General features: G+C 52.3%; 49 protein-coding genes (2 of these 49 only partly in view). 20 read left to right on the top strand and 29 right to left on the bottom strand.

Annotated features, from left to right (window positions below; genetic code table 11):
• From M1D70_RS02135 to M1D70_RS02125, 3 genes are all read right to left on the bottom strand, one after another.
• Positions 1–687, bottom strand: partial view of an FtsW/RodA/SpoVE family cell cycle protein gene (locus M1D70_RS02135; protein ID WP_456289002.1) — the 5' portion only. The gene continues 636 nt to the left of window position 1, outside the view; the window shows 687 of its 1,323 coding nt (coding positions 1–687); it begins with the start codon at positions 685–687; its stop codon lies off the left edge, out of view.
• A gap of 1 nt (position 688) precedes the next feature.
• The gene (locus M1D70_RS02130; protein WP_009595865.1) at positions 689–1,018 is read right to left on the bottom strand and encodes a PadR family transcriptional regulator; all 330 of its coding nucleotides are present in this window, start codon (positions 1,016–1,018) and stop codon (positions 689–691) included.
• Positions 1,019–1,336: 318 nt separating this feature from the next.
• Positions 1,337–1,873 (bottom strand): NAD(P)H-dependent oxidoreductase, encoded by a 537-nt coding sequence (locus M1D70_RS02125; protein WP_009595890.1) that lies wholly within the window; start codon positions 1,871–1,873, stop codon positions 1,337–1,339.
• A 164-nt stretch (positions 1,874–2,037) separates the two neighbouring features.
• On the opposite strand from M1D70_RS02125, the gene M1D70_RS02120 reads away from it, so the two are divergent.
• The 8 genes from M1D70_RS02120 (at position 2,038) to M1D70_RS02085 (ending at position 10,652) form a co-directional block, all read left to right on the top strand.
• A complete protein-coding gene (locus M1D70_RS02120) occupies positions 2,038–2,739 on the top strand; it encodes a dihydroorotate dehydrogenase electron transfer subunit (protein ID WP_456289001.1) in 702 nt (233 codons plus the stop codon).
• A complete protein-coding gene (locus M1D70_RS02115) occupies positions 2,720–3,652 on the top strand; it encodes a dihydroorotate dehydrogenase (RefSeq protein ID WP_456289000.1) in 933 nt (310 codons plus the stop codon). The genes M1D70_RS02120 and M1D70_RS02115 overlap by 20 nt, the downstream gene beginning before the upstream one ends.
• Positions 3,653–3,810: 158 nt before the next feature.
• On the top strand, positions 3,811–4,722 hold the full coding sequence (locus M1D70_RS02110; RefSeq protein WP_009593827.1) for an FMN-binding protein: 912 nt from the start codon (positions 3,811–3,813) through the stop codon (positions 4,720–4,722).
• 50 nt (positions 4,723–4,772) lie between these two features.
• Positions 4,773–6,647, top strand: coding sequence for an FAD-dependent oxidoreductase (locus M1D70_RS02105; protein ID WP_009593815.1), 1,875 nt, complete (start codon positions 4,773–4,775; stop codon positions 6,645–6,647).
• 124 nt (positions 6,648–6,771) lie between these two features.
• Entirely contained in the window at positions 6,772–7,209 is a 438-nt protein-coding gene (locus M1D70_RS02100) for a hypothetical protein (RefSeq protein WP_456288999.1), read from the top strand.
• Positions 7,210–7,241: 32 nt separating this feature from the next.
• Positions 7,242–8,246 (top strand): polyprenyl synthetase family protein, encoded by a 1,005-nt coding sequence (locus tag M1D70_RS02095; protein ID WP_456288998.1) that lies wholly within the window; start codon positions 7,242–7,244, stop codon positions 8,244–8,246.
• A 91-nt stretch (positions 8,247–8,337) separates the two neighbouring features.
• Positions 8,338–9,519, top strand: a complete 1,182-nt coding sequence (locus M1D70_RS02090) for a PCYCGC motif-containing (lipo)protein (protein WP_456288997.1) — start codon at positions 8,338–8,340, stop codon at positions 9,517–9,519.
• A 197-nt stretch (positions 9,520–9,716) separates the two neighbouring features.
• Positions 9,717–10,652 carry a hypothetical protein gene (locus M1D70_RS02085; RefSeq protein WP_456288996.1) on the top strand — a complete coding sequence of 312 codons (936 nt, stop codon included), beginning with the start codon at positions 9,717–9,719 and terminating at the stop codon, positions 10,650–10,652.
• A 60-nt stretch (positions 10,653–10,712) separates the two neighbouring features.
• Here the strand turns inward: M1D70_RS02085 and M1D70_RS02080 are convergent, their stop codons facing one another.
• From M1D70_RS02080 to M1D70_RS02060, 5 genes are read right to left on the bottom strand one after another with little or no spacing between them, the layout of a single operon-like run.
• Positions 10,713–11,504 (bottom strand): energy-coupling factor transporter transmembrane component T family protein, encoded by a 792-nt coding sequence (locus M1D70_RS02080; RefSeq protein WP_456288995.1) that lies wholly within the window; start codon positions 11,502–11,504, stop codon positions 10,713–10,715.
• Positions 11,505–11,551: 47 nt separating this feature from the next.
• Positions 11,552–12,409, bottom strand: coding sequence for an ATP-binding cassette domain-containing protein (locus tag M1D70_RS02075; RefSeq protein ID WP_456288994.1), 858 nt, complete (start codon positions 12,407–12,409; stop codon positions 11,552–11,554).
• Positions 12,358–13,233, bottom strand: coding sequence for an energy-coupling factor transporter ATPase (locus M1D70_RS02070; RefSeq protein ID WP_456288993.1), 876 nt, complete (start codon positions 13,231–13,233; stop codon positions 12,358–12,360). The genes M1D70_RS02075 and M1D70_RS02070 overlap by 52 nt, the downstream gene beginning before the upstream one ends.
• Before the next feature lie 16 nt (positions 13,234–13,249).
• Complete coding sequence (locus tag M1D70_RS02065; protein WP_009593823.1) at positions 13,250–13,795, bottom strand: Gx transporter family protein; 546 nt, start codon at positions 13,793–13,795, stop codon at positions 13,250–13,252.
• The gene (locus M1D70_RS02060; RefSeq protein WP_009593819.1) at positions 13,779–14,159 is read right to left on the bottom strand and encodes a NusG domain II-containing protein; all 381 of its coding nucleotides are present in this window, start codon (positions 14,157–14,159) and stop codon (positions 13,779–13,781) included. Before M1D70_RS02060 ends, M1D70_RS02065 begins: the two co-directional genes overlap by 17 nt.
• Positions 14,160–14,318: 159 nt before the next feature.
• Here M1D70_RS02060 and M1D70_RS02055 point away from each other — a divergent pair, with 159 nt between their 5' ends.
• The 6 genes from M1D70_RS02055 to M1D70_RS02030 all read left to right on the top strand — a co-directional run bounded on the left by M1D70_RS02055 (position 14,319) and on the right by M1D70_RS02030 (position 22,348).
• A complete protein-coding gene (locus M1D70_RS02055; protein ID WP_456288992.1) occupies positions 14,319–15,383 on the top strand; it encodes an FAD:protein FMN transferase in 1,065 nt (354 codons plus the stop codon).
• A gap of 22 nt (positions 15,384–15,405) precedes the next feature.
• On the top strand, positions 15,406–16,155 hold the full coding sequence (locus tag M1D70_RS02050) for a Crp/Fnr family transcriptional regulator (protein ID WP_009593809.1): 750 nt from the start codon (positions 15,406–15,408) through the stop codon (positions 16,153–16,155).
• 286 nt (positions 16,156–16,441) lie between these two features.
• Positions 16,442–19,246 carry a glycoside hydrolase family 3 C-terminal domain-containing protein gene (locus M1D70_RS02045; RefSeq protein WP_456288991.1) on the top strand — a complete coding sequence of 935 codons (2,805 nt, stop codon included), beginning with the start codon at positions 16,442–16,444 and terminating at the stop codon, positions 19,244–19,246.
• A 276-nt stretch (positions 19,247–19,522) separates the two neighbouring features.
• Positions 19,523–20,056 (top strand): RNA polymerase sigma factor, encoded by a 534-nt coding sequence (locus tag M1D70_RS02040; protein WP_090910220.1) that lies wholly within the window; start codon positions 19,523–19,525, stop codon positions 20,054–20,056.
• Positions 20,043–21,692 carry a DUF4179 domain-containing protein gene (locus M1D70_RS02035; RefSeq protein ID WP_456288990.1) on the top strand — a complete coding sequence of 550 codons (1,650 nt, stop codon included), beginning with the start codon at positions 20,043–20,045 and terminating at the stop codon, positions 21,690–21,692. The genes M1D70_RS02040 and M1D70_RS02035 overlap by 14 nt, the downstream gene beginning before the upstream one ends.
• Positions 21,693–21,901: 209 nt before the next feature.
• Positions 21,902–22,348 (top strand): carboxymuconolactone decarboxylase family protein, encoded by a 447-nt coding sequence (locus tag M1D70_RS02030; RefSeq protein WP_456288989.1) that lies wholly within the window; start codon positions 21,902–21,904, stop codon positions 22,346–22,348.
• Here the strand turns inward: M1D70_RS02030 and M1D70_RS02025 are convergent.
• Positions 22,317–23,216: a sigma-70 family RNA polymerase sigma factor gene (locus tag M1D70_RS02025; protein ID WP_009593822.1), complete on the bottom strand. Its 900-nt coding sequence runs from the start codon at positions 23,214–23,216 to the stop codon at positions 22,317–22,319. The two genes, M1D70_RS02030 and M1D70_RS02025, sit on opposite strands and share 32 nt — an antisense overlap.
• 302 nt (positions 23,217–23,518) lie before the next feature.
• Here M1D70_RS02025 and M1D70_RS02020 point away from each other — a divergent pair, with 302 nt between their 5' ends.
• From M1D70_RS02020 to M1D70_RS02010, 3 genes are read left to right on the top strand one after another with little or no spacing between them, the layout of a single operon-like run.
• Positions 23,519–24,394: a GGDEF domain-containing protein gene (locus M1D70_RS02020; protein ID WP_009593830.1), complete on the top strand. Its 876-nt coding sequence runs from the start codon at positions 23,519–23,521 to the stop codon at positions 24,392–24,394.
• Between the two features lie 39 nt (positions 24,395–24,433).
• Entirely contained in the window at positions 24,434–24,577 is a 144-nt protein-coding gene (locus tag M1D70_RS02015; RefSeq protein WP_009593808.1) for a hypothetical protein, read from the top strand.
• Positions 24,570–25,865, top strand: a complete 1,296-nt coding sequence (locus tag M1D70_RS02010) for a glycosyltransferase family 2 protein (protein WP_009593812.1) — start codon at positions 24,570–24,572, stop codon at positions 25,863–25,865. Before M1D70_RS02015 ends, M1D70_RS02010 begins: the two co-directional genes overlap by 8 nt.
• A 128-nt stretch (positions 25,866–25,993) precedes the next feature.
• Here the strand turns inward: M1D70_RS02010 and M1D70_RS02005 are convergent, their stop codons facing one another.
• Entirely contained in the window at positions 25,994–26,221 is a 228-nt protein-coding gene (locus M1D70_RS02005; protein WP_009593828.1) for a DUF896 domain-containing protein, read from the bottom strand.
• 328 nt (positions 26,222–26,549) lie between these two features.
• On the opposite strand from M1D70_RS02005, the gene M1D70_RS02000 reads away from it, so the two are divergent.
• A complete protein-coding gene (locus tag M1D70_RS02000) occupies positions 26,550–27,905 on the top strand; it encodes a sodium-dependent transporter (RefSeq protein ID WP_456288988.1) in 1,356 nt (451 codons plus the stop codon).
• Between the two features lie 156 nt (positions 27,906–28,061).
• Positions 28,062–28,538: a hypothetical protein gene (locus M1D70_RS01995; protein WP_456288987.1), complete on the top strand. Its 477-nt coding sequence runs from the start codon at positions 28,062–28,064 to the stop codon at positions 28,536–28,538.
• 95 nt (positions 28,539–28,633) lie between these two features.
• Here M1D70_RS01995 and M1D70_RS01990 read toward each other — a convergent pair whose 3' ends face one another.
• From M1D70_RS01990 to M1D70_RS01905, 18 genes are all read right to left on the bottom strand, one after another.
• Entirely contained in the window at positions 28,634–29,359 is a 726-nt protein-coding gene (locus M1D70_RS01990; protein WP_009591301.1) for an ABC transporter permease, read from the bottom strand.
• Entirely contained in the window at positions 29,356–30,204 is an 849-nt protein-coding gene (locus tag M1D70_RS01985; protein ID WP_009591298.1) for an ABC transporter ATP-binding protein, read from the bottom strand. The genes M1D70_RS01990 and M1D70_RS01985 overlap by 4 nt, the downstream gene beginning before the upstream one ends.
• Positions 30,205–30,367: 163 nt before the next feature.
• Complete coding sequence (locus tag M1D70_RS01980) at positions 30,368–31,690, bottom strand: LytTR family transcriptional regulator DNA-binding domain-containing protein (RefSeq protein ID WP_456288986.1); 1,323 nt, start codon at positions 31,688–31,690, stop codon at positions 30,368–30,370.
• A 232-nt stretch (positions 31,691–31,922) separates the two neighbouring features.
• A complete protein-coding gene (locus M1D70_RS01975; RefSeq protein WP_456288985.1) occupies positions 31,923–33,059 on the bottom strand; it encodes an acyltransferase family protein in 1,137 nt (378 codons plus the stop codon).
• A gap of 100 nt (positions 33,060–33,159) precedes the next feature.
• A complete protein-coding gene (locus M1D70_RS01970) occupies positions 33,160–33,813 on the bottom strand; it encodes a response regulator (RefSeq protein WP_036671807.1) in 654 nt (217 codons plus the stop codon).
• On the bottom strand, positions 33,792–38,894 hold the full coding sequence (locus tag M1D70_RS01965) for an AAA family ATPase (RefSeq protein WP_456288984.1): 5,103 nt from the start codon (positions 38,892–38,894) through the stop codon (positions 33,792–33,794). The genes M1D70_RS01970 and M1D70_RS01965 overlap by 22 nt, the downstream gene beginning before the upstream one ends.
• 786 nt (positions 38,895–39,680) lie before the next feature.
• Positions 39,681–40,988, bottom strand: a complete 1,308-nt coding sequence (locus M1D70_RS01960; RefSeq protein ID WP_456288983.1) for a glycoside hydrolase family 76 protein — start codon at positions 40,986–40,988, stop codon at positions 39,681–39,683.
• The gene (locus tag M1D70_RS01955) at positions 40,970–41,794 is read right to left on the bottom strand and encodes a glycoside hydrolase family 76 protein (protein WP_456288982.1); all 825 of its coding nucleotides are present in this window, start codon (positions 41,792–41,794) and stop codon (positions 40,970–40,972) included. The genes M1D70_RS01960 and M1D70_RS01955 overlap by 19 nt, the downstream gene beginning before the upstream one ends.
• Before the next feature lie 75 nt (positions 41,795–41,869).
• Positions 41,870–42,760, bottom strand: coding sequence for a carbohydrate ABC transporter permease (locus tag M1D70_RS01950; protein WP_456288981.1), 891 nt, complete (start codon positions 42,758–42,760; stop codon positions 41,870–41,872).
• Between the two features lie 27 nt (positions 42,761–42,787).
• Positions 42,788–43,708, bottom strand: a complete 921-nt coding sequence (locus M1D70_RS01945; protein WP_456288980.1) for a carbohydrate ABC transporter permease — start codon at positions 43,706–43,708, stop codon at positions 42,788–42,790.
• Positions 43,709–43,749: 41 nt separating this feature from the next.
• A complete protein-coding gene (locus M1D70_RS01940) occupies positions 43,750–45,030 on the bottom strand; it encodes an ABC transporter substrate-binding protein (protein WP_009593953.1) in 1,281 nt (426 codons plus the stop codon).
• Positions 45,031–45,089: 59 nt separating this feature from the next.
• The gene (locus M1D70_RS01935) at positions 45,090–46,373 is read right to left on the bottom strand and encodes a glycoside hydrolase family 125 protein (protein ID WP_009593898.1); all 1,284 of its coding nucleotides are present in this window, start codon (positions 46,371–46,373) and stop codon (positions 45,090–45,092) included.
• A gap of 399 nt (positions 46,374–46,772) precedes the next feature.
• Positions 46,773–47,936 carry a GntR family transcriptional regulator gene (locus M1D70_RS01930; RefSeq protein WP_009593942.1) on the bottom strand — a complete coding sequence of 388 codons (1,164 nt, stop codon included), beginning with the start codon at positions 47,934–47,936 and terminating at the stop codon, positions 46,773–46,775.
• Positions 47,937–48,210: 274 nt separating this feature from the next.
• Positions 48,211–49,098: a carbohydrate ABC transporter permease gene (locus tag M1D70_RS01925; protein ID WP_009593928.1), complete on the bottom strand. Its 888-nt coding sequence runs from the start codon at positions 49,096–49,098 to the stop codon at positions 48,211–48,213.
• 10 nt (positions 49,099–49,108) lie between these two features.
• A complete protein-coding gene (locus tag M1D70_RS01920; RefSeq protein WP_139084046.1) occupies positions 49,109–50,059 on the bottom strand; it encodes an ABC transporter permease in 951 nt (316 codons plus the stop codon).
• A 106-nt stretch (positions 50,060–50,165) separates the two neighbouring features.
• Positions 50,166–51,803, bottom strand: coding sequence for an ABC transporter substrate-binding protein (locus M1D70_RS01915; RefSeq protein ID WP_456288979.1), 1,638 nt, complete (start codon positions 51,801–51,803; stop codon positions 50,166–50,168).
• A 204-nt stretch (positions 51,804–52,007) separates the two neighbouring features.
• The gene (locus tag M1D70_RS01910) at positions 52,008–53,657 is read right to left on the bottom strand and encodes a sensor histidine kinase (RefSeq protein ID WP_009593941.1); all 1,650 of its coding nucleotides are present in this window, start codon (positions 53,655–53,657) and stop codon (positions 52,008–52,010) included.
• The gene (locus M1D70_RS01905; protein WP_009593917.1) at positions 53,626–54,381 is read right to left on the bottom strand and encodes a response regulator transcription factor; all 756 of its coding nucleotides are present in this window, start codon (positions 54,379–54,381) and stop codon (positions 53,626–53,628) included. Before M1D70_RS01905 ends, M1D70_RS01910 begins: the two co-directional genes overlap by 32 nt.
• A 304-nt stretch (positions 54,382–54,685) precedes the next feature.
• On the opposite strand from M1D70_RS01905, the gene splB reads away from it, so the two are divergent.
• A complete protein-coding gene (splB, locus tag M1D70_RS01900; protein ID WP_009593913.1) occupies positions 54,686–55,711 on the top strand; it encodes a spore photoproduct lyase in 1,026 nt (341 codons plus the stop codon).
• A gap of 103 nt (positions 55,712–55,814) precedes the next feature.
• Here splB and M1D70_RS01895 read toward each other — a convergent pair whose 3' ends face one another.
• Positions 55,815–57,671, bottom strand: partial view of a bifunctional diguanylate cyclase/phosphodiesterase gene (locus tag M1D70_RS01895; protein ID WP_456288978.1) — the 3' portion only. Its footprint extends 162 nt past the window's final position; the window shows 1,857 of its 2,019 coding nt (coding positions 163–2,019); the start codon falls outside the window, past its right edge; its stop codon occupies positions 55,815–55,817.

Below are 57,671 nucleotides of genomic sequence, written 5' to 3'. Positions count from 1 at the left end.
CATCGAACCACTCAAGCTGTATAGTGCGATTGGCAGCACACCCCGATACAGGATGTGGAATACACTTTCCCATAACCCCCACTGACTCGCAGGCTTCATGCCTGCCAAGGAAAGGAGGAGAAGGAAGACGGAAACCGTTCCAAGCATGGGAATCACAATAGGCCCAACGTGAAGATAGAGGTTGGCTCCATTTATATTCGTCCCGAAAGATTCCGTCATCGCCATCAGGCAAAGCGTGATAAAAAACAAAAAACCGGAGTATTTCTTAAGCTTTCTGTAGTCCAGGAAATAGAAGCCGATGAGAAGGATCAAGCCTATACCGAAGAACACAACTTTTCTCGCAAACATATCTGTGATCTTTTCCGTACCCGAATAATCCACGCTCACCGCCCCGAACAACCCAATCATCGAGAGCAAGGCCAGCAGGACGAGCAGCTTCCAATCCAACTGAGGCCGATGAGCCATATGCAGGCTTTTGCCGATATCCCCTGGATCGCCCATCTGTTTCACCGCTTCCTGCACCGCAGGCTCCTCCGCATTGCCCTCCAGCATCAGAAGCTCCGTCCGCTCCTCGATATGGCCGAGCAGTTCTTCGCGGATTTCCGGATGCATGGCTCTTGCGCGTACCTGCTTGCACACCTGGGTCAGGAAGTCTTGGACAACCTTGTATTCTTCAACCGATCGCACGCTAGCTTCCCTCCCCGATGACCGTATCCACCGCCGTCCGGAATTTAACCCACTCCTTGGTCTTCTCATGGAGCTGCTCCCTGCCGCGCTCGGTAATCCGGTAATATTTCCGTTTGCGTCCATCATGCTGGCTCCAGGAGGAATCCAGCCAACCTTCCGCCTCCAGCGTGTGCAGAATCGGGTATAACGTGCCTTCCTTCATCAGGAACACGCCATCTGAGCTTTGCTCAATCTCCTTGATCAGCTCGTACCCGTACATTTCCCGCTTGTTCAACACGGTAAGCAATAAAATGACGGTGCTGCCTTTCAGCAGCTCTTTGTTAATGCCCATTCCCCTATCACTCCAATACCTAGATAATCTATGTATCGTATAACTATGTATATGAGTATAGAATAAGCGTCTCCACAATGCAACGCATGTTTTCGAATGATCGGGCGGTTCGCCAATTTGCCAGAACACCGAAAAGCCCGGCAGCTTCTGCCGCCAGGCTCATGTATCAGCCATTCATTTCTTCACTTTTAATGAGCATCCGGCCGTCCATATTCACCAATTGTAGTTTGGAGCATACATCCTGCCGTTTTGCCCATCATCACCGTTAATCGAACCATCACTGTAGAAGACAGGAACTTTCGTTTTCATTAGCAACCCTTATCCGGCCCTCACCGCGCCTGTCACGTGCAACGCAAAATCCTCCGCATGACGCTGCAACTCTTCATCCGTCAGCTGCATGGCATTATGCACGGTAAATACCGGCAAGTAGATCGCCCCTACCAGGCTCGCCGTCACTTCATAGGGCCGGGTCAGCTCTTCCACCGTGTATCGGTTATATCCTGCGCTGCCGTAGGCTTCCGCAGCTCCGCCGGTCGTCACGGCCACGCCCCACTCTTTCCCCTGGAGCTTGTCGCCGCCCGGGCCATAAGCCCATCCGAAGGTCAGCACCTCGTCGAACCAATGCTTCAGAAGGGGCGGCGAGCTGTACCACCAGAAAGGGAATTGAAACACGATGCGGTCATGCTGAAGCAGCAATTGCTGTTCGGCCGAGATGTCGATGATGCCATCCGGATACCGCTGATACAGATCATGCACCCTCACCTCAGGATGATGCCTCACCGTTTCGGTTAGCTCGCGATTGATCCGTGATCCCTCATGCAGACCCGGATGTGCAACGATCACTAGTGTTTTCATGTAGGATCCCCCCCTTTTCTCGCCTAGCGTTATGTATACAAAAGGTATCAAGCCTCGGCAACGCCCGAATATGAGAAATGTCACAGGTGGCCTTATCTGTCTGTGATACTGTAGCAAGGAACATAGCGGGCGGAAAAAGTACGCCAAGGGAGGAGAATGAGAACGTGGCCCTTGTTATTCAAAATGTCAGACTGGCCCATCGCATCTATCGACTTACCGTTCAAGGCAGCTATTCGGCACGAATGGGACAGTTCTTCATGCTTCGCTGCTGGGATGCCTATCCCGTGCTGTCACGGCCGATCAGCGTTCATAACCTGACGGAGGATTCCGTTTCCTTCTTATATCGCGTGCAGGGAACCGGTACGTGGCTGCTGTCGGCGCTTCAAGCGGGTGACAAAATACAGCTGGAAGGGCCTTTCGGGCAAGGGTTTCCTGAACCCCAAGGACGGACGGCACTGGTGGGAGGCGGTATAGGAGTAGCTCCGCTGCTGCTTGCAGCTAAGGAAATTCCCGAAGCCAGCGTGTATCTGGGATACGCCGGCGTTCCTTTCGGAATCAACGGATTCCACGAAATCAGCCGGGATGTCACGGTGAAGTCCGGCGGCACCATCGTCGATGCCGTGGACCCGAGCCGCTATGACACGATATTTGCCTGCGGCCCGGTTGGGATGATGCACAGCTTGGCGCAAAAAGCCGAAGGTACCGACGCGAAGCTCCATGTCTCCATCGAGAAGCGAATGGGCTGCGGCATCGGGGCATGCAACAGCTGCACGTTAACTGCCGCGGGTTCGAACCGCAAGGCGTGCACCGACGGGCCCGTATTTCTGGCGAAGGAGGTGAACTGGAATGATCTCCATCGATTGTGAACTGGCGGGCGTGCCGCTGTCGAATCCGATATTGGCGGCCTCGGGCACGTTCGGTTTCGGCAAACCGTATGCGGATCTGTATCCGCTTCGCAAGCTCGGTGGCATTGTCTCCAAGGGATTGACCCTGACCCCGCGGCTAGGCAATACGGGTACGCGGATCTATGAAACGCCATCGGGCATCATGAACAGCATCGGCCTGGAGAATCCGGGAATCCGGGCTTTTCTGGAGCACGAATTATCCGACATGGCTTCGCACGGGACGGCGGTCATCGTCAATCTCGGCGGCGGCACTGTACGGGAATATGCGGAGGGCGCCGAGCTGCTTACCGAAGCCAGCCGCAAGCTGCGCTCAGCCGGCAAACGGGCCGTCGACATGATCGAGCTTAACATCTCCTGTCCCAACATCAAGGAAGGCGGGCTTGCCTTCGGCATCGAGAATGAGCAGGCTCGAGCGGTGGTTCGCGCAGTCCGCAACGCCACCACGCTGCCTCTGCTCGTCAAGCTCTCTCCCGGGGCGAAGGATTTGAAGGAAATGGCACGGATGTGTGAAGCCGAGGGGGCCGACGGCCTCTCGCTAATCAATACGATTCAGGCGATGGCGATTGATATTCGGGAACGCCGCAGCGTTTTTGACAGAGCCTACGCCGGATTATCCGGGCCGGCGATTAAACCGATCGCCCTGCGGATGGTCCATCAGGTGGCCCGGTCGGTGTCCATCCCGGTGGTGGGAATCGGCGGCATCTGCAGTGCCGAGGATGTCCTCGAATTCATCATGGCAGGCGCTGCAGCCGTACAGATCGGTACGTACAACTTCATCAACCTCCGTGCGGGAGATACCCTGGCTGAAGAACTGATTCAACTGATGGAGAACGAGGGCATTCAATCCCTGGATGACATTCGAGGCATTATTTGACGGATGCTCAACTTCCTGAAATTCAGCATGATCGCCTGAACATGAAGCACCGCGTCAGTTTGTGATTTTTTTCACCGATAACTATTCTTTTTCAGAATACAATGAACTCAAGAACAATATTTGTGAAGTAATTCACAAAATTATAGGAGGAAACCAGAATGAAAAGGACACTCTCTCTATCCCTCTCCGTCATGTTGATGTTTGCGCTTCTCGTAGGCTGCGGAGGCAACGGAGACAAAGAGCCTGTCACCACGGACAAACCGGCAGAGAGCCAAAACACGGATAATGCCGGAAACGGGGAGCAACCGGCACAAGAAGGAACGGCCCTGCAGGACGGCTTATATTACGCCGAAGGCGATTTTGCCGAGGATTCCGGCTGGAAGGAACTCGTCGCGATTAAAGTCGAAGGCGGTAAAATCGTCAGCGCCAACTGGAACGGTCTGCATAAGGACGGCGGCTTGGACAAAAAGACATTTTCCGAAAAAGGCTTCTACGGCATGAAGGAAAAAGGCGGCGCTCAAGCGGAATGGCATGAGCAGGCAGCCAAGATGGAGGAATACCTGGTGGCTCAGCAGTCCGTTGAAGGGCTCGCCTTGAACGACGAAGGCCGCACGGATGCCGTATCCGGGGTATCGATCCATGTCAACGGATTTACGGAACTGGCAGCCAAAGCGCTGGCCGCGGGACCTGTTGAAGCAGGACCATACAAAGACGGCAGCTACCACGCGGAAGCGGCTGACTTCGATGCCAAATCCGGCTGGAAGGAAACCGTCGACGTTACCGTAATTAACGGTAAAATCGCCGCAGTCAGCTGGAACGGCGTTCATAAAGACGGAGGCACCGACAAAGTCACCCGCTCCAAATCAGGCGAATACGGCATGAAGAACGGCGGGGCTCAGTCCGAATGGCACGAGCAGGCTTATCAAGCCGAGCAGTATTTGATCGAAAAGCAAGACCCGCAGGCCATCGTAACGGGTGAAGACGGCAAAACCGATGCCATCTCCGGTGTATCCATCCACGTCAACGGATTCGTAGAACTGGCAGCGAAAGCGCTCGAAGGCGCCAAATAAGCCACAAGTACGATAGAAAGAAGACAACTATTCCTTGAGGGGAGATTCGCATGAAACAGATTATCGTGCTGGGCGGCGGATACGGCGGTATACTTACCGCCAAGAAGCTGGCTAAACGACTGCGCAAACAGAAGGATTTGCGGATAACACTCATCGACCGCAAGCCGTATCATACGCTGCTGACCGAGCTTCATGAAGTGGCCGCCAACCGGGTCGAGGAGGATTCCATCAAAATCGACCTAAAAAAAGTATTTTCCGGATTCCGGAACGTGGACGTGGTGCTGGATGAAATCGGCGGCATCGACTTTGACGGCCAAACGCTCCAGGGAGAGAAACAGACCTACAACTACGACTATTTAGTCATCGGTACAGGCAGCAAGCCAACCTTCTTCGGCATACCGGGTGCGGATCAACACGCCTTTACCCTGTGGTCTTACGATGATGCGGTCCGCCTGAAAGAACATACCCTGAATATGTTCCGCAAAGCGGTTCTTGAGCGCAACCCGCAGGTCCGCAAGGAAATGCTGACCTTCGTCGTTGTCGGCGGCGGATTCACCGGTGTGGAAATGATCGGCGAGCTGGCCGAATTCACCCAGCAATTATGCAAGGAATTCTACGTGGATCCAAGCGAGGTTACGCTTCACGTTGCCGACATGGTCGACAAGATCCTTCCGATCCTGCCAGAGCCGTTAATACGCAAAGCCGAGAAGCGGCTGCGTAAAATGAACGTCAACATCATCACGGGCTCCAAGATTACGGAGGTTAAGCCGGACGGCGTTACCGTCGGCGGCAGCGATATCAAATCCCGCACCGTTATCTGGACCGCGGGGGTGGAAGGTTCCGATGTGGTCGGCAGCATGGATGTCGAGCAAAAAGGCCGCAAGCGGATTTTGACCAACGACAAGCTTCAAATTCCTGCTCATCCGAACGTCTATGTCGTCGGGGACAATATTTTCTACATTCCTGAGGGCGCGGCTGCACCCGTACCTCAAATGGTGGAAAACGCCGAACTCGCGGCCCCGGTCATTGCGCATAACATCGTGGCTGAATTATCGAACAAACCGATGAAATCCTACAAGCCGACGTTCCACGGCACGATGGTCTGTATCGGCAGCCGCTACGGGGTAGCCAACGTGGGCGTGCCGGGCCATATGTTCAGGCTCAGCGGCTTCCCGGCCATGCTGGTCAAACATCTGATCAACATGCTCTATCTGTTCCAGGTTTGCGGCTTCAACAAGGTATACCATTATATGCTGCATGAGTTCTTCCATGTCCGGAACAACCGCAGCTTCGTGGGCGGGCATTTTGCCAAACGCTCGCCGAATTTCTGGCTCGTTCCGCTGCGGATTTTTGCCGGATGGATGTGGCTGTCCCAAGGGTGGGATAAGATTCACAAGATCATTGACGATCCGAACAAAATGTTCCTCATTCCTGCCAAAGCAGCCGACGGCGTAAGCGCAGCTTCCGCTGCAGGCGCCGATGCAGCCGGAGCCGGAGCGGCAGACGCGGTGTCCGCTGCCTCCGCTTATACCGCAGAAGCGGTCTCCGCCCTTCCGGTGCCGGATTTCTTGAAATCCATCGTCGACTGGTCGATGGACCTGATGTTCTATACCGGAGACGGCGGCTATACTTCGCTTGCCTATGTGTTTCAGACCTCGATGGTATTGGCTGAGCTGATCGTCGGCATCCTGCTGATCGTCGGATTGTTCACGGCACCTGCAGCCGTAGCCAGCGTCGCCATGGGCGCCATGGTTTGGGTATCGGGTATGGCACCTAACGAGATGCTGTGGTATCTGGCAGCAGGAATCGCCTTGATCGGCGGATCGGGCAGCACGTTCGGACTTGACTACTATGTGTACCCTTGGCTGAAAAAGGTATGGAGACGAATACCGATCGTAAGGCGCTGGTACGTGTATACGGACTAATTCTTCTCTATTCAATAGAACGGGCTGATCGTATGGCGCTTTGCCGAATCAAGCTCAAGCCCTAACCGTTCTGCCGGCATTCACACTCTGATCAACACGAGCCTTCCGGAAGGAGTCAATAACGATGGATATGAAGCTATTACAGGATACGATCGACCTGCTTCGGTCGCATATCGATTCCGGAACGGATATCGATTGGATGGAGATGGATAACAGACCGGTGAGGGACATCGCCGATATGCTCAACGCTTATGAACTCGCCTATTCACGCAAAATGACGGTGCTGGCTTGCTGCATCCTGATTCATACTGCGCTAAACAAGCATGACAAGCTGCAAGCGAAGGATAACGAGAGACTGACGCGTTTGCTGCTGGACGGCGATTATTTGACCGGACTCATGTACCGGATTGCCGTCAAGCGAAGGGAATGGAAGCTGCTGTCCCGCCTTCTCCCCTTTCATAAGCGCATGCAGCTCAGCCTGCTCAAGAACGTTTCACCCGAAAGGATATTCAACGAGCTTAAGCGCGAAATCCGCAGCTATCTGGAGCAGCGGAGCGCGTAAGGAGCCATCCATGGAAAGGGGCGCGGATACAGATGAACCTTCATAACCAAATCGGAGTGGATCTCGCTTCCTTCGATCGCCTGCTCCGGGAGGTCGTCAGCTCAGACCGCGACCTCCCCCCTTCCTCCGTGGTGCTGAGCAGCGCCATGGATCTCATTAACGCCGGCGGCAAGCGGCTGCGCCCGCTTATGGTCGTGCTCGGCAGCCGTTTCGGGGAAAGCGGCCATGAGCCCGCCGTCATGAAAACCGCCGTACTGCTTGAATATCTGCACATGGCCTCGCTGGTGCACGATGACATTATCGATCAATCCGATATGCGGCGCGGCATGCCGACCCTGCACGAGACGACCGATGTCCAGACGGCGGTGCACATCGGCAACTACATGATTGCCCGTGCCATCGAATGGGCCGCCGGTCATCCAGGCGGCGACCCAGACGGGAACAGCGAAGACATCTCCGAAGACGAGGCCTACCGTTTAGCCGAGCTTGCGGCGCTGGTCACCGAGCTCTGCATGGGAGAATACGATCAGCTTCAACACCGCTTCGACTTCGGACTGACGATGGAGCAGTATTTGGAGAAAACGCGCTGCAAAACGGCCCTGTTGATGGCCCACTGCCTGAAAGCGGGCGCGGAAGCAGCCCATGCGGATGCCGGAACCGCTGAACGGCTCTTTCAATTCGGGGAGTCGCTCGGCATGGCCTTTCAAATCCGGGATGACCTGCTCGATTTCACGCAGCCCAAAGAGGCCATCGGCAAGCCGGCTGGCGCAGACCTGCGAAACGGCAACATTACGCTGCCGGTGCTTTACGCCCTAGACGATCCTGCCCTTGCCCCTAGAATCAGGCAGCTCGGCCCTCATTCCGCCGCGGCAGACATGGATGACGTCATCCACCGCATAGCCGCAAGCGGCGCGATCGGGCAGAGCGAAGAGCTTGCCCGTTCCTATGCGGAACATGCCCAGCGCATGATCGTCGACTTCGCGGATCACCCGGCTCAGCGTGATTTGCAGGCATTGCTCCATTATTTCCTGCCCTAAAAGACAGACATGAAGCCATATACTCCAAACGAACAGGGATACGTCCATCATGGATGCATCCCTGTTCGATATGAAAGGATGTTTAATCGACATGCATCGCACACGAATCTGGCGGTGGCGAATTGCGCTGACGGCCTTCCTGCTCCTGCTTGCTGCCGGGGGCTTCATGCTATTCAGGACATCTCCTCTTGCGGAACAGGAGACCGTTGACACGCAAGTGAGCTCCATCGCCATTTTTGCGCTCAAGGGCTGCGGCGGCTGTTCCAAGGCGCTGGGCGTCATGGAGCAGATGGAAGCAACCTCCCCGGACTACCGTTACCAGTATTTCAGCATTTCGGAGGATACGGAAGCCGTTAACCGGTACGGTATTACGGAGCACCCAACGATCCTGTTCCTGAACGCTCAGGAGGAAGAACTCGGAAGACTGACCGAAGATATATCAAGCGGCAGGATCCTGCGGGAGCTGGAAGATATCGCTGCGAACGGTGCACGCCCGCCCGAGGGAGCGACTCTCTCGGCCATCCCCGGCACGATGCCCAGCGTAACCCTCCATGCCTATGACCCGCATTCCGGTCTATTCACGCCGGTATCCCAGTACGTGCAGACGGATACCTCCGTCCGCTATCCGAAGGTCAGTGCCATGACGATGCTGACCCAGCTTTCGGATCTGCTGCCGCCCGAGCTGGAAAGCGCCATCCCGGCCGGCGTAAGCTTCGCCGAAATCCGAACCGAACACGGGGTAACCGTGGTGGAGCTGTCCCCATCGTTTCGTGCTTTTACCGGCTCTAAGGAGGGAGAACGGGCGGAAGAAGCCATCGCGCTTACGCTGCAGACCTTTGAAGGCGTGAACGGCGTTCAAGTTGTAAGCGGCGCGTATCGCAGCGACATCCTCTATGCGGAAGCCCTTGCTGGCCGTTCCGACGGCAAAACCGAATACCTGCTGCATCCCGATACGCCTCTTCCGCATATGTCCAGCGTGAAGGAATACAATGCAGCCATCCTCCATGCCGGCCACTTGGCCTTCATGCCCTGCTTCTGCGGATGCGGCGATGCCGGCCATAGCAGCAACCTCAATTGCTACTATGCTCAAGAGGAAGACGGCAGGCTCACGCCAACCACGCACGCGAAATTCTGCCAAACCTGCCTGGACGTCACGAATATGTACTTGGGGGGCAGGCAGCAGGGGCTGAGTCTGAAGGAAATCCGGCAATCCGTGGACCGGGCCTACCAGGGGATCAAGCCGACGGATACACCGATGCCGATGAATGAATAGGTATGACAAAAACACCGTTCCGTAAAGGATCGGTGTTTTTATCTATATTTTCTATGAGATGCGTTGTAAAACTATAATTCCCATATTATAACTTTACGACAGGCATGAATCTCATCTATGATTTGACTGGGTAAATCATCCATAGATGGGATACGCCAAAATTAAAAATCGGCAGATTAGAGGAGACGTATTACAACGTGATCAGAAAACACCTAAGCTTTTTTACACTGGCATTGCTGTTTCTTATGTTTACCCTTGAAGAGACGGAAGCCTCCAGCCAAAAAGTTAGTTTAACCCTCCCAAACGGGGCCACCTACTATGGTGAAGCGAAGAACAACAAACCTCATGGAAAAGGTACGATGCGATGGGGATCTTCCAAAGTATACAGCGGCGAGTGGTACAATGGGCAAAGATCCGGTACAGGCAAATACATATCGGACAAGCTTCCCGAGGATATGAAAATCGTCTACGAGGGGGAATGGCGAAACGATCGTCCTAACGGAACGGGAATGCGGAGCGAAAGCAACCCTGATTTTGAATTTCATGTAATCTCGAAGGGCATTTTCAAGGATCATGACTTGCTGTCAGGTTATACCGTGATGCAATCCATGGACATCCTTGGGTTTGAATACCGGAATGAGACCACTCTATTGGAGTTTTCCGCATCGGATCGGGAGCAGGCAAATGAATTGATGCAATCCAAATTGGCCCGCGGCCGCATTCAACTGCTTAATTATTATAAAAGTGATAAGTCCAAGCCTGACTACAAAGGGTTCGCATATGCAAGCGAGATGGAGGACTACGGGAGTTCCATCAGCGAAGGCGTATATCGAACGGGTGACTATGGGGTGATGGAGCTTTATACTGGAATGAATCAACGCTTCGAGGACGAAGAGCACTATAGAGTAGAGAATTACAAGAACGGGAGACTCGTCTCTGCAAGAGAAGTACCGGAGAACGGACGGTTTGCCGGGATCGTTCAAGGGAAAATCAATAACAAGAAGCATGTCCTGCAGCCTTATCTAGGTGAATTCTCAAAGCTATTAAAAGACATTGAAAACGAATCAGAGCCAAAAGGCTGCAACAACTCGCCCACCAGCGTTTGCGGGACCTTTCCTATCAAATTCGAGTAACAATAAAACCACAAACCGCAGTCCTTAAGGACTGCGGTTTTCATGCTCTTCAGACCGCCGTTACAGCAGCGCGGCTGCGGCCACGGGCAGAAGAAATACCGCCACGAATAACGTGTCCGCCCGCTTCCATACAAACGCCCTGAACCTGCTTCGCCGCGCACCCAGGCGATAGCCCCGGGCCTCCATGGAATCGGCCAACCCGATCGCGCGCCGGAACGCGCCTGTCGTTACCGGGACCAGCAGGGCAATGATCAGCCGTGCCTTCTCCCTCAGCGGGCGGGATGACAGGTCCAGTCCCCGGGACTGCTGGGCCTTCCACAGCCGCTCGGCTTCCTCGAAGATAGTCGGTATGAACCGGAGGGCAATGCCGAGCATCAGCACCAGCCGATCCGTCGGCACGCCGATGCAGGTCAGCGGCCGCAGGAGGCTGCCGAGCCCCTGGGCCAGCTGCTCCGGCTGGGTCGTGAAGGTCAGCACCGCCGCCAGCATGATGAAGAGTCCCATCCGCGAAGCGGACACGATCCCTTTTTCCAATCCGCCGGCATATACCTTGAACGCGCCCACATCCAGCAGTTTCCCGCCTCCCGCATCATAAAGGATGTGAAATACCAGGATGAACAACAGCAGGAACATCAGCGGTTTCATGGCTCTGATGTAATAACGGTACGGAATACGCGTGGTCCGGATCACCACCGCAGTGAACAGCAGCAGCGCGAGTACCCCCATATATCCGTCCACCAGGAACACGGCCACCATAAAGAGCGGCATAGCCGCCGTCTTGGCGCGGGGATCCAGACGGTGAACCCATGAATCGCCTTCCATATATCGGCCCAGGATGATTTTTCGTTTCATGTCGGCTCCCTCCCCTATCTCCCTTGCCTAGCCCTGCCAGCCCTGTCCTATGATCCCCGCAGTTCCGCATACCATTCCGCCAATGCTGCCGCATCCGGAAGCATTTCCGCAGGTTCGAGTCCAAGCTGTGCGGCCAGCATACCCGCCATCCGCACGGAGGAAGGAGCCATCAGGCCTCCCTGCTCCAGCACCTCCTGCCGGTGTACGAGCTCCCCGGCCGTTCCTTGAAACAGGACCTTGCCGTCCTTAATTACCACGAGCTCGTCGGCAAAGGCCACGATTTCCTCCAATCGGTGAGTGACGACGAGGACGGTTTTGCCTTGCGTCCTCGTTAATCCATGCAGCCGCTGCATCAGATCCTCCCGGCTGGCAGGATCGAGGGAGGCCGTAGGCTCATCCAAAGCCAAAATGTCGGGATCGGCCGCCAATACGGCCGCAACCGCCGCTTTCCGCATTTGGCCCGAGCTTAGCTTGAAGGGACTCTGCCCCAGCAGCTCCTCATCCAATCCGACGAAGGATGCCGCTCTGCGGACCGCCTCTGCGGCTTCAGCTGGACTCCGTCCGAAATTAAGGGGTCCGAATAATAGATCCTTCTCCACCGTTTCTTCAAACAGCTGCTGCTCCGGATATTGAAACACCAGGCCGACCCGCTGCCGCAGCCCGGCGGGAATTTTCTTGCCGTCACCCGATTCAAGGCGGAAATCCAAAATGCGAATCAGGCCGTCATCCGCCCGAATCAAACCGTTCATATGCTGGAGAAGCGTTGATTTCCCCGAGCCCGGCGCACCAAGGACGGCAATCATTCGGCCTTCCTCCAGCTCCAGATTCAGGCCGTCAAGCCCAAGAACCGGACTCATCCCCCGGTCCCGGTAGCGGTAAGAAACCTCTTCGAATGATATGACCATAATGCCTCCAGCACCTCCTTCTCCCTGACCAGCTCGCCGATATCGATTCCTCTCGCTTTCAGCTCCCTGCACAGCTGGAGGGCAAAAGGCGCCTTCAGCCTGCACCGCCGCAGCAAGTCGTCCTGCAGAAGCAGCTCCTTTGGACTGCCGTCCGCGGTCACCATGCCGCCGTCCAGCACGATCATCCGGTCGGCTTCGGCCATCTCCTCCACATCATGGGTGATGGAGATGAGCGTGTACCTGCCTTCGGCGTGCATGGCCCGCATCAGGCCCAGCAGCTCATTCTTGGCCTTCTCATCCAGCATGGAGGCCGCCTCGTCCATGACAATGATGGAAGGCTCCATCGCCAGCACGGCAGCGATGGCCGCCCGCTGCTTCTGTCCGCCGGACAGAGTGGCCGGATGCCGTTGGAGCAGATGGACGATATCCAGCCGCTCCGCATAGGTTCGAATCCGCTGCAGCATCTCTTCCCGGCTCAGGCACAGATTTTCCAGGCCAAACGCGATATCATCCTCTACGGTGAGGCCGACAAACTGATCGTCCGGGTTCGCAAACACCATGCCGATATGACGGCGAATGTCGCCCAGCGTGCGGCCGTTCAGCTCCAGCCCATCGATCAGAATGCGTCCCCGGCTCATGAGGAGCAGGCCGTTCAACAGCCGAATGAGCGTGGACTTGCCTGCCCCGTTTCTTCCGGCGATGCATACCCACTGTCCATGGGGGATCGCCAGCGAGACATCTTTGAGCACGTTCGTGCAGCCTTGTCCGTAATATACATGCTTGAGCTTTACTGCATGCTCTGACTTATCGGTTATGCCCGCCATGCCTAACGCCTCCCCCTTAGCTTTCTGTGTGAAACATGCCGAACGGATCAATACGCCGCAGGGATTCGATCAGATATTTTGCGGCCCATCCGACGAAGATCCCGGTCACCACGCCCGCCCCGAGCAGAAAGGGCAGGTAATAATAGATTTTTGCCGTCCCCAATACCAGCGAGGCTGCCGTCAATTGTCCGATATTATGAGCGATGCCGCCCGCGATGCTCACCCCGGTTAAGCTGAAATTGCTCCCCCCGAGCCTCAGCATGACATACATCACCAGATAACTCGCCAGAGCGCCGAACATGCTGAACAGGAAGGTCGAGAAGCTGCCGAGTATAAAGGCGGTCAACAATGTTTTTAAGACAATGAGCCACAAGGCATCCCTGCCCCCAAGGCAGACCAGACAGGTCAGAACCATAATATTGCCGAGCCCCAGCTTGGCGCCGGGTATCGTGACCGCGAACGGAATCAGGGCTTCCACAATGCCCAGCACCACCGATAATGATGCGCAGATGGCGATCACGACCAGCTTGCGGAGCGCATAAGGATCAGGAGACAACGGCATCCGGCTCACTTCCTTTAATTTGTTCTCCGGTCACTTCAACGAACACGCGATTAGGCAAACATACGATGGTGCCATGGATGTCGTGAACGTGGCCGAACCCGATGCAGAGCTGATCCGGACAATCCGACTCCACCATCTCGATCCCTTCGCGCGAGATCCTCAAAAGGTTGTATCCCCGCTCCGTCCGGATTTCTATGTCTCGGGGCTCTTCCGTCAGCGCCACCGTATCATAATGCTTTCCGTTCACCTCGATCATGGCATAGGTTCCCTTTGCCGTTCCGTCTTCCCCCATAAACTTGGATATTCCAAACCAGGCGACAGCCGCTATCAGCACAAGCGCTATTCCAATATCTCCGCGTTTCATCAGCATCTCTCCACTTCGCTTTGCTTATCTTCATTATCAGGGCTGCACCAAGTGCCAGAAATGATTTTTCTCACATTCAGCGGGGTAACGGTCTGATACGCTGAGATCATCGGAACTCGATGCAAAAACAGCATCAGAATTCGAAGAGGAGGCACTATCATGTATAGGAAGTTTCTTTCCTGCAGCAGCCTGTTGATCATGCTCACCCTGTTGATGACGGGAGCGATCGGCTGCACAACCAAAGCGGATCAGAAGACAGCCGCCAGCAACGAACCGGCAGCCGAACGTTACTTTATATTCGATACCATTGTAAGTCTCCGCGTTTACGATGAACGGATGACACCCCGGCATTTCGACGAGGTTAGGGCTCTGCTGGAACGGATCGACCAGCGTATGAACCGGCAGCTGGCCGGCAGCGAGATCGATCAGGTCAATCAAGCGGCAGGCAAATCCGAGGTCAGCGTTTCGGAAGAGACCTTCAATGTGGTCCAGACCGCCATCGATTACGCAGCGGCTTCCGGCGGACATTTCGAACCGACCGTAGGCCCGCTTGTGGATCTCTGGGGCATCGGGGGCGAACACCCCGCAGTGCCGAAAGAAGATGAACTCGCCGCCGCCATGCAGCGAATGAACTACAAGGATGTGATTTTGAATCCGGCATCGAACGCCATCCGGCTGAAGAAGGAGGGAATGTCGCTGGATCTAGGCGCCATCGCCAAAGGATATGCCGCAGATGTCATCGCGGACTATTTGCAGCAGCAGGATTTCCGCTCCGCCATCATTGACCTCGGGGGCAACATCCTGGCCATGGGTTCAAAGCCGGACGGCTCACCGTGGAATATCGGCATCCAGGACCCTGAGAAGGATCGCGGGCAATCCCTGGGTACCCTTCAAGCCGTCAACAAGACCATCGTGACCTCCGGCGTGTATGAGCGTTTCTTCGAAGCAGAAGGAACAGTGTATCACCATATTCTGAGCCCCTTCACCGGTTATCCGGTCGATAATGACCTGCTCAGCGTGACGATCGTGACCGACACGTCCATGGACGCCGATGCCATGTCGACTTCCGTCTTTTCGCTTGGGCTTACGGAAGGTCGGCAGTTCGTCGAGAGCCGGGATGACGCCGATGCCATTTTCGTCACCACCGACCATCAAATCTATCTCACCTCAGGTCTGACCGATACATTCAAACTGACGAATGACCATTATCAGCTTGCCGAATAAGTTACGAAAAGGAGAAGATCGTATGAAACAGAATCGAGCTGCAAGGTCCGATGCGAAGAATGGAGGGCTGTTTCCTGCGGCCACTTCCTTCGTCTTTTCGCCGCCGCATCTCGCTTTAATCCGGGAAATGGCCGAGCCAATCGGTTTGTTTGCCGGCGATTGTCTGTATCAGGAGAACGATCCTGCCGACCGGCTGTACTTCGTAAACCGGGGAAGCCTGAAGGTATCCAAGCTGCTGGAAGGCGGATTGTCGGCAACCTTGTCGCTCCACATCCCGGGCGATCTGTTCGGTGAGCCCGATCCGTTCGGACGAGCCGTGCATCATTTCGAAGCCAGGGCCATGGAGGATAGCGAGGTCGGCGTCGTGCCCCAGACCGAGCTGGATAAAATCATCCGCATCAACGGTGACTTTGCCGTGGAATATATGGGCTGGATGGCGCTCATGCAGCGTACCACGCAGAGCAAACTGCGCGATCTGCTGCTGCATGGCAAATCCGGCGCCCTATGCTCTCTGCTGCTGCGGCTGTACAATATGTACGGCACCGGCGGGACCGCCAAGGATCACAGGGCCATCATCGGCAAGCGGATCACGAATCTGGAGATGGCGGAGATGATCGGCTCTACTCGCGAAAGCGTCAACCGTATCTTGAACGAGCTTAAGGATCTTGGCGTGATTTCTACCGAGCGGGGGCGCATCGTTCTGAATGACCCCGCCTATTTGCGGAATATTTGCCACTGTGAGGACTGCCCCAAAGAGATTTGCCGAATGTAACGGACATCCACAAAAAACCTCTGAATGGAACACGGAGTCAACAGCAATCTTTTACCCGTATCCAAACAGAGGTCTATTCTTCTAATAGAGCATCCCATGTATTTTCTTTTACACGCAGGGAATCGAAATTTCCACATGAAAACTGCGCTAATTCTCGGTGTATCATGGCTCCGCCTTGCGCGCTATGATGGAGTTGATTTAACGGTTTAAAGGGAAACGCACACTTTTCGCATGTATATCTGAGAGCGTTTCCATTCCAACTCTGCTTAGAAATGAGGTTTTGCTCATGAAATATCCGTTCCAGGATCCGGATCTGCCGCTGGAAGAGCGGGTTCACGATCTGGTGTCCCGATTGACCTTGGACGAAAAAATCGAATTAATGTGCCAATACCAGACGGAAATCCCCCGTCTCGGCGTGCAAAAATATAAGCATGGCACCGAAGGCGCCCACGGCGTGGCATGGCTTGGCGAAGCGACGGTCTTCCCGCAAAACACCGGACTTGCGTGCACGTGGAATCCCGAGCTGATGCGTGAAATCGGCTCGGTCATCGCAGAGGAAGCCCGGGTCTATTACCAGCGCGACCGGGCCATCAACGGACTGACCATCTGGGCGCCGACCGTGGATCTGGAACGCGATCCCCGGTGGGGACGGACGGAAGAAGCCTACGGGGAAGACCCGCACCTGACCGGGGAACTATCCACCGGGCTGGTGAAGGGCATGCAGGGAGACCATCCCTTCTACTACAAAACGGTTGCTACCCTGAAGCACTTCTACGGCAATAACAATGAAGCCGACCGCGGCAGCGCCTCGGTAAGCATCGATCCGAGAAACAAACGCGAATATTATCTGAAGGCTTTCGAGGCTCCGTTCCGGGAAGGGAAAGCCGGTTCCATGATGACCGCGTATAACGGCATCAACGGCACGCCGTGCAACCTGAACCATGAAGTGAACGATATCGTCAAGCAGGAATGGGGCATGGACGGATTCGTCGTAGGGGACGCGGGTGACGTGCTGGGTACCGTCATGGACCATCATTATGTCGCTTCCTACGCGGAGGCCGTTGCGGATTCCGTCAAAGCCGGGATCGACAGCATCACCGACGATCAGGACATCTCCTTCCGCGCTCTCCGCGATGCTTTGGAGCAAGGATTGCTTGAAGAGCAGCATCTGGACCATGCCCTCCGCAATACCTTCCGCGTCCGATTCCGCCTTGGCGAATTCGACCCGGAAGAGCGGAATCCATACAGCCGCGTACCGGAGTCGAAGCTCTGCGCGCCGGAGCATGCCGAATTATCTCTTCGAGCCGCACGTGAGTCGATCGTGCTGCTGAAGAACGACGGTTTGCTTCCCCTTCCGCGTGATCCGTTCAAATCCGCGGCCGTGATCGGACCGCTCGCCAACGAAGCGTTCACGGATTGGTACAGCGGCACGCCTCCCTACCGGATTACGCCGCTTCAGGGCGTGCAGGCCAAAGCGGGAGACCGCAGCGTTCAATTCCATACGGGATTGGATCAGGTGCGCCTTCGTTCTGCCGTCAGCGGCACGTATGTCGCCCTGTCTTCCGAGGAGCAGGGCATCCTGCTTGCAGGCACGTCAGAATCCGCCGATGCCGCCGTGTTCGAGCGAAACGACTGGGGCTGGGGCTCCGTCACGCTCCGCCTGGTCAGCAGCGGCAAATTCGTGACGGAAACGGAAACGGGACTGCAAGCTGCAGCCGATGAGGCTCGCGGCTGGTTCGTGAAGGAGGCTTTCGGCTTCGAGGCGATGCCGGACGGAAGCTTTAAGATGAAAAACTGGGAAGGCAAACCGATCCTGCTCGATGAGCATGGCCGGCTTGTTGTTGGCGGCATCGAGGAAAGTGGAACGCCGTTTACCATCGAAACGGTTCAGGACGGCATCGCTGAAGCCGTTGCAGCGGCAGCATCGGCTGAAACCGCCGTCGTCTTCGTGGGAAACAGCCCGTTCATTAACGGCAAGGAAACGATCGACCGTCCCGACATCACCCTTCCGCCTGCACAGCAGGCCTTGATACAGGCGGTGTTCGAGGCTAATCCCCGTACGGTGGTGGTCATCGTAGGCGGGTATCCGTTCGCGGTGAACTGGGAACAGGAGCATGTGCCGGCCATCCTCTTTACGTCTCACGCCGGGCAGGAGCTGGGCCATGCGGTGGCCGACGTATTGTACGGAGATTACAATCCGGGCGGCCGGTTAAACATGACGTGGTACAAGTCAACCGAGCAGCTTCCGGACATCATGGATTACGACATTATCAAAGGAAAACGGACCTATCAATATTTCGACGGGGATGTACTGTATCCGTTCGGTCACGGTCTCAGCTACTCCCGCTTCAAGTACAGCGGTCTATTGCTGAGCCAGCCGAAAATGACGGCCGAAGGCAGCGTAACCGTTACCGTTGCCGTAAGGAACGAGAGCCAGCGGGCCGGGGATGAGGTGGTTCAGCTGTATGTGAAGGCTGACTCCTCCCGCGTCATCCGTCCGCTCAAAACATTGAAGGGCTTCCGCCGCGTCCATGTGGCTCCGGACACTTCGGAAACGGTAACCTTTGAGCTCAAGGCCGAGGATCTGGCCTTCTGGGACGTTACCCGAGAGCACTACTGCGTGGAAAGCGGGACCTATACGCTCATGGCTGGACCATCCTCCGGCCGACTGCCGGTCACCGCAGTCCTTCAAGTCGAAGGAGAGACGATCCCGCGACGCATGCTGCGAGAGCCTGTTCGAGCAGTGAATTATGACGACTACCAGGGTGTCTTCCTGGATGAATGCCGCGAAGGCGGCGAAAGCATCCGTTTAACCGGCGACTCGGGATGGATCGCCTTCCATGACGCCGATCTCGGCGATTCTCCGGTAACGTTCGAGGCCAGGGTGAGCGGACATATCAAGGGCGGCGACATCGTCATTACAACCGGCAGCCCGGATGGTCCGAAAGTCGGAAGCTGCAGGGTTCTGCCGACCGGAGGACGCCAGGCCTGGACGACGGTGGAGGCCGATCTGAAGGGGTTAACAGGACGCGCCGACGTCTTCCTGATCATGAAAGGCGAGGTGCAGATCAGCTGGTTCCGCATAGCTTAAGCCGACAGCGGCCCAGTGATAACCCTCTGTAATATGCTTAATCGATGGTTCTAACGAGCCTGCCAGCGGCACCCCATCTTACAGATATCCATAGAATATCAGCCCTACGTTTTATACGTTGGGCTGATGTTCTTTTTTGTTAGAATGAAGTCAATCCGAAAATATAAGAAAATGTCCCCGCCTTCGTTACAAGGCCACCTCCGCAAAAAAAAATATGAACCCTTTCCAAGGGTCATTTGTTTATTAGACATAACGCAAAGAAAGGAGTGCCTTGGATTGACGGAACGCGAGTTATTCGATTCATACAACAAGGATGTGTACCGTACCTGCTACTACATGCTGCGGAACGCCCAAGACGCGGAAGATCTCTGCCACGACGTATTCGTCACCGTATTTCGCCAGGATTGGAGAAGCGTGGAGCATACACGCGCCTGGATCATGCGCATCGCGATGAATCATTGCCTGAACCTGCTTCGAAGGAATCAGACCCAGCGGGAAAAGCAAAGCCAGGTCGAGTGGCTTCACGAACAGACCGCGGCATCGGTTAAATCCGTGGACACCATCGTATTGGAAAAAGCCGCGGCCGCGGAATGGGAGAGCCTGCTGCGGCAGCTCCCGGACAAGCTGATGGCCGTGGTCACGCTCCGCTATATTGGCGAGCTGTCGATGGCGGAAATTGCCGAAACGTTGAAGATCCCTGTAGGAACGGTAAAATCAAGGCTTCACAAAGCATTGAAAATCATGCGCAAAAAGCTCGAGCATCATAACGGCTTTTGGCTGAAGGGGGAGAAGCAATTTGGAACGTTTTGAGAACAATCTGAAAAATCAGATGAACACAGCGAATAACGTGTCTTATCCTGATTTTGACCGGATGTGGAGCAGCATACAGCAGGACGAATTGAAGGTGGCCGGAGGGGAATCGACTCCGCTTCGTCCGCGTAAGCGAAAGCGAATTGCGATCATTACCGGAATTTCCGTCGCCCTAATGGCCACACCGGTCTATGCAGCCTTGAATTATGATTGGTCCCATCTTCTGTCTTACAAGGCCGGGATCCAGACTGCGCTAGAACAAGGGCTTGGCCAGTCGATTGAGAAATCCGTTACGAAGGATGGTATAACGCTAACGGTGCACACGGCATTTATCGATGAGAACCGCACGTTCCTGCTCTACAGCTTAGATCCTGGCTCGACGCGGGCCGGCGAACAAATCGCTTTTGACCGAATCGGGCTTAAGGATAAAGAAGGCCATTCCGTCGAGGGCCATTATTCCCATCAGTGGAACGAGGAGTTAGGCGTATTCCAGGGGTATTTCGAAACCGATTGGGTTGCTGAGGGCCAGATCGCGGATATCGAGTTTGCGATGGAGAATATCCGTTTTACCGGCGACGGAACACAGTCCATCCCTTACGACCCTCAAAACCCGAATACGCAGGTATTCCCCATTCAAAAGGATGGCATTGACAGCGTGACCCTGCAGTCCTTCGAGCAAGCCGAAGGCAATGTCCTGCTCCAATCGGCCATTAGATTTACGGACCCTGAAATGAACAGCAGAAGCTGGGTGCGAATTCAAGCGGCCGATGGCAAGAATGAGATGATTAAGGAGGTTAAACCTTCTACTTTCGGAACTCCGGCAGCCACCGGAGAATACCTGAGCCAGCAAATATTCAAGTCCGATTCCCTGCGTGCAGGAGGTACGACATTCCAGCTGGCTTATGATCGCACGCTGCAAAGCGCAGACGGTATCTGGAGCTTGAATATGGCCCTGTCCAAGAAACAAATGGCCAACGGCACATGGAAGGACGTCCTGAATATCCCTGTAGATCAGGTGCCTGGCGAAACGAAGATCCATGAAATGATCGTGACGCCAACCCAAGTCCGGCTGATCCTGACCCATGAAGAAAAGTATACCCGTTTTCCTTTCATGGATTATCAACTAGATATAGGCGGAACGCTGTTGAACGGAGGTGTATGGTTTATTCAGGGACAATCCAATAAAACAGAGCTTCGCTTTGAAATGGCCGGACTGAATGCAGCCTCCCTGGCGAACCAGCCGGTGTCCCTGATCGCCAAGCACCGCGTCGACGAATTCGCCGGTGACAAGAGTCCGATCCGCTTGACCGATATTTCGGCTGAGCATCAGACCTTAACGTCCAGCATCGCCGGCTATCCGATCACGTGGACCTATTACATGAAGGACCACAACCTCTATGTGGAATCCTTGAGCTCCGACCCGGCGTTCGGCGGCGTCAACCAGACTTATTATCTGGACGGCGAAGATCGGAGCTATGGCATGCCGGCCATCATCGGCCTGATCGGCGATGACAGCAATAGACATATGGACGTGTATGAAAATTTCGACAATACCGATCTCGAAGTGTATGTTTCGAACTATACCACCCATAAGCGGGACGATGTCCTGCGCATCCCGCTTAAGGCCGGAAAATAAACATATAAGCGTTATAAAGACAAAGAAACCCTCTGGACGGACGAAAAGTTACCCGGGATAGCATTTCTGCCAAGAAATGCGGCCCTTTCGAAGCTTTCGTTCCCCATCCATGAAGGGGTTTCTTCTTTTTTTCGTTCACATGTCACAATTCCCGGCGGCGAACTGTCATATAGGTGAATATCAACCTCAAACGTAAAGGGGAACTGAACATGGAACTGCGAATGAATTACCGGTCGGCCAATCCCGAAGCCTTCAAGACCCTGCTTGCCCTGGAGCAAGCGGCCCAAAAAAGCGGACTGGATCACAAGCTGTACGAGATCATCAAGCTCCGGGCATCCCAGATCAACGGCTGCTCCTTCTGCGTGGATATGCATTCGAAGGATCTGCTCTCCATGGGCGAGAGCGTGGACCGTCTCCTCCTTCTGCCGATGTGGCGCGAAGTGCCAATCTATTCCGACGAGGAACGGGCCGTCATCGAATTGACGGAATGCGTGACCAAGCTGTCCGAAGCCGGCGTTCCGGCCGCAGTATACGAACGCGTGCGCAAGCATTTTGACGAGAAGCAATTCGTCGATCTGGTCATGGCGATTACGACCATCAATGCCTGGAACCGGATCGGCGTCGCTACAGGGCTGTTCCCGGGCTGTTTTGATTAAACAGCTGCAATTTATCCGGATTGACCACAAGAAAAATCCGGCTGATACGGGATAAGTCGGGTTCCCACTCAGCCGTAATGACCATGGAGACTCTGCCTTCCCGCTTCAGCAATACACCGGGCTCCCCGTTGACGGAGACGGGTTCAAACCCTTCCCGGAACGAGCCTTTGGCAGACAATCCCTCGAAGAAAGCCCGTACCCGCTCCATGCCCAATATCGGATTGATGGCTGCCTTCACTTTGCCGCCGCCATCCGACAGCAGCGTGACTTCTTCCTTCAGGAAAGAGAGCAGCGGCTTAAAATTCCCCATATCGGACGCCCGCAGGAAGGCTTCAACGAAGCGTTCCTGCTGTTCCGTCCGGGTCCCTTCTCCCACCGGCCCCTCCGAATGGCGGCCCATTTTTTCCTTGGCACGGCTGAAGGTCTTGCGGCAGCTGATCTCCGTCTTTCCAAGCATCTCCGAGATTTCATGATATTCGAGACCCAGCGTATCTTTGGCGATATAGACGGCACGCTCCAGCGGCGTTAAGCGTTGAAGCAGCACCAGATAGGCATATCCGATATTCTCGCGGCGTTCCGCAGGATCGGACCGCTTTATCATGTCATAATCCGGCATCGGCTCCGGCAGCCAGGGACCGGTATACGTTTCGCGCTGGCGCCTGGACGATTTCAGCAGGTTGATGCAGCGGTTCGTTGTCATTTTGGCCAAATACGCCTTCTCGTTAAGCACCTCTCCCCGATCCATCTGCACGAATTGGGAAAAAACATCCTGCACGATGTCCTCCGCATCCGCTGCACTACCCAGCATCCGGTAGGCCAGGCCGAACATCATCGGCTTGTATTCGATATAGATTTGATCCCATAACATCAGGCACACCTTCTTACTCTGTATATTGTCGACAGTAAGCTACACCACCTATAAGACAGATGAACGCTGCCGTCTGTGACATCAAGACGCTCTAATCCTACTCTATCCTATAGATCCCGATCCCTGAAAGGGTCAGTTTATCAGAGAGTTGGAGGGTCAACCAACGCTGCGTTCTTTATCTAATATGAACATTGCGACAAGGATCGATAAATCTATCGACATTTGGGTAATTTTTAAATAACATATGGAATGACCTCACCACACACGTAAAAGGTTTAAGAGTTTAGAAAGTAGGGACATTCATGAAAAAATCCACCCCTTTACGTCGCGTCGAATTCGGTTATTTTCTGCTGATTGCTCTTGCCGTCGTCCAGCAGGCGTTATTATTTTGGCACATCCATGTAAACCAAAGTTTTACTTTCATGGAATTTATGTTTAGCATCGGCTCGTTGGCCGCTTTGCTTATCGGCTTCTTCCTGCCGGTCGGCGTTTCGACGGTCGCCGTTTTTGTTTATTTGGTCACGTATTTCGTCTGGTTGTCCACGCTGGCTCCGATCCATGCGCTCACGCTGTCCTGGATTTTGCTGCTGCCCGCCAATACCGCCATTGCCGTCTTCATTAAGCTGGCTCTCGTGCGAAGCCGTAGATTTATCCGCCGTCTCGAGCAGCTCAGGAAAACCAACCCGGACATCGACATTGACACCTCGCTCGGCAGCAAGGAGGCTTTTGAAAGCACGCTGGTGAAGCAAGCGAATCTGGCCCATCGGTATTCCGATCAATACGGCTTCTGCATTATGATGTTTAAGCTCGATTTCCTCCCCCTGACCAGGGAAAACGTCGGCTCCCACCGCTTTGCCAAGCTGATTGTAGAACTGTCCAATACGATTCAGAAGCAGATCCGTTACGAGGACTATAAGTTCTCCATCGGCGAAGGGCGGTTTATCATTCTGTGTCCGCTCACCAAGCCGGAGTACCTCAAAAGCCTCATGGACCGCATCAAAGTCGCCATGATGAACGTCCCTTTCCGGGATAAAAAAGGCATGTCCCTCAAGCTAGTGGTCCGAGCCGGCGGCCTCGTGTTCCAGAAAGAGCAGTTCAGCCGATATGAACATATCGATGACGTCATTTCCGCTTTAGAACGAAATACCGAAACCGACCTCATCGGGGAGTATATCTAACGAAGTGATCATCACCATGAAAAAGGAGGCTTGCAGCCGATGTCGTATACCCATTGGTTTATCCCTCTCTGCATCGGGGTCAGCATCGTGTTCTCCATCGCCATCATCATCCTGACGATCGCAACCTTAAGCTTCCGTTCGAAAATCAAACGAAAGTATGATCGGGGGAAGTTCAGTGACTGACTTTTTCCTCGTTATCTCCATCATCAGCATATGGATTGCCGTACTGGAGTCAATTATTATCATGGCCGGTGCCATCGTGTTCATTCATAAACAAAGCCGGCAGAAGCTGGTGAATCCCGGCAATTTGGAGGATTACCCCACCGTGACGGTCATGGTCCCCGCGCACAATGAGGAATTGGTCATCCAGGCAACGGTCGAGCACATTTTACAGATGAATTACCCTCACCACAAAATGCAGCTGATTGTCATCGCCGACAATTGCAAGGATCAAACGGCCGAGCGGTTAAAAGCGCTGAAAGCGAATGAGCGTTACCGGAACCGCAACTTTGTGATCCTGGAGAGAACCGGAACCGGCGGCAAATCGGGCGCTTTGAACGACGCGCTCAAGCAGGCAACGGGCGAATGGATCTGTGTTTACGACGCGGACGCCGCTCCTGAGAAAAATGCGCTGTTGTTTCTCACGCAGAAGGCGATGGAGCAGCCCGAACGCTACGGGGCCGTCTTCGGGCGCAACAAGGCCCGTAACCGCGGGCAGAATTTCCTGTCCCGCTGCATCAATCTGGAGCTGGTGACCATTCAGCGCGTGCATCATACCGGACTGTGGCAGCTGTTTAAGCTGGGTACCATTCCCGGCACGAACTTTATCGTGAAAACCGCGCTCATTCAGGACATCGGCGGATGGGATGAGCATGCGATCACCGAAGATACCGCGATTTCGTTTCAGATCCTGACAAGGGGACAGCTGATTGCGCTGGCTCCCCAAGCCGAAGCTTATCAGCAGGAGCCAGAGGATCTGAAGGTGTACATGAAGCAGCGCGAACGCTGGGCCAAAGGCAACTACAGCGTCGTCACGGATAATATTCGTCATCTGTTCGACCGGAGCAGCTGGCGGATTAAGCTGCATGTGCTGTATTACGCGGCCAGTTACTTCTGGTTTATGATTGCCATCATCATCTCGGATATTATATTTATCGCCAATATCGTGTATCAGATCATCGCGCTGTTTAATCCGGCCGTCGTCTCCCCTTTCCGGTTTGAAGGGGATGTCTACATGTATCTCGTCATTGCCTGGGCCTTAATGTATTACATCTACGTCCTGCAGATTAACCTGGCGCTCGCAACGGACATCGGCCAAAGCACCACGCGCAACTTCATTCTATCCTGCGTGTCGTACTTCACCTACGCTCAGCTGTTCCTCGTCATATCCATCAAGGCGTTCTACTCCATGATCGTGGACAAGATTACGGGCAGGGAATCCAAGTGGTATAAGACGGAGCGGTTTGGATAGAGAGCCGCACTTCACTTATATTTGGTGTTAGAAAAATAAAGAAGGGATCGCCATGTTATTGGCGATCCCTTCTTCTTGTTTCACTATGTTTACCATGCTGCGTAATAGCGTTGCATCGTCATGGCTATTCAATTTTCCTTCCAGTTCTTTTGCTCATTGCGAAGTTTCTCAGGTGTCACGTCATTACCGGCGGGATCCACGATGCTTAATCCCGAAAAGGTGCTCAGCACCTGTCCGCGAATTTCGCGCAGATATTCCGTGCGCAAAACTTGCTGTTCGGCTCTTTCCGCAGCAGTGAGCACTCCTTCCCGCTGTTTTTGTGCCAATTCGTTAATCCGGGTTAAGCTTTGGATCATGATATCCCTCTTTTCCGTTATTGGTTTGTTTATTTATCTTAATTTAAAGATATATTATTTAAAGGTATCTGTCAACCCCCGCGAAACCTTCAATTGCATCAGGCGTTTTTGTGATTTTTTCCCTATCTAAAGTCCCTTCCTTTCCTTAAACTTGGTGTTTAAGGTTTAATTATTTACAAATCGTGGTTAATGTTAGTATTGAAAACTTGGTGTTGGCAGCATAATACAAATGCAGGTCTTGATCCGTTAGGAAAAATTGCTTATGCCTTTCTGGCAGAACATGAAATATAATAGAGGAACTTAACTTTAAACAACTGGGGGAACATCTATGAAATCTCAGCTCAACAACCCAGCTTCACCGGGGAAAAGCGATCGTTTTTCCTCTGCTGGATTCATTCTGGCCGCGATCGGGAGCTCTGTCGGCCTCGGAAACATGTGGAAGTTCCCGTACATTACGGGAGAACACGGCGGCGCAGCTTTCTTTCTGCTCTTCATCATCTGCCTTATCATAATCGGTTTGCCCGTCCTGCTGGCGGAGCTTGCCATCGGACGAGCCGGCCGCGGGAGTGCCGCGACTTCCTTCGTTAAAGCGGGCGGACCGAAAGTCTTCGGGCAGCTTGGATTGCTCCAGGTTATCGCGCCGTTTCTCATCCTGACCTTCTATGTCATTGTGGCAGGCTGGACGCTTCATTATGCGGTCATGTCGTTTAGCGGTAATCTGTACAACAATACGGATTTCGGCGGTCAATTCACTGGGTTTACGGAAGGCTATATGCCGATTATATGGCAAGTTGTCGCTATTGCGATCACGGGCTGGGTAGTAGCTAAGGGCATCTCCGGCGGAATTGAAAAATTCAACAAGGTTCTGATTCCTGGCCTGATCATCCTGTTAATCGTTTTAATGATCCGCGCGGTAACCTTGCCAGGGGCCGGAGCAGGCGTATCCTTCTTCTTGAATCCGGACTTCTCGAAGCTAAGCCCGGAAGCGGCGCTCGTCGCGCTGGGACATGCCTTCTTCTCCCTCTCGCTGGGGATGGGGATTCTGTTGACCTACGGGGCTTATGTCGATAAGCGGCAATCCCTTGGTCCGGCTACCCTCGCCATCGGCGCTGGCGACCTGATCTATGCATTTATTGCCGGGCTTATCATATTCCCGACAACCGCTTCGTTCGGGATCGAGCCGAATGCCGGCCCTTCCCTTGTCTTCATTGCCCTGCCGGCCGCCTTCTCGGCCATGCCGCTGGGCGCTTTTTTCGGAGGATTGTTCTTCGTCCTTCTAGCCATCGCCGCTTTAACGTCCGCGGTCTCCTTGCTGGAGGTTCCAACCTCGTATGTCATGGACCGCTGGCATTGGGGACGCACCAAAGCCGTTGTGGTTATCAGCGCACTGGTTCTGCTGGTCGGCTTACCCTCCGCGTTGTCATTCGGCATCGTGCCCGGGCTTACCGATATCGGCGGCAAAAATTTCTTTGATTGGCTGGATTTCATCACATCCAACATTCTGCTTCCAATCGGTGGCCTGATCACCACCATCTTCGCGGGATACTTCTGGAAGAAGGCGGCAGATGCCGCTGGTCTGAAAGCAGGCTGGTTCCGGGTGTGGCTGTTCATGCTCCGTTATATTGCGCCGGTTCTCGTATTACTGGTGCTGCTTCATACCACGGGCGTTATCACATTCGAATAATCATGCTCTCGGCAGCCCCTTGGCCTTCCCGGCCCAGGAGGCTGCTTTTTCTATTGGCTTGGCTGCCGGACGCGGAGATGGACGGAACGCTTGCAGATTGGCACACCTTCCTTGAAGCGGATCATATACTATCCTAAAAGGAGGTGTTTTCTCTCCATGCCGATTCAATTGTTGGACATGCGTCTATCCGTCCATATGCCAATGTGGGCCAGCGACAGTGAACCCATCGATAATTCCGAGCCGCTTCTTATCGGAGATATCGGACTTCAAACGATCCCGGCGCTTGGAACGGTCAACGTCACGGACGTGCGCGTATGGCTGTCCGGCACGGTTTCCTTGTTACGTCCGCCCACAACCGAGGCAGAGCCTTCCTCCATGACTCTATTGATTGAGCGCGACGGCAGCGGAACGCCGGGTTCCGGAACGATCATTTATGAGCAGGTCGTCGATCCCGGGAACCTCTCATTCAATATGTTTCCCATCTCCCTGACGGCCGGTGATACCCCTCCCGCCGCGGTCGTTAACCAAGGATTGATCCGTTATACTCTCTATATAGCCTCCCCCGGCGAAAATTCACTGCTGCTCAGCGGACCGGTCTCCTTCAGCGGCATTGCGGTCGCCGGATCCGGTTGAGGCGAAGTTTGAACGGCAAGAAGGTCTTCCCCGGTTCGCTTTGGGAAAGACCTTTTTTAATTGGATCTAATGGCCGGTACCGACGACAGCCAGGGCTATCGATCGAATCTTTTACGGCTGTACACCGCGGCAGCTGCAACGATGGAGATGACCGTCCACCCTGCACAGATCAGCAGATCCTGGGTCATTTCGCTGATAGCGGCACCTTGGCTGACGCTGCCCATCACATCGATAAACTTCTGCGTAGGCAAGTAATTCACGATGCTCATGATCCATTCATTGCCTAACATGGGAGCGAACATCGGGCCCATAACGAAGACAATCAGTACCGGCAAACCGATAATGGAGGACTCCTGTACGGTACGAGACATCAAGCCGATGATTAAACCAAGCGCAATGAACATGATGAGCGAGACGAGAATCAACAGGGACGGAATTCCCCAGTTGACCTCCGGCACCTCCGAAACGGCCACCGAAGCGATCACCGCGATCAGGGTCAATACGAAGGTGAGGAAGCTTTTGCCCATCAGAATCTCGGTAGTGCTCGCAGGCGAGAGCATCAATACGCGCAGGGTATGCTTTTCCTTCTCTTCAGCCACCATCATCGCCAGCACGAATGCGCCTGTCATCGATAAGGCGAGTAATATCGGAAAGCTCAGGATCATCATGTCATCGCCCTTTGTCCCGTCGCTCCCCATCTTGCTGAACAGGAAGGCAAACATGATCGGCATTCCCATCATCAACAGAATTTGCGGGTTACGGATACTATCTTTCCACTCTTTGTTTATTATGGCTTGCAGTCTTTTCATGGAAAATGTCATTGCAATTCCCTCCCGGTCATTTTTACGAAAATATCGCCTAACGTCGGTTCATTGGAATGAATCGATAACAGCCTGCCTTCCTGAATCCATTGTCCGATGCGCCGCGCGCTCTCTTCATTCTGCTGCAGCACCCGCTTGCCCTCGCCCTTCACCAACACCGTCATCGATTGATCGGCATGCGCCAGGCGTAGCTGCTGCGGGGTATCGATCGCTTTGATCACGCCATCATGGATAAAGGCCACGCGATCACAGAGGCTCTCCGCTTCCATCATATTGTGGGTGGTCAGAAAAATGGTGGTTCCTTCCCGATTCAATTTCCGCAGGCCCTCATGAATATGAAGGGTGTTAACCGGGTCCAACGCTGACGTCGGCTCGTCCAGGAATAGCAGATCCGGCTTGTGAAGAATAGCACGTGCCAGCATCACTCGCTGTTTCATCCCTTTGGAGAGCTTTTTCACCATCGTCTGACGATCATTGGCCAGATTAACCTCTTCCAACACCTCGGCAATCCGTTTCGATTCCACGTCATACAGCCTGCAGAACAGTTCCAGGTTGTCTTGAATGGTGAGTCTTTCATATAATGCGCTGTTATCGGTCAGTATGCCGATCCGGCGCTTATGGCTGGCATCGTTCATTTTATGTATAGGTTGACCAAACACCTTCACGGTGCCGGAGGTTGGAAGCAATTGGGAAGTCAGGATCTTCACCGTCGTTGTTTTGCCGGATCCGCTTGGACCCAGGAATCCGAATATTTCGCCTTGATGAACATTAAATTGGATATGCTGTAACGCGCTCTTGTTTCCGAACGCTTTCAGCAGCTGATTGACTTCAATGATTGGTTGCACGTTTGATCCATCCCTTCGGGTTGTCGTTGTCGCCTTACACCCTTCATGTTAAGGTAACGTCGAAAACACCGCATTATAATAGGGATGAAAGGAGGATATCCGCCATTGAAGCCTGCGATATCAGCTGTGAACGGAGCAAACATTCGGATGAATGCAACGCAAATCAAATGCCAATGATCTTTTTTAACTCATCGTATTTGCCTTTGGATAACGGGATGGAGCTCTTGGAATGGTCGTCCAGAATTAAACTGTAGCTGTTCCGTGTCCATGTGATGACTTCGCGGACCTTCTGCAGGTTCACCAGGTACGAGCGGTGACAGCGATAGAACCCGAACCCCTTGAGTCGCCCTTCCAGATCGCTTAACGACATGGAGCAGGCATAGACCCCTTGGAGAACATGAAGATTCGCGACGCCTTCATGGCTCTCGATATAATCAATTTCTGTCGGATCAAACAGAATCAGCTTGTCCCCCAACTTGGCCGGAATCTTCTCGAAGCGTACGGGCTGGACGAAGGCCGGCACTTGAGCTCCCATGGGAACCGGTTGCGCTGCAGCCCTGGCTTCATCAACGGATTCTGAAGAATGCGATTGATCAGATAAAGCGCTTAGCTGGGCGGATTTCAGCGCAGCTTCGTTGGATTCCGTTTCTGTTGCGGTCTTAGGCGCAGTTAACGGAACCCGTGCTCCTGTTTCTTGAGATACAGTCTCCGTGGCAGCCTCAGCGGGCACCCTATTTTCAGTCCGGGAATCTGCTGCGGTATAACGTCTTTCCTGCTCCTCGGCCTCTATTGAATGGAATGGCTCTTGATCTCCATCCTTATCGCCAAGGGGCTCGAGTTCTTCTTCCGCCGTCTCCAGCTTTTTGAACCCGGCATGGCTATATAGATACACATCATTGGTTATCGATATGGCCTGCTCCAGCACCAGGGTCGTGATGACGATCGCTTTGCCTTCCTCTATCAGAGCCGGTATCAGATTACGAATGATATAACTAGTCTCTAAATCGACATTTTGCTCCGGGTCTTCCATGAACAAAACCTGCGGATTATGTATGAGTGCACGTGCAATGGACAATCGGCGCAATTCCGACGGCGTCAACTGCGACACCCGGCTATTTTGCTTCTCGGTTAGTCCTAACCGCTGCAATAACAACTCCATGTCCGGCTTCGTCTCATAGAGACGAGCATAAAAATGGAGAAATTCACGGACCTTCAGACGCTCGTATGCCGCATCCGATAACAGCTGAATCCCTATTTTTTCTCTAAAACTCCGAGTATGATCCGGTGTCAGCGCCTCTCCCTGAATCCAGATGGAACCCTCCGATATCGGTGTCTGCCCGATCATGGCGAGCAGCAATTGATGTCCTAATTCGTGATTGCACTGAATGACGACGCATTGACCTGCGCTCACCTCAAGGTTGATGTGTGGAATTAATACGGTACTGCCGGATGTCTTCTGCACGTGTCGTAGCTGTACTGCGTTCATCTGATTTTGCATCCCCCTAGATTGTTGATTCAACAGTCCTATTTTAATGGAATGATTTGGGTGAAACTACTATTTATTTCGGATCATTCGCTAGCAGATGCTATTTCCCGAGAAATAATGACAAGGGATAACCATAAATGAAACAAAAAAGGACTTCTAATTTAAGAAGTCCAGGTTTCTTTACTTTACATATTAAGTCAATAAATACATTTAATTTACATAAAATTGACCATCAACTTGTCTTCATAATCACTCCTGTTTCTGCAGGAATATCTTTTTTTTTGATCCGTAACTTTAATTGACCTGTTAGCCATTGCTCTATAAATTGATAGGATAGATGCGAAACAACAATGGATAAGAAAAGGGATAAGACTGCATACATCGCAAAAGACAAAGATGAACTGCCAATCATACTACTAAGTTTAGGAACAAAGATTTTTAACGCAAACATAACCATCGTATGCCACATGTACAAGCTATAACTGATCCTGCCTAAATAAATCATAAAACCGGTACGAAGAACGCGAGATAATAACCCATATTCCTTAATGATTGGAATAAACAACAGGAAGCTTAACAGGAGAGCAACAGCGATTGGCACAGTAAATATATGATAAGCGACATACATGAGAATGAAACATATCAATCCATTGAAATAAAAAATCTTATTAGGCTTCGACCTATTTCGCAGCTTATTTTGACATATAAAGAGCAGAACACCTACTGCAAAAAACAAGAAATTACTGTGATAAACCACAATGACTATGCTCAACCCGATAACTAAAGCATACAGAACCCATTTTGAAACTACAGAAAGTCTCTCATTACGATAAACAAACCAAGCCAAGCCCGCAATAATATAAAAAAACAACTCATAACTTAATGACCATGCAACAATTTGCGCGATAGGCAAAGGAAAAATGCCGGGAAGTAACAGTGTATTCGTTATGAAGTTAGTAATATAATCTACGAATCCAATGCCATCCATCCATTTGTATCCGATAAAGGGACCTACAGCGAAAATAATGATGTGGATCGTAATATACACGGGATAGATACGCCAAATACGATTAAGAGCAAATTGCCCCAATGTTCGCTTGTTCAACAGACTTTGCGTAATTAATAATCCACTGATCACGAAAAATAAGTTAACTGAGATAGGTCCGGCATAGTTGATCCAATACAGAGGGGATTCCTTTGCAACCTCCGGCAGATATCCTTCTAGTATGGCTGAACCGAATATGTGATAGATAACGACAGATAATGCAAGCAGACCTCTAAGCCCTGTCAAAGATTGGTTTGTACCTTTCATTTCTAATTCCTTTTCAAAAAATGGAAGTATGACTCCGTCCGAAAGATTCGTGTTCAACGGTATCGCCTTAATTATTACTTCTATTGATTAGTTTAGCAAGAATAAAAACAATGGTCACAAGTAAAAGCTCAACTGGTGAATTCTCGTATACCAATGTTCACAGCATCGCCTGAAGCCGGACGATAGCCTGCGCCCGATCGACAACCTCCAGTTTACTGTAGAGATTACTAATGTAATTACGGGCTGTGCCTTCCGCAATGTGCAGCATATCTGCGATTTCCCGGTTGTTCAACCCTTGGACCATCAGTCTCGCCAGTTCTTCTTCCCTTTCGGTCAACCGGATCCGATCCAACCGATTTTTTCGCAAACCAGAATGCCCTTCTGACATTCTGTTCATTCTTGCCGCCAATTTAGCGGCAACCGGAGCAGGAAGAATGAACTGTCCCGCAATCGTATCCCGAATCGATGCAATCATTTTATCCGCATCCATATCCTTTAGCATGTATCCGTTCGCTCCGTGCGCCATTCCTTCTACGATGTAATCCGTCTCAATGAACGTAGTCAAAATAAGAATAAAGATGTCCGGATGGCTCTGTTTTATATGCTTCAGCGCTTGGATTCCATCCATGACGGGCATTTGAATATCGAGCAGTACAAGTCTGGGTTGGAGGGCATCCGCCAATTCACAAGCCTCTTCCCCGTTCTTGGCTACCCCTACAACCTCCATGTCGTCTTCCAGATCCAGTATCGTCCGTAGCCCTTCGCGTGTTAACAGCTGGTCGTCAGCCACTACAATCGTGATTTTTTCCATTCCTTTTCCCCAATCCATTGCTTTTGGTAAGGCAAATTAATCCGAAGCAGACAACCTTGATCAGGTCTGGAATCCACCGTCAAGCTGCCTCCCAATTGTTCAACGCGTTCTCTCATTGTTTTCAGTCCAAAACCATTAACGATTGTGCGAGCCCCGATACCTTGGTCTTGAAGCCTGAACTCAAGCTCCGACCCCACGAGCATCAGATTAAAATGGAACACCTTGCTTCCACCATGTCGTATTCCGTTAGTTAATCCCTCCTGCAGCGCATGATAAATCGTCTTCTTACATGCTGCAGACAACCATTCGGGCAAATCATGGATAGACGCATGGATGGTAACTCCCGCGTTTCGCTCTGTATCCCGGATTAACTCCTGAAGCATATTGGGAAGATGGGCATACTTGTCCTCCTTTAACATGTGTACCGAGCCCCGGATTTCATTGAGGCTGTGGCGCACCAAATCCTGTGCCTCGTTCAGCCGCTGAACCCCGGCTTGCATATCCTTATGAAGCAGCCTTTTGCCTGCTTCAATCTGCAGAATCGTCGAAGTAAGCGTATGCCCAACAATGTCATGAATTTCTTGCGCGATACGATTCCGTTCCTCATATACAGAGGCCTCAGCCAGTGCGGCCGATGTTTCCCTCATCGATTGCTCCAGACTTCGCGTTCGCTCTTCCACTTGAAGCTCCAGATTTTCCTTCAAATATTGAATCCCGGTATACAGCTTGGCATTTTTGATCGAAATTGCGCATTGAGAGCCTAGCAATTTCAATATATCGAGCCGCTGGGGCGTAAATACGCTTCTCGATAATTTATTTTCCATATATAGAACGCACGTCAGTTGATTCTGATGGATAATCGGTAGACACAGCACCGATTTCAACCCTTTGTTCCTGACATACGTATTGCGTACAAACATTCCTTCATTAGATGCGTCATGGAGAACAATGACCTCCTGCGTTCTGGCTGCATAACCGACAATGGGGGCAGGTACGATTTCGGATTCCTCCCCCAACGGCACGGACTCGATCCGGATATCCGCTGATGTGCCCCAAGCCTCAATCGTCCATTTACTCTCATCGTCGAAAATAACCGCCCCATACTCCGCGCCCGCATTGTGCAGCATAATCCGCATCAGCGAATCCAACAGCCGACTCATCTCCACTTCGCCCGATAAAGCCTGGGCGGACATCATGACAGAGAGCGTATCCACGCGTTCCAATCCAGACTCAGGCCTCAATTGCAGCAGATGAGGGTGCTCCTGCTTAAGGACCGCAGCCTTCGCCAAAGCCCCCCACTGCACGTAAGCTTCATAAGCCTCCGTCATATATATTCTGGCCAGACGCTGCTTGCCTTGACGCAAGCCATATTTGCCGTAACACTCCGCCGCCATCGCCATATCGTGAATATGTCCATATTGACGGGCAGCCTCTATCGATTGCTCGTATAATTCCTCGGCTTGCCGGTTCCTCCGCGTCAACCGAAATATCTCCGCTTTCATCAACAAATATTTATGCTGATAATTTTCGGGGCAGCGAGCGGCGTATTCCTTCATTTTGTATAGCCGCTTGCGCAATTTCCCCATATAATCGTTCTGCACATCCAGCGGGGCTTCTTCGTAAAGCTGTGCCCATACCAGCGACTCGTAATAGTATTGAAGAATCGGATCACCGGCCGTTTTCCGCTTTTTCAAGATAATGGCTGACCTCGCTAACGCTTCATTCGCTTCCCGATACTCGCCAAACAGATACCCCGGCAAATATCGATAAATGCATACTAACTCTTCAATCATATCGAATGAATCCCCGTGAACCGACTCGGCAAACTCCGCGTCCGTAATCTGCCCGGTATCGAAGGGATCATCAGGTGATCGAACACCCGTCAACCGAATGAGAAGCGCAATAAATACTTTAAGCTGCTTGGAATGAAGATGATTATGATGTCTTAAGAAATTCCCTGAGCTTGCGATTAGCCGGTCATATATCTCACCTAAAGGATGACCAAACTGAAAGAGAGAAGCACAATTGATCAGCACGCTTTGATTCCCTTGCCATAAGTCGCCCGATTCTAACCCGATCTTGCCTACCTTCTCGGTAAATACCCCGAGCAGGGCCGGGTCGTATCGCCGCCAACTATCGGAACACAAAGTAAAGGCGGTCAGTGTTCTCACATGCAGCTGCGGATATGGTTTCGACAAGCGATAGGCGAGCATTCCCCATTTAAATGCCTCTTCATGACGAAAGCGATAATACATGAACAGGGCGTAACCCATAAACCCGATGGAGGCCTCCGGGGTTATGCCGTAACGCAGCGTCATATCGACGATCGTTAGAGTATAAGAAAGCCATCCCTTCCGATTGACATAGAACGAGGCATTGCTCATATGGACCAACGCGGATATGGCCAGCTGCCGGGACGCATCCGTCATAGGAGGCAATTGATTCAGTTCTTTCATCGAATACTTGCCTAATTTCCGCTTTAGCCGTAACCACTGGAGAGTCAATCCGATTGAACCGAAATCAGACGGAAAATCAACTTGCAGCAGCCTTAAGGCATCTTGACCTAACGAGATCACTTCCCCATAATGGTCCTGACTTGCCTTCAGATGCATCTTCAGTACACAAACCGATGCTTTGTCAAAAGGGGTAACCGCCTTCTCCATCAAAGATCGGAACAAGTCGTGGGCGAGCTGGAAATGGGCACATAAATATTCCAATTCCGCTCGTTCCCGGTTAGCCTGAAAAGCGAGCCCATAATTTGTCCCCCAGTTATCCCCGTCCGCCTCCAAATAAGCCGTTGCAAGGCGCATATATCGCAGAGCAGTCTCGTAGGCGGTCGATTCTTTTGCCTTCAAGCCTGCCCTAAGATTCAGCTCCGCCATCCTTGTTCTCTGTTCAGGTTGACGGTTCCGCTCCACAGCAAGATTCATATGATTAACAGCTTCAAATAAAGCCTCCGTACCATCTCCCTGACCGAGATTCATTCGGTCAAGGAAGAGCAAGCCGATGCTCCAATGCAAATCCGAGCGTTCTTCTTCCGGAACAAGCGTGTAAGCCACCTGCTGGATGCGGTCGTGTTGAAATTTATAGGAGCTTCGGCTGCCGTCGTTGATGAGCTGCACCAATGACATCCTTTCTGCCATCTCCAGTTCCTTCGCCAGTTTCGTTATGTGGAGCCCGGATATAACGGACAGGGTTTCCAGATCAAATCGGTCTCCGAGAAATGAAGCATAGCCGACTACAATCTTTGTGGATGTTGGCAGTACCCGCAATCGATCCGTCAGATAGGAGACCGCATTATCGGGAATGTTCATTTCGGCAATAAACGGCAAATCCCATGACCAGCTTTTGCTCGATTGATCAAAGAAAACATGGCCATGGGCAATTAAATCTCCAAGAAACTGCTTGAGAAAGAAGGGGTTGCCGTCTGTCTTCCTAAGCAAGGCAACAGCCAGCTCCGCTACATCGTCATCTTTATGACGCATGACATCCTTTAACAGCTGGTTTATATCATCCAAGGCGAGAGGCTGCAGATCGATATGATTCCGTATTATACGATCATGAGTCAAGCGGTTTTCTAATCGACGAATCAGGTCGCCATCTTGATCGCGGTAAGCCAATGCAACCAGCAGATGCTTGGTTGCTCTGTCGTCCAGAAGAAATTCCAGATATCGAAGAGATGCTTCGTCCGCCCATTGAAGATCGTCAAGAAATAGAACCAAGGGACAGTTCGGACGAAGGAACAACTGGATAAATCGGTTCATGATCAGATGAAACCGTTCCTGGGCTTCTACGGGCGGCAGCGGTTGAACAGGCGGCTGTTGGCCTATCAGCAATTCCAGCTCGGGAACCCGTTCAATCAGAATTTTCCCGTAATCCTCAACCGCTTGAAGAATCCGCAGCTTCCATACTTCGGCCTGCAGATTGCCCTCGGTCAGCAGTTGACGAATCAGTTTACGGATCACCTGAATCCAAATATCGTAAGGCTGAGCCGTCTGATGGGTGCCGAACTTGCCCCTGATGAAGAAATAGTCCATAGATGCAGCCTGATCCAGGGCTTCCATGAGAAAAGAAGTTTTTCCTATCCCCTCCGTACCGCTAACGCCAACCAGCACAACAGACCCGCTAGCCGCCCTCCGCACTGCATCCTGCAGCATCTGCAGCTCAGCCTGCCGTCCGTAGAATTGGGCCGATTCCACCCATCGTTCCGGTATATCCCGGCTTCCGAGTCGAAATGGTTCCACCTCGCCTGTATCCTGAAGCCGATTGAAACACTCCTCAAGGTCCGTTTGAATTCCGAATGCGCTGACATACCTATCGCCGGGCATCTTCTCCATGCATTTCTGTATAATATCGGACACTATTTTGGGGATGAAGGGGAATTTGCGGTGAAGAGGCTCAGGGGTACCGGCAAGATGGCGGTATACCGTATTTACAGGGTCGATATGTTCAAAGGGTAAAGTACCGGACAACCACTCGTATAATATGATCCCGAGGGAATAAAAATCGGATCGGTAATCCGGCGTCATTCCCGTTCTGCGTGTCTGTTCGGGCGATATATAAGGAAGAGACGCATCCGGCCGGCTTAAAGAAGACAGCGGGCTTTTGCCCGCTTCGGTTGAACACATACGAATATCGATCAGCTTCACTTCATAGGTGCGGGGATTGACCATCAAATGAGAGGGCGTGATTTCGTTCAGCGTCATGTTCTCTCGATGAATCCGAATAAAACAATCGGTTATGGCAACAGCCATGCGCAGGAGATCCGGAAGTTCCGGAACGTCAGAATATGCCCGCAGGAGCTGTTCCAATGTAACCCCGGCCATCTCTTTCAGGAGAAGAACCGGCCGATCTGCGATCATCTCCAAGCTGTACGCTTCCAAGGCTCCACGGCCATCCAGCTTCTTCAATACGTCATACTCGTATCGAAAAGCAGCCACCATGGCCGATTCCGGACCTGCATCGCGCGTTGTCTTGGCTAAGACGCGCAAACCGTCGATAGAACGCGAAAGTCTAAAGAGTTGAATGTCTCCATTAGTATGGATTACGTCCAATGTTTGATATCCTGGCAATTCAAACATAAAGTTCCACTCCCTGATTATATGTAAAAGCGTGTTTAATGATCGCAGGCTAATTAAGGCTATTATAGCATTCGTCATTGCCATGCTATAAATCGCAAAAAGCTCGCGGCATTTCTTTGCTTCTGATATGCAGTAGGCTCGGTTCCGCAATCTTCGACAGAACGAATGGGGAAAACAGACCTTCCCCTTCGGTGGTCTGTTCTCATGGCTTGCCGTATGTATTGACGTTGTGAACCATCTGCAACAAGCACTGCCTATTCATGACGATCGTCGTTGTTATACCGAACATATTTAATATAATGGAAGGGCAGCTCGACAAATAGTGAGTGGTGTCATTAAATTGTCATATGACATCGATCAGATTTTAGGGAGTGACAGAGGTTTGCCAAATCGCGGTGATGGTTGATGAGGGTAACCTGGGTAGGGGACTTCGGGTTCGGTCTTGATTTCAGGGTTCTCCAAGTTGAATTTATGAATGTCAATTCCTAGCTGAATACAAACGTCTTCTATTTTCAGATTAATGGACATACATCACCTCATGAACGGATATGACCTTACTTCACAGAGCATCTGAAATCATATTTTGTATCCAAGCCAGGATGTGATTTACCTCATAAATATAACGCAAGGCCCGCGCGGCCAACAGTGTGTGTTGTCATGAATATTGTCATATGACAATCATCTTGATTTGGTCGAATTGGGAATAAAATGAAGAAGAGCACGCCAATTCGCGCGCTCTTCTCCAATCATTCACAAGACGCCATCATCACTGACAGCGAATCAAAGCTATTTGCTCAACACGGCCGCAGCCTCCGTCAGCATCATTCCGCTCAGCTGCACGCTCAGTTGAACGGGAAGAGTCGGCAGAGTGTCCCAGGCAGGGCCGCATATACCAGCATCCTCAAGCATTCCCTTCTCCCACAGCGTTTCCGCGTTACACTGAACCATTCGGCGTACGGCGTCCTCTTCGGGCGCCTCTTCAAGCAGCACCAGCAGATAACGGATGAGGATGCCTTTAAACAGACCCGTGTCGTCAATGCCCTCATCGGGCAGAAGCAGGGTTTTTGGATCGCACAGCTCGAGCATGCATGCGTCAGCGGTCCGTTTAGCGTCTTCGAGATAGGACTTATTCCCCGTACAACGGTATAATTCCACTCCGGCACCGAGGAACACGCCCTGACAATACGTGAATTTCCAATCGTAATCGATCTCACCGTCGCCCAGCCGGTTCATGCCATCCCATACGAACCCGGTCGATGGATCGACAAGTCGGCTTTTATTCCATTCATAAATGCGCTTTGCCCAGTTCAAATCCTCTTCGTTTCGCTCCAAAAGATACAGCCTTGCCGCCAAAATGGCGGCAGGCGCGTTAGCCGGCGTGTTTTTGTAATCCAGCTGATCCTTCTTCCACGCCATGCCGCCCCCGCAGTGATCGTTCCAAGCGGTCTTGATGTCTTCCCACAGCGTAAGCGCCTGCTCCTTAAACCACTCGCTTCCGGTAGCCTGATGCGCACGCAGCAGCGCGAGTGCCGTCCACTCCATGTCATCGTAATAATTGTGGGTGAACGTATGGCCGTTGTACTTGTACAGGCTTCGGCTGAATGCTTCCATTCGGTCGGCGTACATCGGTTTTCCCGTGCGCTTATAAGCGTCCACCAGCACATCCAGCACATGCGCCTGCCACCAATAATAGAAATTCTCGCCTGCCGCGGCATGTTCCCGCGGAAACCATTGATCCATAATACCGCTGTCCGGGTTTGCGTAATTTCGGTACATGGCCTCCTGCAGCAGGTCCGCTCTCTTATCCCAGTTTGCCGCAGAATGCCGACCATCGCTCCCCCCAGCCTGCCCTGCCGATTCCAGTACGGCCGCACATTCAAGCAGCATCACGCCGCTCAGCTGTGAGCTGAGCTGAACGATAGCGTCAGACGTTCGGCGGCTCTTCCAATCGGTCCCGAACAACGCGCCATCTGCAGTCTTTCCCTGTTCCCATAGCCTATCAGCGTTCCGCGTCAACCACCCTGCAGCTTCTGCTGCTTCAGGCCACACCTGGATGGCTTCCGTCACATAACGGATCAGGATGCCTTTGAACAATCCGGCGTCGCCCCCCCTTCGTCCGGAAGAATGCCTTCTGCCGAATCCGCCAGCTCTACGCGCATCGCTTGAAAGGTCCGCTTGGAGTCTTCAAGATACGCCGAATCGCCCGTGACCCGAAACAGCTCGACAGCGGCTCCGATAAAGACGCCTTGGCAATACGTGAATTTCCAATCTTTATCGATGGCCCCGTCCCCGGTCCGGTTCATCCCGTCCCAGACAAAACCCGTGATAGGATCCACGAGGGCATTCTTCTGCCAAGCGTAGATTTTCCGAGCCCATTCCAGGTCCGCCGGGTTGCCGAAAGCCCGATACAGCCGTGCCGCCAAAATAATCGCAGGCGCATTAGCCGGGGTATTCTTATAACCGAGCTGCTCCTTGTGCCATGCAATTCCCCCGCCTTGAACCTCGTTCCAGCCGGTTTGAATATCCTCCCAGAGCGTCAGCGCCGCTTGCTTGTACTTCTCCAGCCCCGTCGCCTCATAGGCGCGCAGCCATGCCAGCGCCATCCATTCCATATCATCGTACAGCTCATTCGGCCATTCGCCGTTATTCCGGCGGAGCACTCCCTCATACAACTGCTCCAGCCGCTCCGCATACAACGGATCTGCCGTGCGAACATAACCGTCCACCAGCACATCCGCCGCGTGCGCCATCCACCAATAATGGAAAATCGTATTGCACGCCCCGTCCGGGCACGGCGTTTCTATATTGTACATACGGATCGAATCATTCCAGAAAAGACGTTCCAGCGCGCGCTGCGCCTCATCGGCCCTTTTGGTCCATATACCGGACACCGTTATCATTGTCGAAATCACTCCTGACATCTCAATGTGCAAGTTTCTTTTTCCATCCGTCAAGCATATCCAGTTTCCATACCGCTAGCCTTTGATCCCGCTAAATGCGATGCCCTGAATGAAGTACCGCTGCAGAGCCAGGAACAGGACAAGGATCGGCAAAATAGCCACCAGCGCCCCGGCCATCATCGGGCCGTAATCCGTCTGGAAATTGAACGAGAACGCCTGGAGCCCCATCTGGATCGTCGCCTTGTTCGGATCGTTCAGCACGATCATCGGCCACAGGAAGCTGTTCCAGCCCGCCTGAAACGTGAAGATGCTCAGGGTTGCCAGCGCCGGCTTGGTCAGAGGCAAATAGATGCGCCAAAAAATTTTGAATTCGCCGCAGCCCTCAATCCGCGCCATCTCCATCATGTCGGAGGGGAGCGTCAGGAAGAACTGCCGCATGAAAAACACCGCGAACGTGCCGGAAGCCCCCGGAAGAATGATCCCCCAGAAGGAATTCATCAACCCCATGCCGCCGCTTCCGAACAGGTCGTTGCCTCCCATCAGCGGTATATGGCGCAGCACATACACGCTCGGGATCATCGTGACGATGCCCGGGACCATCATCGCGGCCAGCAGCACGCGGAAGAGACCCGAGTTGCCTTTGAACTTCAGCTTGGCAAAAGCGTAGCCGCTGAGCGAACCGAAGAACAGGTTGAGCAGCACGCCGGTAACGGCCAGAAAGAATGAATTCCAGAAATAAAGGCCGAAGGGTACGGTTGTGAACGCCTTTTTATAGTGCTCCAGCGTGATGTCCGTAGGGAACCATTTGATCGGCATCGAGAACATATCCTCATCCGGCTTAAAAGAGGTCATCACGCTCCAGTAGAACGGGAGAAACATGACGATGGCGATCAGAATGGCACCGATATAGAAGACGCTCGCGGTAAGGATTCGCTGCCGCTTGGCCTGACTCTCAATTGCTCTCATCTCTTGTCTTCCTCCTCTAAGCCCCGATTACACAATCGATTCTTCCGATTTATTGATCTTCATGCTGATCAGCGAGAAGACCAGAATCGCCATCGCCAGCACAAAGGCCTGCGACGATGCATATCCCATCTGCAGCTGGTTAAAGCCCTGCTGATAAATGAGATAAACCGGCGTTTTCGTTGCATTGGCGGGTCCGCCCTGCGTGAGCACGAATGCCTGATCAAACAGCTGCAGCGCGCCGATAATCGACATCGTGCTGACAAGGAACGTGGTCGGCCGCAGCTGCGGCCAGGTAATGTAACGCAGGCAATCGAATTTGCTGGCACCGTCAAGACGAGCGGACTCGTACAGGTAATCCGGCACGCCCTGAAGACCGGCCAGGTAAATGATCATATTGGAGCCTACGCTCTGCCACAGCGTCATCATAATAATCGACAGCATGGCGGTATCGGTCTGAGACACCCAGGCCGGGCCCGTGATGCCGAACAGCGACAGGATCCCGTTAACGAGCCCGTATTCGGGATGCAGCATCCAGATCCAGACGGTGGCCGCCGCGACCGCCGACGTCAAGGTCGGAAGATAGTAAAACGTCCGCAGCGCCTTGACTCCCCTCGCAGCCCGGTTCAGCAGAATCGCCAGCAGAAGGGAGATCAGTACGTTAAGCGGCACGAACACCACCGCATAAATCATCACGTTAACGAAGGTTTTCCAATACAAATCATCGCCGAACAGTCGCCTGTAATTGTCCATGCCGACCCAGTCGTTCGAGCTGAGCACGTCATAATTGGTAAAACTCAGGTATAGCGCCATTCCAACCGGGATCACCATGAATACCGCAAATAACAGCATTGTCGGCATAATGAACAGGTAGCCCATCCTGGCCTGGTGTTTGCCCAGCTTCGTGACGGAAGCAGGCTTGGCGCTGACTGGCTTCGTGGCGGAAGTCATCCTCATGCTCCTTTCTGTAGCTCCTAGAATCCCCGAATGCGTTAACGGGCAACGGCATTTTCCTTCAGCTGCTTATCGCCCTGCTCCTGGCTGAGCCGAAGGGTCTCTTCGGCGCTCTGCTTGTTCTGCATGAACAGCTCCAGATTCGGAATGACGGCGTTCTCCTCCATGACGGAGTAACCCGGATGCGTCGGCCGTGTTTTGGCAAATTCAAGCGTCTCCATAAACGGAATCCATTTCGGATCGTCCGCGAAGAACGGATCTTCGAAGGCAGGCTTGAAGCCCGGCATATTCAGGCTTGTTTTGGCCCATAACACGGCATTGTCCTTGTTGGCCGTCCACCATTTGATAAACTCCCAAGCCTCCTCCGGATGCTTCGAGCCTTGCGGAATGACAAGCCCAAAGCCGCCCATAACGCTTCCCTTATCGCCGTTCGGTCCGGCCGGTGGCGGCACGATGCCATATTCCAGATCTTTGCCGTATTTATCATAGGTGCTCAGCATCCAAGGGCCGGTGTACAGCATAGCGACTTTTCCGGTTACAAACGCATCCGTTCCTTCGCCCAAGCCGTCCTCGAAACCGATCTTGTACACCTTGTCCTCATTCAGCAAACGTCCCCAGAAGTCCAATACCGCTTTGCCCTTCTCGTTGTTCACGTTCATCGTGTTGTCCGGGGTCAGCATCGTTCCGCCCGCCTGCTGCAAATACATGTTGAACAGTCCGGGATCCCCCATCGACAACCCTGCCGTTTCGAGCTTGGTCCCGTTCCACTTGGTCGTGGCTTTGGCTGCCGCCTCAAGCTCATCCCAGTTCGTTGGCGGCTCAAGCCCGGCTTCCTCCAGCATTTTCTTGTTGTAGAACAGGGCCCGCGCGTCCACCGTCAACGGCAATCCGTACAGCTTGTCATCATAGGTAAGCTCCTTCAGAGCCTCTTCGTAAAAATCCTCCTTGTTGACGCCGTCGCGCTCCAGGTATTCATCTACGGGATGAAGCACGTTCTTAGGTGCATAGAGCGCGGTCCGCCACCGGTCCCAGAACACGACATCCGGCGTCCCCCCGTTCGTGGCCGCGGTCAGAAACTTCGTCACCACGTCCTGCTGCAGGGCATATTTTACCTCGATTTTATCTTGGGATTTATTAAAAGCATCCACCATCGTTTGGATCTGTTCCTGCCCTTCTCCGCCCCAGTCTCCCCAGAAGGTCAGCACCGTTTTGCCGCCGCTGGCTTCTCCGCCGGAGGAGCCGCCGCTGCCCCCTGAGCAGCCCGCCAGAAGCCCAATCACAACTATCATCGACCATACGATCTTCCACTGCTTTTTCATTCGTTAACCCTCCCTTATGAATTCCAAGCTTGGTTCGCCGCTTCATCCCGCTGCTAGCTTTACCGTTTAACCGCGATACCGGAGCACAACAGCACCAGTTCGCAAAACATCATATTGGCCCATGAAAACCAAGGCCGGGTATATTCCTGCGGCCGATCCACATGAAACCCTTCATGCATGAGCCCGGTTCCTCCGTCCGTTGCCAGCAGCAGTTCAAGGAGGCGCTGACGCTCGGCTTCATCCTGTTCGGTCATCCCTTGCATCGCAAGCGCAATATGCCATATGTATTGATCCGGCGTATGCGGACTGCCGATGCCGGATGCAGCCGTCCCGGAGAAGTAGTACGGGTTCCGGTCACTCAAGATAAACCTCCGCGTATTCGCGTATATCGGATCTTCCGCATTTCGGTATCCCAGGTACGGAATGGACAGCAGGCTGGGCACATTCGCATCGTCCATCAGATTCATCGAACCCAATCCATCCACCTCGTATGCATAGATAGGGCCGCATTCAGGATGCTCCACAATGCCGTACCGCTGTATGCCGGCTTCGATCTGTGCCGCGAGCTCCTCTGCCGCCGCTGCCAGCTCCCGATCCTTCAGAATCTCCTCGGCAATCTCCGTCACATACCCCAGCACAACGACCGCAAACATGTTCGACGGAACCAGGTACCCGTAGGCACAAGCATCGTCGCTCGGCCTGAAGCCAGACCAGGTCATGCCGGTATATGCCGTCTGTGCTCCTTTTCCGCCACGGACCAGCGTATCCGACGGAGGGCAGCTGCTCCGCTCGAAGGTGTAAGCCGATTGCTGTTCATGGTGCTGCTCTGTCGTCCACAACTCGATTATCTGCCGCACGCCTGCCCGAAAGGCTTCGTCAAAATGGCCGGTTCTCCCGGAGTTTTTCCACAGCAGGTAGCTGAGCTGGATCGGATAACACAGCGAATCGATCTCGTATTTCCGTTCCCAAATCCACGGACTCATCTCGGTTGCATCATCCTGATGTCCCATCCCGTTCGCGGACTCATTGAACGCATTGGCATACGGATCCCGCAGAATATAGTCAAACTGGCGTCTGACCGCGCCTTGAATCATGTCGCCGATCTCCCGGTCCTCTCCAAGCACCAGGAAGGGCCTGACCTGCGCAGCCGAATCGCGCAGCCACATGGCGGGGATATCCCCGGTAATGACAAACGTCGTGCCGTCCTCCATTCGCTTCAAGGTGGTATTCCAGGTATTCGCTAGGCATCTCTCGAACATGTCGGCTGTTCGTTCCGGCTGCTTCGCCCGAACCAGATCCGTTAACCGCTTAACGGCCTCTGGCAGTTCAGTTATGGAATGCACGTGATGTTCCCCTTTCACTTGATGGAATCATGAAACCGTTATCACGAATCAGTATATTGTTATCTAGTTAATATGTCAATATATAAATTGATTTAAATGTTATACTAGGTATTGGGTAAACTCAACACTAAAGGGACGCGCTTCTAACCAGAAGAACAAAAAACCATGCGCTCACAGGTTCGTGAGCGCATGGTTTGCATGCGTGCATTATAGGGAAACCAATCACTACAGAAATTATGTTTTTTTATAATTCCTTCTTACAAGGTCCAATCCCAAAGTCATCGTTACCGGATTCGAAGCCATTATCTAATCGATATGGTGATTATCAAGCGCCGGTCACATTCCAGCGCACTATGCATCGAGGCTCTCGCCCGCTTCGCTGACGTTTTGAACCAATTTCTACGATTCCTTAACAGGACCGGTAGATGCGCCAACCACCAATTCCGCAGGCAATCTCTTCTCGACCGCAACCGCATCGTGGTTCATGATGCCCAGCACCGTCTCGATCGCCAGTCTCCCCATCTCTTCCTCGTTCTGCCGCATATGGGTGAACAAATACCCCTCGCCGATATTTAATTGCGGACTGTCGAAGCATATAATCGATACATCCTCCGGCACCCGCAAACCGAGACGTTCAGCTGCAACTTTGGCAAGCAGTGCAATATTGTACTCGATCGCAAAAAAAGCGGTAATCGACGGATGATCCTGCAAATGCTGCATGATCCGCTGAATTTCCCGTTCAATATTGCTTTCATAGAAAGCATTCGGTAACGTGGCTGTTACGTCACTGATCCAGATTTCCTTGTCAAACGCGATGCCCCGGGCGGCATGAGCCTGAACGAATCCTTCAATCCGCTCTTCCACCGCCGTCGTATCCCTCGGGGGAGGAGATAGCAGGCAAATATGGCGGTGCCCCAAATCGAATAAATGCTCCACCGCTTGCACGGCTGCCCCTAGATTATCCGTGCTGATGGAAGCAGCTGCGACTCCCTTCAGCTTGCGATCAATCAGGACCAGCGGGAAACGGGCTATGACCATCTTCAATATTTCAGCATTGAAATATTCCCCCTGCGCGGGAAATACGATAAGTCCGTTCACGCCGAGATTCCGCAGCTTCTGGATGGATAATTCCTCGTTATCCTGGTCCCCGAACGTTCTGCGCAGGACCAGAAAGCAGTCATTCTCCCTGGAATACTGCTCCATGCTGTAGATGAGCCGTGTCCCGTAACTTGAGGAAAAGTCCGTAATGACCAGGCCGATCATTTTTTCCCGGCCGGTTGCTCCGGCATCCGCGCTCTCTGAGGAGAGCGGTTCCCTGTGTACTACAGGCTCATCCGGATCGGCTACGAACGATCCCTTGCCCGGCTTGCGCACGATCACGCCTTCAGCCGCCAGCAGATCCAATGCCTTCTTGCTAGTGATTCGGCTAACTCCGTACTCATCCGCAAGTTCCTTCTCTGATGGAACTTTATCTCCAATCCGAAACATATGGGTTGAGATCTTTCGCTTCATCTCGTTAAAAATCTGTTCATACATCGGCTTCGTGGAAGCTGCATCTTTCAAATTGATATCCCTCCAACGGTACTCCAAAACCTGCTAATTTATATAACAATATAACATGATATATTTAAATTGTCCATGTTGAACGATGATCGCTCACAGATTAATGACCATCTGAACCGTCCCAACCATGGAAAAACAGCGCCACAGGATGGTCTTTCGCCAAGAAAGACTCATGCATGAGGCGCTGCCTTCTGTCGACTACCTATCCATTGCCGAGCCGATACTTGACGTGCCGACTCAAGTTGGAACACACGAAAGAGGCGGATCAGGCCATCTATTCCTTCACGGCTCCCAGAACGATTCCGTGAATTAAGTAACGCTGCAGAAACGGATAGATCAGCAGAATCGGAATCATGGAAACCAGAATTTTGGCAGAGTTCAGGGTCGTATTGGAAATTTTATTGAACTGCTGCAGCTGCTCGACCGAGAGATTCTGCATCTGGTCCCGCGTCAGACTGAGCTGCTGCAGATAGGTCTGAAGCGGTATTTTTTCGCTATCATTGATCAGAATGATCCCGTCAAAAAAGTTGTTCCAGTGACCGACGATGACAAACAGGGTAATGGTTGCCAAACTGGGCATGGAGATCGGGATAAAGATTTTGAGCAGGATTTTCAGCGGACCGGCACCGTCAATGAATGCGGCCTCCTCCAGCTCCTTCGGAATGCCCTTGAAGAAGTTCATCAGGAGAATGACGTTGAAGACAGGAACCGCTCCCGGCAGAACCAGCGCCCAAATGCTGTTGATCAACCCCAGCTTGCTGATCACCATATACCAGGGAACGATCCCGCCGCTGAAGAGCATCGTAAACACGATAATCCACATGTATTTGTTTCTCGATCGGAACTGCGTAACGCTCCGCGACAACGGATACGCCATGAGGATGGTCAGAATCATGTTGATCGCACCCCCAAGCAGCACCCGTTCCACGGATATAAGGAACGCCTTCCAAAACTTCATGTCATTCAGTATCTGCCCGTAGGATGAGAAGTTCAGCTCTACCGGAATGAAGTAGACCCGGCCGGCATTCACAGCCGTGCTGCTGCTGACGGACACCATAATCGTATTAACGATGGGAGCCAGCGACAGAAATGTGATCAGGACGAGCGCGAGCATAATCATCAGGCGGGATAGCCTTGAGCCCAGCGTTTTGGATTGAATCATGCTAACCCTCCTAGAAAATCCTGTACCCCGCATACCTCGAGGCCAGCCTGTAGGATATAACGATCAGAATAAAGCTGATGACCGATTTCATCAGACCGATCGCCGTTGCGAACGAATACTGCATATTGATCAGACCCATACGATACACAAATGTATCGATAATATCACCCGTCTCATAGACCAGCGGATTATACAAGTTGAACACCTGGTCAAATCCCGCATTCAGCACATTGCCGAGACTCAGCGTGCCCAGCAGGATGATCGTCGGAAACATGCCCGGGAGTGTGATATTCAGGGTCTGCTTCCAGCGGCTTGCGCCGTCCATTGCGGCGGATTCATACAGAGCCGGATTTATCGCCGTCAACGCAGCCAGATACACAATCGTCCCGTAGCCGAATTCCTTCCAGGTATCCGTCACGATGAGCAGCGGCCTGAACCAGTCGTTGCTTGCCAGAAACATGATCCGCTCCAGCCCTAGAAACTCAAGGAAATTGTTAATCATGCCGTCAAAGGAAAAGATCATGGTCAGCATCGTGCCCAGAACCACCCACGACATAAAATGCGGCAAATACACAATGGTTTGTATCGTGCTTTTGAAGAGCTTCAGACGCACCTCATTAAGCAGCAGGGCGAATATGATCGGCACAATCAATCCGAGAACAATCTTTCCGACCGCGATGACCAGCGTATTCACAAAAATCTGCTTGGCATCCGGCAGCTGAAACATATACGTGAAATTGTCGAGCCCTGCCCATGCGGAGCCGAGTATCCCTTTCGCGGGGATGAACTTCTGAAAAGCCATGACTACCCCGAACATCGGCACAATCGAGAAAATAAACAGCATCGCCATACCGGGCAGCAGCATCGCATGATAGGTCATTTCGTCAAAGGTTCTTCGTTTCTTTTTCCTCCGGTATCGTACTTCCCGCTCTGGATTGACGGTTGTTTCCACTTGCCCCATCGTTCGCTCCACCTCCATCACGTCCCTGTCAGGACAAGCCTTATCGAATAAAAAAGCCCGCGCGGATGACCAACAATAGCCCTCCGCGCCAAGGCTCACGCTTTCCTTATCTGCTGCTCATCTGGTTGACCTCTTCTGTAATTTCATCGCCGCCGGTACGCTTCCAGGTGTCCACGAACTTATCGAATTCATCTACGGGGGCTTGGCCCATGATGATTTTCAATATGGTCTCCTCTTCGAGCTTTTGGAGGTTCGCCCACTTCAGCTTCATCGTCTCGGTGGTTCCATAGAAGCCGGCAGGAATTACCTCCAGATTCGGATTGTTCGCTTCGCGCTGACCCTCGATACGGGAGAGATATTCGCCATAGGTGTTCACATCGACGTCATTGCCTTTCTCCTTAAACTCCTGATACGCCTTGAAAGATACCACCCGGTCCTCCTGAACGGCCGAAGCATCCCCGGATTGATCCGCCTTCATCAGATCGTCGTAATAACGCTTCAACACGTCATCATAATCCACTTGCATCGGAATTTGCGTCGGATCATTGTTCCAACGGCTGGCATCGGTCAGCATCTCGTCCGGATGCTCTTTTTTGTAGTTGATGGCATCATCCGTTAAGGAGTACAGGAAATCCGTTGTCAGATTGACCGACTTCATGATTGCTTCGGGATGGGCAAAATTCTTCTTCACCACAACGATGCCCCCGCCCACCGGATCCTGACGAATCGTCTTGAATTTGCCGTTCTCGTCTACCGGTGCCGATACGGCTACCCAGACAGCATCAGGATCTTGCTTGATCGAGTCCTTGTAGTTGGTGTAGCCGATCCACCATGGGTTAAACAGCATGCCTACCTGTCCGTTGATCACAAGCGCTTCCTTCTCTTCATTCGACCGGACGGCGAACTGTTTATCAATCAGACCTTCCTTGTACATGGCGCTTAGCTCCGTCAGCGCCTGCTTCATCTCGGGCTGGACCGATCCATATACGACCTGACCGTCCTTCTCGATCCAATTCATCGGAAAGGCCCCATGCGCAGCGAATACCGGCGTAAAGTTCATGGCATTGGAATCCATCACCATTCCGACCGTTTTGCCTGTTCCCGAGGCGTCCTTTTCCACGAACGTTCTGGCGAGGTTCCATACGTCCTCAACGGATTCCGGCATCTTCGCGCCGACTTTATCCACCCAGTCCTTCCGAACCCACAGCAGCTGGTGCTGGTTGCCGATATTCGTCATCGGAAGGCCCATGATTTTACCGTCGACCTTCACCTGGTTCAGCAGCAAGTCACCATAGGAAGCGTAGATATTCTTGACCCCGTCGGATGCGGTCTTCTCGTACACCTCCGTCATATCGGCAATCAGATCATTATCCACCAGCTGGTTGAAAATATCGCGGCTGACCAGCATAACGTCCGGCAGATCGCCCGTTGTCATCGATAGCGACAGCTTCTGATCCATATCGTCCGTCTCCCAAGCCACCTTGGCTTTTACGTTCACCCGATCCTCCACGTAACGAGTAGCCAAATTGTCCTCAATCGTATCGCCTGGTGGCAGGTTGTTCACATGATTGGTATTCCGGCCGATCGTAAATTCCACCGGTGTCTCATATTTCCCGTACGGCTCATAATCCTGCTCTGAAATTTCCGGCTGCGCGTTATCGCTCTTGCCCCCGCCGCAGCCGCTGACTACGGCCAGCATCATGCAGCCGAGCAGCAGAGAAGCGATCTTTCTGCGTTTGTTCATCCTGTCATCCCCTTTATCTCGTTTTGGTTGATAACCAAATTGTATGCGGTTTCAAAACTGGCGTATATGCAACATTTTTTGGATATGTATCACTTTTTTCATGACCTCCTTTTTCTCCACTTCAAACCACAAAAAAAGCGGCTGCCTCAGCACAGCACACCGCTTTCATTACCAATGCTATGGATGGAATAACGAATGCACTGTTCAGGAGGCTGGAATGACCATCGATACCTCTGTTCCACTGCCTGACTCGCTATGGATATCGAGTCCATAATCCTGCCCGTAGCACAGCTTAATCCGGTCATTCACGTTTCGAACGCCGCAGCCGCCGCTCTCTCCGGCCAGCAGCCTCGCCGCCTGCTCGGGTGTCATGCCCACCCCGTTGTCGCTAACGAATAGTTTAATACCCCCTTCGATCCGGCTGACCCCAATGTGGATTTGGTAATCGGCCCCTCTGGCCTCCACAAATCCGTGCTTGATGGCATTCTCCACAATCGGCTGCAGAATAAAATGGATGATCTCGGTATGTAATACTCCCTCATCGATATGGTAATCAACGTCAAACCGGCCATCATTCATAATAAGCTGCAAATCCAGGTAAGCCTTGATGTGCTGCACCTCATCCTTGATCGTTGCCATATGCCTCCCCTGATTCAGCGTCGTTCTATAGAACCGAGCCAATGCCGATACCATGTAACTCGTTTCGATATCCGCCTTCTTCTCGGCCCTCCACCGGATAAAGGAGAGGGTGTTGTATAGGAAATGCGGATTAATCTGATTGATCAGCTTGTTATATTCGCTTTCCCTCTTGGCGATTTCCGCTTGATACACCTGGGAGATGAGGCTGTTGATCCGTTTCAGCATTTTGCCGATGCCGTTGGTCAGCTCACCGAATTCATCCTTGGACGAGCTTTGGATAATGACATCCAGATTGTTCTGCTCCACCTTGTCTACCTTGTTCTTAATATGAATAATTCTGCGTGTGAAATTGTTGGAAATCACATAAATGAGCAGGAAGGTAATGATCAAGCTGAGGATAATGACAAACAACGTAATTTGAAAAATACCGAGCGCATTAGCGTACGCATTCGTATTCAGCAAATGATAGTGAACCATCCAGCCATTGTTAGCGAGTGATCGGCTTAGGCTCAGTCCGCTCGACTCCCCGCCCTCCAAACCGGCAGATGCATCCGGCGCCTTGCTTTCCTTGAATATCACCCGCTGCTCAGCATCCTTGATCTGAACCGCCACATGCTCCGACAGCTTGTCCAGGTCTGCAAAGATGCTGTCGTGCTGAATGGAAATGACCATGAAATTGCTGTCCTTCGGATTGCTGATCAGTTCCTGAACGAGATAAAGTTTCTCCCCGTCCACGATCCAGCGCCTGCCCCGAAATCCGTCATACCAAGACTTGCTCTTAAGATCCCCGATCGGCAAAATATTGTCGCGAATCCCCAGCAGCTCACCGGATGTATAAAAGGTAATCGCCTCAATATTCTCGTCCATCAGCCTGATGTTCGAGATCAACGGCTCCAGGATGTCTCGGAAATCCAAGTACATGTTAAAATAGTTCTCTTCGTAATCCTTAATGAAAATTTGGGATAAATCCCGATTCAGCACCATGAATTCGCTCAGCGTATTGTACCGGTTAATCTTGTAATCCATAATGTTCGCCACCTGCTCCAGGCTAGCCTCGGCCTCGCTCCGCAGTTCCTTCATCTGAATGCGGTAGGACTGAATGAAGGAGAGCAGCCCGAGCAGAAGAATGGGAATGAGTGCAATCACCAAGTGGGACAGCAGCAGCTTGTTGCGGAACCTGATATCATTGAACTTGTTCTTGATCCACCCGATCATGGGGCACCCCGCACTCTCTGTACTGTATCGGACTCACGCCGAACTTGCTTTTGAACAGCTTGGCAAAATAGGAATGGTTATCGATGCCAACGGCTACAGCGATATCATTGACCTTCATATTGGAATTCTGGAGCAGATGGCTTGCCCGCCGCAAGCGGTAATCGGTCAAATACTTCGAGAAGTTCTCGCCGGTCTCTTTCTTGAACAAAATACTCAAATACCCCGGGGACAGATATACATCGTGAGCTGCATCCGACAACGAGATGTCCCGCTGGTAATGATCCTTCACATAATCCTTGACCTGAACGATAACCTTGGATTCCAACGACTCCTGCTGGTAGTCCCCTCCATAAGGGCTGATCTGGGTAATGTCCTCCATCACCTCCAGAAACTCCTCCCTGACTAACGGCTTCAGCAAGTAATTCACCACGCCCAGCCGGATGGCACTGCGGGCATATTCAAATTCATCATAACCGCTGCAGATGACAATCTTTAGATCCTGCTGAACCTTTCGCGCTAGTTTGCTTAGCTCCAGTCCATCCATCAGAGGCATTTTGACGTCGGTGATGAGGATATCAATTGCATTGTCCACCAGAATCCGCTCCGCGCTCATTCCGTTCTCGGCTTCCATTACTTGAAATGGGAAGCGGTACTGAGAGATCAAATCCTTAATGCCTTCTCTTTGAACAGACTCATCGTCAACAACAAGAACATTAAACATCATGAAATCTCCTTTGCATATGAAAAGTATGGGAACTTCACAGGAAGATATAGGTTGTTATAATTGGTATGGCTGTTATGTCGTAGTATATCATAGAAATCGGAAAGGGCTTTCATCTTGAACTTGTCAACATTCACTATTAACGTCCTTTTAATTTCATACTTTACTGTTTTCATAATGCGCGGGACTGACCTCTATTCTGATGGGGAGTTTCGGCTGACCTTCAAGGAAGCACGATGCATGATCAACCCGACCATTGCCCATCCTATAATCCATATACTTAAATTTTTGCAGGGAGGAAGATTCGTTGGAGCGTTTTGACCCGGAACTCGTCTTTTTTGAGCCGGATGCGTTGGAGTATCCGCTTGGGAAGAAGCTGCAAGCATGGTTTGAGGAATTAGGCACACCCATCAAAATGACCACCTCCCATAATCGGGTAACCGGCATTCCGGGGGAGACCGAAACCGAAAAATACCGAAACGCCAAACGCACCCTAGTCGTTGGGATTAGGAAGACCTTGGATTTCGATACGTCGAAGCCTTCTGCGGAGTATGCCATCCCGTTGACCACGGGATGTGCAGGACATTGTCATTACTGCTACCTGCAAACCACCATGAGCTCGAAGCCTTATGTCCGGATTTATGTCAACCTGGATGAAATTCTGGACCGAGCGAAGCAGTACATCGCTGAGCGGTCGCCCGAAAACACCCGGTTCGAGGCCGCTTGTACCGGCGATCCCGTATCTCTGGAGCATTTGACCGGGGCACTGGCCTATTACATTGAATTTATGGCCAAGCAGGAACATGGCCGACTGCGATTCGTAACGAAATTCGCCAACATCGATTCCCTGCTGAATATCCATCATGGCGGCCATACCAGGGTACGCTTCTCCATCAATTCCGATTATGTGATCCGTTATTTCGAGCCGGGTACCTCTTCCTTCGAAGAACGCATTGAAGCCGCAGGGAAAATTGCCGAAGCCGGATATCCGTTAGGTTTCATCATTGCCCCGATTGTCAAATATGACGGATGGCAGGAAGGATACTGGCATTTATTAGAGAAGCTCCATGAGCGATTGAGCCATGTGGAGGTTAAGGATCTGACATTTGAGCTCATTCAGCACCGGTTTACCAAAACGGCCAAAAACACCATTTTGAAACGGTACCCCAAAACCAAGCTGGACATGGATGAGGAGGACCGGCAGTTAAAATGGGGAAGGTATGGAAAATTCAAATATGTCTATAAAGCCGAAACCGTCGAGGAGTTTCAGCAGCTGTTCGAAAAGGGAATCAAAGAATATTTCCCGCGCGCGGAAATTGCCTATTTCGTCTAAAATACCCGGGAAAGCCAGTCATTTGGCGTACCCGAAAACAACATAACGGACACCTCGCGGTGCCCGTTATTCTTATGGACCATATATATTCGTATCCGCTCTTTCATCGAAGGGCCGCGAACTCTTCGGCCTTGTGATCTTGGTCGTACATCCAGACCTCAATCTCATGGATATCCATCGGCTTTCCGTAATAGTACCCCTGCATGACATGACACCCGAGCCCTGTCAAAAAGTCGATATGCTCCTTATTCTCCACGCCTTCGGCGATCACGTCCAGATTCAGCTTTTCCGCCATAAGAACGACGGCGTTGACGATGGCACGCTTGCTGGGCGTGTCCAAATCATTGGTGAACTGGCGGTCCAGCTTCAGGGCATCAATCGGAATCCGGTCCAAGAGCCCAATCGAGGAATAGCCGGTTCCGAAATCATCCATGGAGACCTTAACCCCTAAGGATCGGATATTCCCAAGCTGACGGATGATATCGTTCACATCGTGCAGCACCATGGACTCCGTAATCTCCAGCTCTAACAACCGCGGCTCCAAATCCGCCTGGCGCAGCACGTTTTGAATCAGCTCCAGCAGATTGTCGCCATGAAATAAACGGACCGATAGATTCACCGAGACCGGCTGGACAATCCCGCTATCCTGCCACACCCTGCACTGCTTGCATGCTTCTTCAAGCGTCCATCGGGTCATCGGAATAATCAGTCCCGTCTCTTCCGCTATCGGAATGAATTCCTGCGGGGAAATCACGCCGAGCCTCGGATGCCTCCAGCGGAGCAGCGCCTCGAATCCGACCAAGCGATCGCTTTGCACATTCCATTTCGGCTGATACACGATGAAGAACTCCTTCATCTCCAGCGCTCTTTGCAGGTCCTTTTCCAATTCCATCTTGCGAACCTCTTGAAGACCCATCTCCTCGTCATAAAGGCATTGCTGATTCTTGCCGAGCCCCTTCGCTTTATACATGGCGGTGTCGGCATTCTTCAGCAGCGTCGTACGATCCGAGCTATGGACGGAACCGATGCTGATGCCGATGCTAACCGTCACATACAGCTCGTTGCCGTCGATATGGTACACCTTTTTAATTTGTTGGAGTATATCATCGGCTAAGCGTTGGGCATAATTCGGGTCGCTTTGCTTCAAAATAACCAGAAATTCGTCGCCCCCGATTCGGAACACCTGCTGGCCGCTTCGAATGAATTGACGCAGCCGCTTGCCCACTTCCTGGACCAGCAAATCCCCGACATTATGACCCAGCGTATCGTTGATGGCCTTAAATTGGTCCAGATCCAGAAACAGGATCGTAATCTGATCCGTTTCGGCATTCGTCCTGAAGAACCGATTCATCTCATTGCGGTTGGGCAATCCCGTGATCGTATCCTGATAGGCCAGCTTTTCCAGCACATGCCGGTCAAAGAACATCGCGCCCCAGGAAATCAACAGAATAGCAAAAATCGCGACCGTCACGCAGTACAAGAGGAAGAAATCCAGAGACTGCGGCTGATGTGTCATCATGCCGGCATGTGCTTCAAAGCGCGCCGCCTTCATCCCTGTATAATGCATCCCGCACACGGCGAATCCCATCACAACCGCCGAGCCCCATTTGAGAAAGCTGGACTTGGAATGGTTGCGAAAACGAAGAAACAATAATAAGGCCGCATAGGAGGCCGCCAGTGCAATGACGGCGGACAAGATCCAAAATACGAGATCGTAACGGATGTCGGCGTGAACGACCATGGCTTCCATTCCTATGTAATGCATCGTCACGATGCCGCTTCCCATAACGAAACCGCCAATGGCGATTTTGGACCAGTTGATATCCTTGGGCATGGTGATATAAAACGCGATGAACGAGGAAATCACACTGGCCAGCATCGACATGATGGTCAGAAAGGCATCGTACTTCACGTTCATATTCATGTGCATCGCCAGCATGCCGACAAAATGCATGGACCA

Source organism: Paenibacillus sp. AK002 (assembly GCF_053903045.1).
Note: the sequence above shows the minus strand (reverse complement) of the source record. Positions and strands in the feature narration are given on the sequence as shown.

Bases quoted from the DNA above. Each gene is read 5' to 3' on its own strand.
- M1D70_RS02115 (WP_456289000.1), top strand. From the start codon at position 2,720: ATGATCTCCATCGATTGTGAACTGGCGGGCGTGCCGCTGTCGAATCCG.
- M1D70_RS02045 (WP_456288991.1), top strand. From the start codon at position 16,442: ATGAAATATCCGTTCCAGGATCCGGATCTGCCGCTGGAAGAGCGGGTT.
- M1D70_RS02100 (WP_456288999.1), top strand. From the start codon at position 6,772: ATGGATATGAAGCTATTACAGGATACGATCGACCTGCTTCGGTCGCAT.
- M1D70_RS02005 (WP_009593828.1), bottom strand. From the start codon at position 26,221: ATGATCCAAAGCTTAACCCGGATTAACGAATTGGCACAAAAACAGCGG.
- M1D70_RS01915 (WP_456288979.1), bottom strand. From the start codon at position 51,803: ATGAACAAACGCAGAAAGATCGCTTCTCTGCTGCTCGGCTGCATGATG.
- M1D70_RS02025 (WP_009593822.1), bottom strand. From the start codon at position 23,216: ATGTTATGGGATCAAATCTATATCGAATACAAGCCGATGATGTTCGGC.
- M1D70_RS02055 (WP_456288992.1), top strand. From the start codon at position 14,319: ATGTATAGGAAGTTTCTTTCCTGCAGCAGCCTGTTGATCATGCTCACC.
- M1D70_RS02130 (WP_009595865.1), bottom strand. From the start codon at position 1,018: ATGGGCATTAACAAAGAGCTGCTGAAAGGCAGCACCGTCATTTTATTG.
- M1D70_RS02065 (WP_009593823.1), bottom strand. From the start codon at position 13,795: ATGCCGTTGTCTCCTGATCCTTATGCGCTCCGCAAGCTGGTCGTGATC.
- M1D70_RS01970 (WP_036671807.1), bottom strand. From the start codon at position 33,813: ATGGAAAAAATCACGATTGTAGTGGCTGACGACCAGCTGTTAACACGC.
- M1D70_RS01920 (WP_139084046.1), bottom strand. From the start codon at position 50,059: ATGGGGCAAGTGGAAACAACCGTCAATCCAGAGCGGGAAGTACGATAC.
- M1D70_RS02070 (WP_456288993.1), bottom strand. From the start codon at position 13,233: ATGGCGGGCATAACCGATAAGTCAGAGCATGCAGTAAAGCTCAAGCAT.
- M1D70_RS01950 (WP_456288981.1), bottom strand. From the start codon at position 42,760: ATGAGAGCAATTGAGAGTCAGGCCAAGCGGCAGCGAATCCTTACCGCG.
- M1D70_RS01955 (WP_456288982.1), bottom strand. From the start codon at position 41,794: ATGATAACGGTGTCCGGTATATGGACCAAAAGGGCCGATGAGGCGCAG.
- M1D70_RS01995 (WP_456288987.1), top strand. From the start codon at position 28,062: ATGCCGATTCAATTGTTGGACATGCGTCTATCCGTCCATATGCCAATG.
- M1D70_RS02105 (WP_009593815.1), top strand. From the start codon at position 4,773: ATGAAACAGATTATCGTGCTGGGCGGCGGATACGGCGGTATACTTACC.
- M1D70_RS02110 (WP_009593827.1), top strand. From the start codon at position 3,811: ATGAAAAGGACACTCTCTCTATCCCTCTCCGTCATGTTGATGTTTGCG.
- M1D70_RS01910 (WP_009593941.1), bottom strand. From the start codon at position 53,657: ATGATCGGGTGGATCAAGAACAAGTTCAATGATATCAGGTTCCGCAAC.
- M1D70_RS02030 (WP_456288989.1), top strand. From the start codon at position 21,902: ATGGAACTGCGAATGAATTACCGGTCGGCCAATCCCGAAGCCTTCAAG.
- M1D70_RS02000 (WP_456288988.1), top strand. From the start codon at position 26,550: ATGAAATCTCAGCTCAACAACCCAGCTTCACCGGGGAAAAGCGATCGT.
- M1D70_RS02060 (WP_009593819.1), bottom strand. From the start codon at position 14,159: ATGAAACGCGGAGATATTGGAATAGCGCTTGTGCTGATAGCGGCTGTC.
- M1D70_RS02090 (WP_456288997.1), top strand. From the start codon at position 8,338: ATGCATCGCACACGAATCTGGCGGTGGCGAATTGCGCTGACGGCCTTC.
- M1D70_RS01905 (WP_009593917.1), bottom strand. From the start codon at position 54,381: ATGATGTTTAATGTTCTTGTTGTTGACGATGAGTCTGTTCAAAGAGAA.
- M1D70_RS02015 (WP_009593808.1), top strand. From the start codon at position 24,434: ATGTCGTATACCCATTGGTTTATCCCTCTCTGCATCGGGGTCAGCATC.
- M1D70_RS01925 (WP_009593928.1), bottom strand. From the start codon at position 49,098: ATGATTCAATCCAAAACGCTGGGCTCAAGGCTATCCCGCCTGATGATT.
- M1D70_RS02075 (WP_456288994.1), bottom strand. From the start codon at position 12,409: ATGGTCATATCATTCGAAGAGGTTTCTTACCGCTACCGGGACCGGGGG.
- M1D70_RS01990 (WP_009591301.1), bottom strand. From the start codon at position 29,359: ATGACATTTTCCATGAAAAGACTGCAAGCCATAATAAACAAAGAGTGG.
- M1D70_RS01965 (WP_456288984.1), bottom strand. From the start codon at position 38,894: ATGTTTGAATTGCCAGGATATCAAACATTGGACGTAATCCATACTAAT.
- M1D70_RS02125 (WP_009595890.1), bottom strand. From the start codon at position 1,873: ATGAAAACACTAGTGATCGTTGCACATCCGGGTCTGCATGAGGGATCA.
- M1D70_RS02095 (WP_456288998.1), top strand. From the start codon at position 7,242: ATGAACCTTCATAACCAAATCGGAGTGGATCTCGCTTCCTTCGATCGC.
- M1D70_RS01980 (WP_456288986.1), bottom strand. From the start codon at position 31,690: ATGAACGCAGTACAGCTACGACACGTGCAGAAGACATCCGGCAGTACC.
- M1D70_RS02050 (WP_009593809.1), top strand. From the start codon at position 15,406: ATGAAACAGAATCGAGCTGCAAGGTCCGATGCGAAGAATGGAGGGCTG.
- M1D70_RS02080 (WP_456288995.1), bottom strand. From the start codon at position 11,504: ATGAAACGAAAAATCATCCTGGGCCGATATATGGAAGGCGATTCATGG.
- M1D70_RS01945 (WP_456288980.1), bottom strand. From the start codon at position 43,708: ATGACTTCCGCCACGAAGCCAGTCAGCGCCAAGCCTGCTTCCGTCACG.
- M1D70_RS01940 (WP_009593953.1), bottom strand. From the start codon at position 45,030: ATGAAAAAGCAGTGGAAGATCGTATGGTCGATGATAGTTGTGATTGGG.
- M1D70_RS02020 (WP_009593830.1), top strand. From the start codon at position 23,519: ATGAAAAAATCCACCCCTTTACGTCGCGTCGAATTCGGTTATTTTCTG.